Origin of the sequence: Caldivirga sp. MU80 (genome assembly GCF_001663375.1) — an archaeon.
GTDB lineage: Archaea > Thermoproteota > Thermoprotei > Thermoproteales > Thermocladiaceae > Caldivirga.
The window spans coordinates 1-57,552 of the sequence record NZ_LCTF01000011.1; the positions used below are offsets into that span (position 1 = coordinate 1).

Consider the following 57,552-nt stretch of genomic DNA (forward strand, 5'->3'; position numbering starts at 1 on the left):
ACTGGTGGAAGCGTGAAACCAAAACCTACCAATCAATTAGGGATTGGCTCAAAAACCATGGTTTTGAGTCATGGAGGAGGTACCATGCATTCCACCTTCATGCTGTTTACAAGCAACACGAGAGGCTTAGGCACTATTACCGCACTGCAATTAGGTTCCTGGCTAAGGCACTCCATGGAATGGGTGTTGATGAGGTATTCATTGGTTACCCTTACCTAGTGGGTCAGGGCAATGGTAACGAGTACAACACCAATGTTTGGTGGTTCAGCAAAATCATTAAATGGCTCAATGACGTACTGCAAGAGTACGGAATCAAACTGCATGTTGTTAATGAGTATGGGACTAGCAAACAATGCTCAATATGCAATGCAAACCATGAGAACGGTAGAGTGAAGAGAGGACTATACCTATGCCCAGTAACGGGCATAAAGATTAACGCAGACTTAAACGCAGCAAGAAACATTGCAAAAAGAATCGGTTACAACACTCCAATACCAAGGAAGATACTGAGCTACATAATCACTACTAATGGCATGAAATCATTAACCCCCATGGAGGGGGCAACAACCAAGACCCCCAAGATTAAACCCCGCCCCAAAAGGGCGAGGAGGGGGTCATGTTAAATAACACTGTACCGTATTAGCCTACCCAGTTCACTGGTTACATAGTCAAGTAGCCATGGATCTACCCTACCGAAGGGCCCATTAACGGTTACCCTAACTGTCGATAAGGCCACTGCCCTTATGAAGGCGTCAACTGGGTTTAACCCCATTTTTAGGTAACCGGCTAATGAACATACTAGGACGTCACCGGCCCCTGTTGGGTCAACAGTATCTACCCTAACAGTGCCATCGAACCAGTAGACCCTACCCCCGGTGTACATTTTAGCCAGTTTACCACCCATTGAAACCACCAATACCTTATCCCCTGGGTTAACTGGACTTTGGTTAACCTCCTCGGCACTAACCTTAACTACGTCGGCGTACCTCAACGCCAATTCAACGATCCCCCTATCCCCACTGTTAAGCACCAGCCCATCCTCCATGAACCTCCTTGTGAAGCCCTGCAGGTCAATAGCCATCAACTTCACCTCACCTCTAATGCTCTCAACCAACCCCCATGAGACCTCGCCAGCAACTGGATTGATAACCACGGCGTCTTCGTCAATCACTAAGTCTTCGCTCCTAATATCCCTGCACCTGTTAATTAGCCATAGGGTTCTACCCATGTCTCCACTATACCTTATCCTAAACCTGGTGGTTTTACAGGAATCATCAACCTTAACTCTTCTTAAGTCTACGCCGAATTCCTCGTACAGCCTAAACGCTGGTTTAAAATCGGCGCCGACTACTGATATGGGCTTAACCATGAAGCCCACTTGCCTAAGGTAGGTGGAGCAGAATGTGGGCGGGCCACCTGGGCTTATTCTACTAACCCCTGGAAACTCCAACTCATCAATGGTCATGTGCCCTATGACTAACACTGGACCATTAACCGGGTGGATTTATTAAGCATTATTGGGAAAGGTTTATTAAAAAGTGCCTACTCAGGTGTTAATTTACCATGGCTATAAAGTTCTGCCCAAGGTGTGGATCTATAATGAAGCCGTATAAAAGTGGTAACGGCGTAGTGTGGAAATGCCCTAAATGCGGCTATGTGGAGAATGCGTCAACGGCAGTGCCCCTTGTCGAGAAGTCGGTCATTGAACATAAGCCTGACGAGAAACCCGTGGTCATCACTAAGGCCGCTGAGAACCTACCTAAGGTTAAGGTTACATGCCCAAGGTGTGGGAACGATGAGGCCTACTTCTGGGTTCAACAAACTAGAGCCGCAGATGAACCGCCAACTAGGTTTTATAGGTGCACTAGGTGCGGTTACACCTGGCGTGAGTACGAGTAGGGTGGGTCAGATTGAGGATACTTGTGACCAATGACGATGGCTTATCGTCGCCGGGCATAGTGACCTTAGCTAATTCACTGGCTGGGGACCACGAGGTCCATGTAATAGCCCCTGAATCTCAACTAAGCAGCATAGGGGCGGCTAGGACGTATAATAGGCCTATAAGGGTTTGGAGGTGGAGCAATGGTTTATACGGCGACTCAGTGGACGTGTACGCAACTGATGGAACACCCTCAGACGCTGTCTTCATAGGCATCAACATGTTTAAACCAGACATTGTAGTAAGCGGCGTTAACCTAGGTGAAAACGTTGGACTTGAATCACTCTTCATAAGTGGTACCATTGGGGCTGTGGTGCAGGCATCGCTAATGGGTGTACCGGGACTGGCAGTATCAATAGAGGTCCCACCCAGTGGTAAGTTCACTATACCGCAGATTAAAGGGGACTACTTTAGGGACGCAGTCAGCGTCGTTGATGGTATTGTGGGTTACGTTGAGGCTAAGGGCTGGTTTAACGGCATCGACGCATTATCAATAAACGTACCGTCACCAGGGAGGTGGAATGGGGGTTATAAGGTGGTTATGCGCCTAGCCAGGGTTCTATTTAAGGAGACTCTAATTGAATCCAAGGATCCGAGGGGTGGTAACGTGTATTGGAGGTGGGGTGAGGAGTTGGTGCAGCTGGACCCTGATAGTGACGCCTACGCCTTTTATAAGGAGGGTAAGCTTGTGGTTACGCCAATAATACTTAATGGCCTTGCCCCCAGCGGCATCGGTGGTATTAATGACATTGAGAACGCCCTGAGCATGACCCTAAACTCAACCAACCGGTGGACCCGGTAACACGACCAGTGTTAACGGTAGCCACCCATCCATAGCTACCTACGCTCACTGCGCCTGCTTCTGCTCATCCCTCACTAAGGCTAGGAATGTTATACCATTGAAGTCCAACTCCCTGACAATGCCCCTATTAACCAATTCCAAGTAGGCTTGAATCCACCTGTCGCCAATAACCCTCCTTAGTAATTCCTCGAAGGCCGGCTTAGGCATTGGCTCCTTTAACTCGTTTTTAATTAACTCAACGAGCTCTGTTACATTAATTCCATTATTACCACTATTGCTTGGCCCAACCCTGACATAAACCTCCCCTGAAGCCAGGTCAACGTAGGATTCAACTAATCCACGCCTACTTAACTCAAGCAGGTCCTTCAGAGTCATGTTAACGGGTATCCTCTTCCTAACACTCCTTAAGCTAATCCACCTACCACCGCTCATCACCCTTAAAGCCTCTATGATACCGGTTAGCCTATCCTCCATTACGGGCGCGCTTGCTTAGGTTTTATTTAACTTAATCAGACAAACCCAAGGTAATATTGGATTGGTATTGTAACCTAGGTTCAGGATCCCATTACACCACGCAGTTAACATTAGTCACTACGTTAAGGGGATTTGCCATGCACATTAAAAACATTTTTAATTTCCCCCAGCGTACGGAGTCCTAATGCCCGAGGAGGTTACGGTTGAGGAGTTGGTTAATAGGGTTGCTGAGGGCTCAAACATAGAGGTTGTGGATTATAAGGGTGACTTGGTTGTCGTGGATTCGGTGAAGGGCATCGTTAAAGGCGACGTTGGTGACTTAAGTGAACTTAAGAAGAGGAGGCCAAGAGGGGGGCCCACTAGGAAACAGCTTGAGCTAGCTATGGTCGTGGTTAAACTATTGGTGGGTTCAAGGGTCAGGTTTAAGATAATCTTCGGGCCCAGGGAGATGACCATTAGGTTCAGCGAGGACAAGTACGTCAGGGTCACTGAGAATGACTCAAGGGTTGTCGGGTTCAATTCGGCTAATGAGGAACCGTTGAGTATTATTCACGGTGAACTGAGTAGGTATGGTAAGGTGCTCTTCCTGAAGCCTTTGAAGTAACCATTTAGGCCGACACCTCGGCATCTAATTATCTTTGTTGAAAATAATTAATTGGTATTAATACCTCCAGTACCCAACTTCACCATGCTACCTAGGTTCATATTAACCTATAGGCACCACTGCGCCATAGTTAAGTCAAGGAGCGGTGACCTTGCCTTATCCATCGATAAGGGTGGTAGGTTAGTTGTAAGTTTAAGTAGGCCATGCGTGGGCGACTACATTAGGCTTCAGCCATACTCCGGAACTAATCCGAGCAACGAGTTCATTAAGCCATTCATAGTTGACGGTTACGAGTACGTACCTATCCACGTGATTTACAGGAACACGGTAACCCTAAACCAATTAACCATAGTTAACGGTAAGGTTAGTCTACAGGTTGAGGACGCTGATGAAACAGTGCTAAGGGGCCTTGTGGTTAATGGCAGCGATTACGTTAGGTACATCGTGGAGACCTTGATTAACAAGTACCTTGAGTCGCCAATACCAGTACTGGCCATGTCGGCTAAGTTAACCAGTAACCCAGATAAGGTTGAGGATTACGTCAAGTCTATGACGGATAATGATTACCACGTCGCCGGGGTGAGGATATACCATAAACCCGGGTTAATGGTGAGCATAAGGAGGGTTTCACCATATAGGATTGACACAGCCCTAATGTGCAGCATAGACCTAAGCGATGAATTTAAGGGATTAGTTAAGACTCTGCTATTGACGTCAACGATAATCCACGACGTTAGGCTAGGTAGGGTGGGTGAGTTACCCATGGGTATGGACGTCTTCTACCCAATAATTAGGGGTAATGTGGATAGCATCGCACGGTGAATGGCGTCAACCTACCCAGATTAGGCATATTAACTTCCTGGTGTTGGTTAGGTAACTTTTTAAGCGAATAGGCGCCGCATCTATCAATGTCCCTTGATGATGTGGTTAGGATGATTGAGGAGGGTAAGGTTAAGATGCATGAGGTTGATGAACTGCTCAAGGATTCTAACCTTGCCACTAGGGCTAGGAGAATGTACCTGGAGAGGAGGCTTGGGGTTGAGCTTAAGGCCATTGGGTCAACCATAATAGACTTCAATCAGGTCTACAGGAGGAACACGGAGAACACCATAGGCGCTGCCCAGATACCCATTGGGGTTGCTGGGCCCCTACTGGTTAGGGGTCTCTACGCGAATGGATCATACTACATACCCCTAGCCACCACTGAAGGCGCCCTGGTGGCTTCTGTTAATAGGGGGGCTAAGGTCGTGACTGAGAATGGTGGGGCCAGGAGCATCGTTATTAAGGATGGCATGGCTAGGGCGCCATTGTTTAAATTACCCAGCGCTGTTGATTCAGTTAAGTTCATTGACTGGGTTAGGCTTAACCTTAGTAGGATTAAGGAGGTTGCGGAGTCTGGGAGTAGGCATCTTAGGCTTAACGAGGTTCAACCCTTCATGATGGGGAATAACGTGTGGCTAAGGCTCGTGTTCAATACTGGTGACGCAATGGGCATGAACATGGTCACCATAGCCTCGGAGAGGGTTGCCAAGTGGATTGAGGATAATTACCAGGGGGTTAGGTTGATCAGCGTCAGTGGTAACATGTGCGTCGATAAGAAGCCCAACGCCGTCAACTTCCTGATGGGTAGGGGTAAGACTGTTGTTAGCGAGGCAGTTATCTCAAGGAGGTACTTAATGGAGCGCTTTGGCATAACCCCCGAGGACGTGGTTAACGTTAATGTTAGGAAGAACCTACTGGGCTCGGCGTACGCCCACTCCTACGGCTTTAACGCCCACTTCGCCAACATAATAACGGCAATATTCATAGCCACCGGGCAGGACGTGGCTCAGGTGGTTGAGTCAAGCATGGGAACCACCTGGGCTGAGGTCAACGATGATGGTGACCTTTACGTATCAGTAACGTTACCAAGCCTAGAGGTAGGTACAGTTGGCGGTGGCACTGGGTTACCAACCCAGAGGGAAGCCCTTCAAATGCTGGGCGTCCAGGGTGGTGGTGATCCACCTGGCTCAAATGCCGTCAAATTCGCCGAGATAGTGGCTGCAGCAGTCTTAGCAGGTGAGTTAAACCTGCTCATAGCGCAGCACAGGAGGGAGCTGGGTAGGGCTCATGAGATGCTGGGTAGGGCTGGCAAACAAACCTGACAACGGTCAAGTCTCGTCATTTATGGCGGGAAGAGAGCCATCAACGGCTCCACCCTAGGGTCTTGTTTATCATCCCCCTTGAGGTTTAATGGGCTTGAGCTCAGTGGTGAAGCATACCCATTAAAGCGTGGACTGCGGCTAATTAATTGCCCCAGTTAATTCACATAAATAATACTTTAGATTATTTGTAGTAAAGTTTAATTCTACGCCCTAGTAGCCGGGTTAATGGATTGGAGGAGAGGCCCTGTACCGCACGAATTCATGGGTTGGTTCTGGAGGAGGAGAGGGATACTAAGGGATATTGTACTTTACATACTCGCCTTCAAGGGTGAGTTAACTGGCGCCCAGATAATCGATGAGATTGAGAGATGGAGCTTCGGCTTCTGGAGGCCGTCACCCGGCTCAATATACCCACTGCTCGATGACCTGGAGAGGGAGGGGCTGATTAAGATATCCAGGATCGATGGAGTTAAGAAGTACTACTCCCTAACGGAGGAGGGCAAGAAGGCTGTAGGCGTAATTGGGGGTGTCAATCCACCTCCGCCATATTTATCACCATTCAGTGTAGATGAATTTGTTTCCATGGCCAGGTACATAATTGATAATTGGGATAGGTTACCCAGGGAGGATAGGGAAAAAATAAGGCAGGTTTTAAATGACTTAAGTAAGGCTGTTGAACACTAGCTCACCACCAAGCCCAATGGTGCCTACCCCACCTTGGCCCAGCTCCCCAAGGTCCCCATGCCCTTCCCCAACCCCATGGACCCCATGGCCATGGGGCCGTGGTTATGTTTTTACCTAACTCGGTTAGCTCGAGGTACTCTTCCCCACCCTCAGTTACTCTCCTGACGAGACCCGTGACCAGTAGGTCGCTTATCGCTAGGTCTAGTGCTGAGCCGTATAGTGGCACCACCTGCCTTAGTTCGCTTATCCTCTTTCTACCTTTACTCAGCTCCTGTAGTATGGCCCACTCGCCGATAGCCAGTATGCGACCCATCATTTTCACTTACCGATAACGGTACTGATATCGGATTTATAAAGCTTTCTCCTAAAGATTAAACACGAACCAGGATTCAACGGCTAAACGCGTAATGATTATTAAGGTTAAGTCGAAATTCATTCCCATGTACACCATTGACGTATTCAACAGTAGGGCCGTGGAGTATGATTCCTGGTATAGTAAGCATCCATCTGTGGCTAAGGCTGAGGGTGATGCCGTTAAGCTACTTAACCTAGGTGGCATCGGTGTTGATGTTGGCGCTGGTAGTGGTTTCTTCACAAGGCTCACCGGGGCCATTGCTCTAGAGCCCTCAATGCAGATGATTAAGTTAGCTAAGGATAGGACTTGGGCCGTGGTTTCAGGGGTTGGTGAGCTGATGCCCCTCAGGGACTCATCCATGGATTACGTAACCATCATAGTGACCCTCTGCTTCGCAATGAACCCAGAAAACATGCTGAGGGAGAGCGTGAGGATTCTTAAGAATGGTGGTAGGTTGATTACCTGCATAGTGCCCTTAAATAGTCCATTTGGTAAAAGGTACAGTGAACTTGGGTCAATGGGGCACCCCTACTACTCAATGGCCAGGTTCTTCACTGTTAAGCAAGTTGTAGGCATACTAAGTGGCCTTGGGTTAAAGGTCACGTCATACGTGGCCACCTTGGGTAAGGGTGTTGGGGATTATTACGAGGAGCCGAGGATGGTTAATGGGGATGAGGCGGAGGGGTATGGGTTCGTGTGCATTAATGCCGTTAAACCGTAGCTAAGCATTGTTAATGAGGACCTTTATGTTTAGAACCAACCACAGGTAAAACTTAATAATACTTTACGCGGTACTGGCCTAATGAGCATAATCTTCCCTAAGTCCTTTAGGTTTGGCTGGTCCCAGGCCGGTTTCCAATCTGAAATGGGTACTCCAGGTAGTGAGGACCCTAACAGTGACTGGTACGTCTGGGTTCATGACCCTGAGAACATCGCATCCGGCCTAGTTAGTGGTGACCTGCCTGAGCATGGGCCAGGCTACTGGGGTCTGTATAGGATGTTTCACGATAATGCAACTAAAATGGGCCTTGACATAGCTAGGATTGGCGTTGAGTGGTCCAGGATATTCCCAAAGCCAATGCCCGAACCACCACAGGGTAACGTGGAGGTTAAAGGCGACTCCGTGCTGATGGTTCACGTTGACGAAAGGGACCTTAAGGCCCTCGACTCAGCCGCCAACCAAGACGCAGTTAAGCATTATAGGGAGATCTTCAGCGACCTTAAGGCAAGGGGGATATACTTCATACTCAACTTCTACCATTGGCCACTACCACTGTGGGTCCATGACCCAATTAGGGTTAGGAGGGGTGACTTAAGTGGACCCACTGGTTGGCTTGATGTTAAGACTGTGGTTAACTTCGCCAGGTTCGCGGCCTACGTGGCCTGGAAGTTCGATGACTTGGTCGACGAGTACTCAACAATGAATGAGCCTAATGTTGTGCACAGCAACGGCTTCATGTGGGTTAAGTCAGGCTTCCCACCAAGTTACCTGAACCTTGAACTCTCCAGGAGGGCTATGGTTAACTTAATTCAAGCCCATGCGAGGGCTTATGACGCGGTTAAGGAGGTAACTAAGAAGCCCATAGGTATAATATACGCCAACTCCTCATTCACGCCACTGACGGATAAGGACTCTAGGGCTGTGGATTTAGCTGAGAGGGACTCCAGGTGGGTCTTCTTTGATGCCATAGTTAGGGGTGAGTTGATGGGTGCGGTTAGGGATGACTTGAAGGGTAGGTTGGACTGGATTGGGGTTAACTACTACTCAAGGACTGTGGTTAAGCTCATCGGCGAGAACACGTACATTGGTATACCTGGCTATGGCTATTCGTGTGAACGCAACTCAGTGAGCCCAGATGGTAGGCCGTGTAGTGACTTCGGGTGGGAGTTTTACCCTGAGGGCCTTTACGATGTCATAGTGAAGTATTGGAACCGCTACCACCTACCCATATACGTCACCGAGAACGGTATAGCTGACGCCGCAGATTACCAGAGGCCATACTACCTGGTTAGTCATATTTACCAGGTGTATAGGGCTATCCAGGATGGAGCTAATGTTAAAGGTTACCTGCATTGGTCACTGGCGGATAACTACGAGTGGGCATCAGGCTTCAGCATGAGGTTTGGGCTGCTTCACGTTGACTATACCACTAAGAAGCAGTACTGGAGGCCATCGGCATACGTCTATAGGGAGATAGCTAGGTCTAAGTCCATACCGGAGGAACTGATGCACTTAAACTCAATACCACCAGTAAGACCCCTTAGAAAGTGAAGCCGTATCTTTATTAAAAGAGCTATTTTAAACGGCTACTTAACTATTAACATCATAAGCCAGGTGATACTGCTGGTGTACCACTCAGGAATTCTAATGTATACGAGGCTCATTCACCTCAACCTTAAAGGTATGAGACTTGTTGAGACTATATAACTTAACCTTAACCTAGGTGCATCTCCCTGGTCTTGAAGTGCAGGAAGCTGTCCCTTGCCATGTCGAATCCATCTAGGAAGTTTGATAGTTGGTATGATGCTACTATGGGCACGTTGTCTATTACCTGCATCTGAGGTGCCTTGAGCGTAACCACCAGTGGGTATACGTATACCTCATGATCCACCTTAAGTTTAACCTTCCTCATGAACCTAGCCCAATCGTTCGCCAACATCTCCACTTTACCCACATGCTTCTCGACGATTCTCCTTAATTCGCCGACGCTTATGCTGAGCCAATGCTTGGCCTCAATGACCATGAACACGTCACCTCTATACCCAATAACATCGAACTCACCCCTCACGCCACCTACAGTTAACCTAACACCCCTTAGGGTTTGGTAACCAGCCTGGTTCAGGGTGAATGATATGAACTCCTCGAATTCACTCCAAGATAAGTCATCCACATGCCTAACCACTAATTCACCACCAGCCACGGCCAGAAGCCGAAGCCTAGGTACAGTAACCCTAAGGTACCTGTCATTAACTCTGGTGGCTAGGCCGTTCTCAATCAACCAGTTAACGGCATCACCATAGTAATCACCCGTCAGTACCCTTAGTGAATTTAACGAAAACACCCTGTTAAACTCCGAGGTTAGCATGAAAATAGCCTCCGTAATCCTTAACGCATCCTCCCTCCCAATGACCATACCTGGGTCCTTGCGCATTGATTTATTGTCTACCTTTATTGAGTAGTGTTGAGTCCCTCATAGCCCTAATCTCCCTCTCTATGTCGCTTAACCTACTGCTTAACGTTAACGATAACTCGGTTATGGTTATTGACAGTTCCTCAAGCCTACTCTGGTAATTGGCTAGTAGGTTCCTTAGGTTGTTGACTACGTCGAATATCATAGCCCTTGCATCACTTAACTCACCCATCGTCTTGTTTAGCTGGGTGAGCATATCGTTGAGCTGATCCCTAACCTTACTGAGCTGATCCCTGTAGTTTAGCATCGTGGTCTCTATGTAGGCTATCTCCCTAAGCACACTACCCATGTCCACCTGCCTACCGCTGGTTAAGGCATTGGCCACAGCATCAACCCTTTGGGCCAATTCACCATACCTCTTATCCAGCTCCTTAACAGTGTTGGCTAGAGTGTTTATGGTTTCCTTAAGCTCATTAATCTCCCCATCAATCCTGTTAATCATGTCGTAGAGGTACTCCGGCGTATACTCAGTTGCCACATTTTTAAGCCGTTAGCCTTGGGTTATAAATTTTATTTATATTTGAGTATTATTTAACCGTAACCTCAACTGAATGCCCACTGTACCTAATAGTGTAGTCAGGCTTTGATTCATAGACTCCGACTCCATGCCCCTCCGACACAACCACCACATTGAACTGCAGCTCATTAATGCTCCTGCAGTAACTGCCTGATGCATCACCTATTATTAGCCTGCCCCCTGAGTCAATCCACCTCAGTGGTATTGTGCAGTACTCACCCTTCTCGTAGTCGTACGTTTCACCATCATCGAAGTACAGCGTGAACTCCGAGTCGCCGCCACCGTAAACTCTCAACTCAATTGGATTCTCAACACCACCAGTATTCATTTTGATGGGGCCCAGTGGCAGTATTGAGCCACCTTTAACGTGAAGTGGTATCTTATCTAACGGCGCATCTGAGTCAATATACGAGCCGCCGGTGTACCTTTTACCAGTCCAGAAGTCGAACCAAGTGTGGCCCCTTGGTAGGTAGACCCTACGCCTCCTTGTTGGTAGGGTAACTGGGCTTACCATTATGAATGGGCCGAACATGTATTGGTCACCTATGTTGAGAACCTCGTCATCACTGCTGAAGTCCATTACGAGGGGCCTCATCATTGTGTAATCCCTCTCCGTAACCATCCAAGCCACTGAGTATATGTATGGTATTAGCCTATACCTAAACTCGATGTACATCCTGAGTATGCTGTATATGGGTTCCGGGAACATCCAGGGCTCCTTAGCGTACCAGGTCCCATGAACCCTCATCACTGGGCAGAAGGTACTCCACTGGAACCACCTGGTGAAGACTTCACCATAGGCGGGTGTTGATGGGTCACCACTGAAGAAGCCACCTGTGTCAGTGGTCCAGTAGGGTATCCCGGATACGCTGAAGTTTAAGCCGGCGGGTATTTGGCTGGCTAAAACACCCCAATCATGGTGAATGTCACCGGACCATGTTATTGCCGAGTGCCTCTGCTGGCCTAGGAATGCTGACCTGGTTAGTATCACGACACGCCTATTAACAGTGGCCCTCTGCCCCTCGTAAACGGCCTTAGTGTGCATGAGTGGGTAAGCATTCATTAACCTGGAGCCCCTACCCATGGCTGTGGTTGAGTCATGCAACCCTGTGTAAAATGTCCAAGTGCCTGTATCTGAGGCTGGGTCCCTGGGTTTATCCAACTCTGGCTCTGAGGCGTCGAGCCACCACCCATCAACCCCAATCTCACCGAAGGTGCTCCAAATCCTGCCCCAATAGGCCCTCCTAGCCTCCTCGTTGAATGGGTCGTAGTTTAGTGAACCAGGTATTAGGTAGCCCTTGCTCTTGAACTCCTGGTAAACCTGCGTTTTCTGACCTACCTTTGGCCATATTGATATGACTAGTCTGATTCCCATGTCGTGGAGCTCCTTAACCATTGACGCTGGGTCTGGGTAATTACCCTCATCGAACTTGAACGCGTTCCAGCCATACTTACCCCAGTACATCCAATCCTGGACAATGACGTCGATCGGTATTCCCCTCCTCCTAAACTCCCCAGCAACCTCAAGGAGCTCCCTCTGAGTCCTATACCTCTCCCTAGACTGCCAGTAGCCGAATGCCCACTTGGGCAGTAGTGGAGCCTTACCGGTTAGTTTCCTGTACCCTGAGATCACGTCATCTATGCCTCCCCCGGTTATGACGTAGTAGTCCACTGCATCAACGTCCTCCGACCAAAACTCAACCCTAGACTCCTCAGAACTTAACTCACCTATCCTGACCCTTGATAAGCTGTAATGGTCCCACATGACTCCGTAGCCCACATTTGAGATGAGTATTGGTAGCGCGGTCTCGGTGGGATTTCTCTGAAGCAAGTAAACTTCACTATTCCTATAGTTAAACAAGCCCTGGTGCTGGCCAAGGCCGTAGAGGCCTTTACCCCTCATAACCATAACCTGCCTACTCCACAGGCCGCCTAGGCCATTATCCCCAACCTCCCTTGAAACCTCCCTAGCAAACACATCACCACTGCTTATGAAGGTCAGTGAGTAATCTGGGTTAACCTCAACAGTCAACTCACCGCCACTCAACCTCAGTACCTCACTACTCTGCTCAACAGTAGGCTCAATGACGGATTCGTGAATCACCGCCAGTGATTTTCGCCCAGTTAGGTTGAGCGGGGCGTAGAGGACCCTAACTATCCTTGGGCTTAGGAACCTTAACTCAAGCCTGAAGTCACCAACCCTAAGAGAGACGCCACCATTGATCCTACTGTAAGCTAAACCCATGCCATAGCATAATATTTTAGTTTTTAAGCATTGCATTGAGACATCATACTTATAAGCATTGGGCTGTTGGCCCAATAATGGGGTTCATATCGAGTAGGGCTAGGTTAAACGGCGCCGTGGTTGGGGACTCAGTGATACTGGGCCCCTCCGTGGTGGGTGAGGGAAGCTTCATAGATGATGACGTGACTATTGGTTACCCTGTTAGAAGTAAGATAAGGTCTGTTAGGAGCATGGGCGAATTAGACTTGGTGAGCGAGGGAGCTAGGATTGGGGGTGGTTGCATCATAAGGAGAGGTACCGTTATCTATGAGAACGTTGAGTTGGGTAATAACGTTGAGACTGGGCACAACGTATTGATAAGGGAGAGAACCGTGATTGGCGATGGGACTAGGATAGGTACGGCTACTGTCATAGATGGTGATGTTAAGATTGGTAGAAATGTGAGTATCCAAAGCATGGTCTACATACCGATAGGTACCGTGATAGAGGACGAGGTCTTCATAGGACCAAACGCCGTGATAACCAACGATAAGTACCCACCCAGCAGGAGGCTGCAGGGAGTTACCATAAGGAGGGGGGCCGTAATTGGGGCTAATGCAACGTTGATAGCAGGCGTGGAGGTTGGTGAGGGGGCTGTGGTGGCGGCTGGCTCAGTGGTTACTAGGGATGTTGAACCCCGCACGGTGGTTGCCGGTGTCCCAGCTAAGCCTATTTACAGCCTGGATGAGTACCTTAAGAAGAAGAGGGCTTACGAGTTAAGTGCCTAGGGGTTGGCTGTTAGGCTGATTAGTGAGTTTATGAGTCTACCATGGAATTCCTCATCATCAATGATACTCATTATTATCAACTTCATAGTCTCCACCCTAGCCTTATCGCCACTGCTAAGCGACCTTGAGGCCAGGTTTTCGTAGACCTCCAGCATGCTCCTGTACATGTTTAATGCCATTGACTCGTACTCTTCAAGCTCGGTTAGCATAAGCAGCAGGTTCACTGGTGGGTTCCCGCTGATTGACTTGGCTATTTCCCTAACCCTGCTTAACCTGTCCCTCAATTCGCCACCGTTGGCTATCACCCTTTCGGTGTCCTGGGAACCCTTAAGGTCGTTGATCAACTGGTTCTCAATACCCCTTAACGCATCTCTATGCTTAGCTGAGTCCCTACTTATCAATTGAAAGCTAATCTTACTTAAGCCAGTAACCCTCATGCTTAATTCACCGTAAAGCCTAGCTAACTCGTCCTCAATTTCCTCCAGGTCCCTTATAATGTTGGTTAAGGCAGTGGTTAAGTTATCGGTAACCACGTGTTAGTTTTTAAGGCTCATTTTTAAGTATTTGGCGTTGACATCAACGTTAAGGTTAATTACACCCGATTACCTAACCGGTTAATGAAGGTCACCCTCCTGGGTGTTGGTGGTTGGGTTTCAATGCCCTGGTTAAACCACCCATCAATACTCATTGAGACTAGTGACGCTAGGCTGCTTGTAGATGCTGGGGAAGGGTCGTATAGGCTGCTTAGGAGGTGCCTTAACCTCGACGTTGATGCCCTTGACGCCATAGTGGTCACTCATAGCCATGGGGATCACATTCTCGGTTTACCATCATACGTGCTCATGGCTGGTTCAAGGGGGCTTAGGCTAAATGTTATTGCACCGAGGCAAGCCATAGATGACCTAATGGCTATAATTAAGGCAACACACATACAGCAGTACGCATCCTCACTAAACCCAATGCCCGTAGAGGTGCCCAGTGAGCCAACCCTAGTGGCCAGGTTTAAGGGGACTGGCATATACGTAGTTGGGGTTAACCATACCGTTGAGGCTATGGCTGTTAAGGTGGTGGACTCAAGTGGCTCATGCATAACCTACAGCGGTGACACAGCCCCCTCAAGGCAACTGGTTGATTTGGCTAGGGGCTGTGGCGCCCTTATACATGAGGCCAGTGGTAACCCTGGCTTTGAGGAGGAGGCCCATAGGCACGGGCACAGTACAGTTAATGATGCTGTTAAGGCTGCCGTTGAGGCTGGGGTTAGGTTGCTGGTGTTGACTCATTTCTACACGCTTAACCCAGTCATTAAGGGTACTGGAGGCTTAAGCGTAGTTGTACCCTACGAGTGCTCAACCATTGAGGTTACTTAAGCTGTTTAACCGCCTGTGGCCTTTATCTCCCTCAACACCCTCCTTAGGAAATCCCTCCTCCGCCTAAGCCACCTTAGCTTACCTGCCACGTCAACTGTGGGCACCCCCAGTCTCTTAGCCTCAACAACCGCCCTCTGGGCATCAGCCTCCTCCACCAGTAGCCACTCGTACATTGCCCTAATCCTCCTAACCTCACCCTCAACGTCAATAGCACTGGGCTCAACCTCCACGCCCAAGTACTGGCTAAGCCACCTGGCCCTGGCCTCCTCATTATCCCTAAGCGCTCTGGCCACGTCAATGCCGCCCAGGAACCTGGAGTATCTCGTGATTAGCCTCACCAGTGGTGACTCATTAGTCATGCGGGATCAGCCTTTCAATTACCCTCTGCCCAAGGTACCTATCCTCAACCCTATGCTCATAAACCTCAATAACCTCCTCATCAGGCTCATCCACCCTAACCTCATCTGGGGTATCTACAACCTCCTCATTAACCTCCCTAAGCCTAACAACGGGCCTAGCCATATCCACGTCCGTTAACCTTAATATTGAGTATAGGGATTGTTTATCAATCCTGTTGGCGTAGGCGTAGGTCAATACCAACTCAAACAACCGCCTACCACCAAGGCTACCGGTTGAGGCTAACCTACTTAAATCAGCGCCGCTAATCAGCAGTTGCCTAACCTTACCCATACAACTCCCAATGAGCCATTGGTTGCATTAAAGCCTAACGGGTAAAAATTAAGAGGGGATGATGTTTAAAGTTTAAGTCTATAACTAGGTGCGATTATTAATGGTTAAAAATCAAGCTAAATACGGATTAAATTATAATGGTTTTACAATCTAATATCACATTATGTAATGGAACTACGTAATTGAGTAATACTTAAAAGCAAATAACTAATAGGTATTGCTATGAGTAATACTAGAGTATCAGATGAGAGGGTGAGGAGGGGTATTGAACCCATAGTGGCCGCCATACTGTTGATAGTGATAACCGTAGTGGCCGCCGTGTTACTGTACATATGGTTTAATGGGTACCTATCATCAACCACATCTAAGGTAAGTCAAGTATCGGTTCCGGAGGAGCTTCAGATAGTTAACGTAGCCTTATACCCTTCAAGGTCGCCATCATCTATAGTAGCCTATATTCAGAACGTCGGTTCAATACCAGCTACCATTAACCAAGCCTATGTACTCAACGCCACCACTCTAAACGTAGTATGTGTACCGTCACTATCATACTACTACATCCCACCGTCATCACCATCATCAACTGGAACACCTGTACCGGCAAGCGGCCTAACGGTGCCTTCAGGCACTGCCGCTGAGCTGATACTTAGTTTATCATCATGCTCGTTGGCGCCGAACTCATACTATGTGCTTAAGCTTGTTACGGCTAGGGGTACCCAGGTAACCTACCAGTTCTCAACTTGACCTAGCTAGAGTTTAAAAATGAGCCACCTAGGGTTAAAAATATGGTTGTTTTGAGGCTTGGTTTAAGCGAGATAATGGGGGCTGTCTTAATCCTGGTCATATCGGTGGTCTTTGGGGTAGCCCTCCTAACCCTTTTCATTAATTACACGCATTACTCGCTTCAGGCGTTGTACAATGGCCCCCTTAGCCCACACTGCCAATTCTCGGTAATCGGCTACGCCATCAACAAGACCACCAGTGGTTATGTGGTTGCCCTGGGGCTTTATAATTACGGCAATGCGCCATGCATAATAGAGGGTGCGCTGGTGGTTAACGCCACCACCGGTAATGTAATCACCGTGGTGACCTACAGTAACCCCATTAAGTTCAATGGATTCACAATAATTAAGCTTAACGTTGGCTCCATCAAACCACCCTTCATAGTGAGGCTCTACTCAAGGGATGGGTACGTGGGTGGTGGGCTTGTCGGGTAGGTTAGGTCTTGGTGAGGTTTACGTATTCGCAGTTTTCATAATAGCCGCTGTGGTGTTCCTAGTAACCATGGTTTACATGCTTAACTTAGTTAAAGGCTTCTTAGCCAACAGTCTGGTTAAGGTCTCAGCCGCCTCGGAACCAGTGAACGTAATGCCCCAGTCACCCCCAGCCTTAGTTGGAAGTAATATACTGGTTAACATCACTATTGCCGGTAATCCCCAGCCCTATAGCCTAGGTGAATTACCGAACAATGCCCTATGCGTCATTAGGCTCATCAACGGCACTGAATTCTACGCCAAGGGCCTAGTCACCTACAACCCCGTGGCAGGTTACCTAGGGGCATCATTAACATGCCCACTGGGCTATGCATTAACCCAATTCAGCGGTCAAGTAGCCGACTTATCAATATACTTGCCCACACCCCTAGGCTCAAGCATTAGACTTTCGCTTAATTATAGGCCCACGGTTAGGCTGCTGGTATATCCCCAAAGCACGTACACTGGGGGTAATGTAACCGTCAGTCTGCTTGTGCTTAATAATTCTACTGGTTGGGTCTATGTTAATGCATCAGGAGGCTCTGGCTATACCGTGGTGCCGCCTGGCTCATTATCAATTATAACCAGGGGGTATGGGCCATTTAACCAACCTGGGACTTACAACATAACCCTAACCTACACGGTTAACAATATACTGTCAACCTCGGCATCAGCATCAGTAACCGTAATCCAACCCTCAACCCAACCCCAATATACGTTACCTGAACCATGTATGCCGGGTAATATGGCATTCGGCTACGTTAGCAATGGAACCATTGGCTCATTAATTGATTATTCATTGGGGGTTTACTATAATGTCCTAGTATACCCCGGCTCTATTGGCGGTTTAGCGAACCCAGTATACCTATACCTCACCAGCCAGCCATCCTTTACAGCCCCCTCCTATTACGCCGTGTTGATGTACTACGACGTCTCAGGGTATAAAATCGACGTGGCCAATTACCCATTAGTGTCCGGTGTAATATACCCTACCCAATTCATGGTGAATTACACGCTGTTTTTCATATTCATTATAACTAATAATGGTAGGGGAATTGTAGTATATAAGTCGCTTAACGTTAACCCAGCCGGTACAGCACCAGGTAGTGGCTCCATTAGCTACGTTAATCAACTATTATCATCAGTTTTCGGTATAAGCCAGAACAAAATAATTGATGTTAGTAATGGAACCATATTCAGCAACGCACCACTCCTGTACATGGTTAACGTTACCAAGTTAATAAACGGTAATGTTAAGTACCAGTACGTTGGCGTTGGCGTGGTTATTGTGCCCCAGACACTGATATCCATAACGTATCCGGCTTCCGCTATTTTCTACTGGGATTACTTATGCGTAGGTAAGTAACTGAGCAGCATCACTGTTTAAGTAACTTTAACGCAATCTCCCTTAACCCCATCCTCTGTTCTATGAATAATTCAGGCTCCATCTGCCTTAACCCCCTTGAAATCTGGGGTTTAAACTCCATCCTGCCCAATATATCCCTCTCAATGTCCACCCCTGGGGCGTACTCCTCAAGTAGTAGCCCACTTGTGGTTAACCTGAAAACTGCCCTCTCGGTTATGTACAGCACCTCCTTACCTGCCTTTAGGGCTAGTTCGGCATTGAAGGCTATCTTGTAGGGCTTCTTAACGAACTTAATTATGTCCCCATCCCTCCCTATGATTAACCTACCATTCTCAACCCTAATATCCCTCTTACCAGCCGTGAAGGCACCCGCGAAGTATATCCTAGGTGCCCCATGTACTATTGACGGGAAGCCACCTGGACCTGGGAGCCTTTCGGGTAGGAAGCTTGGGTTAACGTCCCCACTAGGCCCCACCTGCATGAAGCCCAGTGACGTTGCGTGGATAGCCCCACCTTCATATATCGTGAACTGGTCCGGCATTGGTAAAACGGCGAAGGGTGCTATGGCAACTCCAAAGTCGTCTCCGTTTAAGGCAACACCACCCCAGGGCCCTGATTCAACTGTCGTGAATATTAGGTCACCCAGCCCCTCCTCGCTTATGATTCTAGCCACCGTTGATGGTATGCCTATGCCTAGGTTAACTATGAGCGGCCTACCTAACTTACCCATTAGGTTAACCAACTCCACGGTAACCCTCCTGGCAATAACCTTCTCAAGGTCCAGTTTACCATCCTGCTGGATGCAGACGTTACTGGGGGTTACACGGCCGCAGACCCTTGGGTCATATTTTATCGATGCCGATTGGACATGGTACTCAAGTGGGGCCTCAACCACGTAGTCTATGAGTGGCCCAGGTACGTGGACTGACTTAGGCCTAATGGCGCCTGCCTTGGTCACGTACATGACTTGTGCTATTACGGTGCCGGGGTTAGGCATTGCCTTGGTTGCCTGGGTTATGGCTAGGACAGTGCCGTATATTGCCTCATCCTCCATGCTTAGGTTACCTAACTCATCGGCCACCGAGCCCCTTATCAATGCGACACTGGGCTTTGGGCAATCATACACTAGGTAATCCTCACCGTTAATTTCAGTAAGCCTAACGCTACATTCTCTACGCTCCCTGGCGAGTTCATTTAGGTAAACGCCATCCTGCCTTGGATCTAAGAATGTACCTAACCCAACCTTGGTTATGGCAGGTAGGCCAAGGGCCTTACTCCTAAACCAATGCACCGAGACCCCTATGGGCCAGGTGTAGGCGGCTACCTTGTTCTCTAGGGCTAGGCGTTGTAGCCATGGTGACTGGCCTAGGAAGGGCAACATGAAGCCCCTAATGAAATTGAAGTCACCGTCTGCGTACATGCCCTTAGCCACTAGGTCTAGGCCACGGTTATTGGCGGCTGGCAGCGTGTCGGATATTATGAATAGGTTGTTGGGGTGCCCAGTGTTCCTGTATAAGTCGTAGAGCTTCACTATGAGGTACTCCGGCATGGTTGCTGCGTTGAAGCCTGAAATAGCCACCACTGAGCCGTCCTTAATGCCGCTTAGGGCCTTCTCCGCGTCAGTAATCTTAGTCATGTTTAACCCCTAGCTGAGACTAGATGTTTATGCTTAAATCCTCTGCCCCATTTTATGTTAGCTAAAAATAAAACACACATTAGGCAAATGCCGGATACTAAAAATCCTACTCATATTTACCCTATAGTAACCCTTAATAAGGTTCCACTTTAAAAACCTCCCCCACCCAGTACACCATGTTGTAACGGCACTACTCAAGCTTAACCTCATCAATGTTTATCCTAACCGGTATCCTAGCCCTCTCAAACCTCCACTGCTCCCTGTTCAGGGGCTTGGTGGCGTCGATGCCCATCTTAGTGGTTAACCCTATTGACTGGTCTATGGCGGCTGGGTCTAGGCTTGAACCTCTGACATTACTAATAATCACCAAGTCTTCATCAGCCCTAAACCTGGTTGCTATTGCCCACTCAACCTCGTAGGGATCATCAATGTCAATGTCGTCATCAACCACTATGACGTGTTTGAGGCTTGGGTGGGCTGCGAAGGCGGCTAGGATTGCATTCTTACCCTCACCCTCAACCGCCTTCCTTATGGCTATCACTGCATGCAACCAACCCCCACCACCCCTAGTCAGCCTAACAGCCTTAACGTCTGCAACCGCCCTAACGGCATTCCATATCTTAACCTCCTTCTCAAAGCCCATTAGTATTGAACTCTCTGCATCGCCTGCAACCAACACGTGGACCAACGGATTAGGCTTAACGTAAATGGCCGTTACCTTGACCACGGGTTGCCTCCTCACGGTGTCATAGGTCCCCATAACGTCCACGCAGGGCCCCTCATCATGCTCAGCGTCCTTGAGGATGTAACCCTCCATGACGACCTCAGCGTCTACGGGCGCGGGGATACCGTTACCTAGCCTAAACACCCTTAAACCACCGTTCATTATCCTATTAGCCACTGCCAATTCACTAACGCCATAAGGTGGTGATGATGCAGCCGCCAGTAGGAAGGCTGGGTGTGCACCCCAGACTATGGCTATTGGGGTGTCGTGACCCTTAGCCCTATTCTCATTGAAGATCCTGTACAGGTGCCTTGGGACAAGCCTAATGACGAACTTATCCTTATCAATAACCGTCAACCTATGGAAGGAGGCATTGACGTAGTCCCCAAGCCCAAGGACAACCCCACTGGTTAGGCATGGGCCAGGCTCCCTCTCGAAGAACCTAGGTATGGGTAGGGTCCTCAAGTCAACCTGGGGCAACTTAACGAGGGGAGTGTCGTTAACCTCACTAGGCTCAAGTGGATTAGCCTCAGCTTCAAGTAGCTTAACGTAGGCCTCCTCTATGCTACCCACGTCGAGCGCTCTCATTAACTTAACCCTGGTATCGAGGATGTTGGCAACTGCCCTAAAACCTGGGTAACCCTTGATTGAATTGAAGAGTAGTGCAGGTCCAGTACCAGTGAATCTATGCGCCACCAGGGGTATGTCAAACTCCACGGACATGGGTGAGTTAACCACCTTAAGTAACCCGGCATCCCTCAGCGAATTCACGTAACTACCCAGGTCCATTGTGAATGCGTGGAGGCGTAATTGTTTAAAATATTCACCCACGCCAGTACATGATATACCAGTACTAAGCTGTCCTCATTCATAGGCTAAACCACCTACCATCTGTCTTAGGTGTCATGCGAATGGGAGGCGCTTGAGAGCCTTGCACCCTTAAATGTGAAGTAGGTATGGGGTGTATATGTTCAGCAGGTAGTTGGTGGCGACGGCTATTATGGTCATTGCCGATGAGTGCATTAACCCTACATAAATATTCCTGTAGACTATCCTGCCGATCAACATGCCTATTAGAAATGCTTGCACCACTATGCTGTACACGAATAGTGTTAGTAACACACTCGTATCCACACCACTGAGTTGCGCTACGCCGGTTGGTAATGTGCCCGTTATGGACTCTGCCGTTAAGGTTAGTTTAGGCAATAATACCGACAGTACCACCGATCCTAGGAACACGTAAACTATGGTTATGGTGTAGGCTAATGCGACGTACGGTCTCAGTGAATTGACCTTATCAAGCTCATTAGTGATTACATTATCAAGCTCCCTGTAAGTTAAGTCAAGTACCTCAGTGGCCCTAACCCCACTCCTTAAGGCTGAGTTCAATACTATGGATAAGAGGGCTAGGTTATTGTTATTGAATTCCCTGGACAACTCCATGAGTATGTTGCTTAACTCCCCAGGGCCTATTATGCCTTGTCCAACCCTACTGCTTATCATCTTAGCCAGTGTTCTCGTGCTGTACTTAGACATCACCGCTACCGACTCTGTTAATGTTAAGCCTGCACCAATCCCATCCCTAATAACCCTAACAAAGGCTGGTAATTCACCATTTATGATATTATTAATCCTCCACCTCCTGTACTCAGGTATTAAGGTGACTAGCAGCATTAAGGCCGCTGAGGATACGTAAAACGACACATTAATGTAGTTGCTCGGCAGTTTAATGTAAAGCAACCTACCCATGATTATTAATCCCACTGTGGCCTTTGGTGCTAACAGGTAGCTGAGGATAATGATTACGATAAACATAGTCAATGCACCATACTTAATGGCACCGGTGGTATTCACCATTCTAAAGTGTCCATTGTTGGCAACTTTATAAGCGTTATGCAAGCGAATTTCAGAGTGCTAAGGGGTTACGATCCCCTAATGGTTCACATTCACCTTAATGTCTTGAATTTTGTGAAAGGGGAAGAAGCCCCACCCTTTAGGGGAGGGGTCGTATTTATTAATTGGTGATTTTTGATTGAGAACTTGGAGGTGCCTCAAAAATAGGGTGGTTACCCTAACGCACTGGAGATAGATGACTACAGGACTTTAGTAATTATGAGAATACAATGTAAACGGCGCCATTGTGAAACAATCTCATGGCTAGGGTTAATCCATTGATGTGGAGACGTTACCCAGGGGGTGTTATTTACGTGATTTGCGTAGAATTGAGTGTTACGTGTTGTGCTCTGCATAATGTTTATAAACACCTTAAGTTAACGATACATGTCTTAAGGGTGTTAATGGAATGTCGCTTAGGCCTGATATAGAGGAGAAGATTATTAAGATGCTGCCTGGGGAAGCTAGGGTAACGAGGATTGAGTTTGAGGGGCCGCATGTAACAATATACTCCCTCAATCCAGGCTACATAATGAGCAATAGCGACTTGGTGAAGGCCCTGGCTAAGGAGCTTAAGAAGCACATAATCATCAAGGGTGATGAGAAGGCTAGGTTACCTAAGGATGAGGCTGAGAGGGTTATTAAGAAGGTGGTGACTGATGGTGGTAATGAAGTTGACAAGATATACTTTAATGACCAGCTAGGGGACGTCTACGTATACCTTAAGAGACCCCAGTTAATCAAGGGGCTTGAGAAGGTTATACTATCTGAGACAGGGTGGAGACCTATTGTAATACCGACCGCGCTTGACATGTCTAAGGGGCTTCCTAGGGATGATATAGATGCGGTTAACAACGTCGAGACTATTATGGGTAAGGATAGGGCTGAGTTCCTGAGGAGCATAGGCCTAAGGATACATAGGCTACCTATCTACAGGAACGAGTACGTTAAGGTAACCTGCCTGGGGGCTTGTTTTGAGGTTGGTAGGAGCGCCCTACTTATTGAAACCAGCGAGAGCAGGATCTTGCTTGACGCTGGTGTTAAACCCAGCGGAAGCCTGGATGAGTCACCATTCCTAGACATAATAGACCTAGACAACCTAGACGCCGTTGTGATATCACATGCACACCTAGATCACATAGGCATGCTACCCTACCTATACAAGTACGGCTACAGGGGCCCAGTCTACATGACCGAACCCACCAAGTATCTGATGGAAATTCTCCTGTCCGATTACATAGACTTGTCATCTGAACGCGGCTACTCGTACTATGGATTAAGTGAATTGGCGTCAACCCTATACCATGCCATAACCGTGGATTACGGGGATGTAACTGATATTTCACCTGACATAAAGTTAACGCTGTATGATGCTGGTCATGAGGTTGGGTCTGCAATATCACACCTCCACATCGGCAATGGCCTATACAACATAGTGTACACCGGCGACTTCAAGTATGGCCAATCCAAGTTACTTAACCCAGCCCATAGCGTGTTTAAGCGCGTTGAATTGTTAATAATGGAGTCCACCTACGGCGGTAAGGACGATGTCCAGAAGCCTAGGGAGGAGGCTGAGACTGAGCTAATACAGTTGGTTAATAAGACTCTTGAGAATGGAGGTAAGGCCCTAATACCAGTCTTCAGCACGGGTAGGGCTCAGGAAATACTACTGATACTCAATGAGGCAATGCAGTTGGGTAAGTTAAGTAAGGCACCGATATACGTGGACGGCATGGTGCTCCAGACGCTTAACGTCCACCTAATGTTCCCTGATTACCTAAATAACACCGTTAGGGAGCTCATATACGATGGGGTTAACCCATTCATGTCCGAGTACGTGAAGCCTGTGGAGAGAGCTAAGAACCCTGAGAAGAGACAGGAGCAGGTTATGGATATTCTACAGGGTCCACCATCAATAATACTAGCCCCGCATGGCATGCTCAGTGGTGGACCAGCTATGGACTACTTCGTCCACATGGCTGATGACCCCAAGAACAGTTTAATATTCGTATCATACCAGGGTGAGGGGACATTGGGTAGGAGGCTTGTTCAGGGTGAACGCAAGGTGAACCTCAAGTACTATGACCAGGACATAACAGTCAACGTAAACATGAACGTCTTCCATGAACCAGGCTTCTCCGGTCATAGTGATAGAAAGCAGTTGATGAATTACGTGGGTAGGATTGAACCTAAACCCCACAAGGTAATGCTTGTTCACGGCGAACCAGGTAAGTTAATTAACCTAGCCTTAAGCATAGAGTTAAAGTACAAGATAGATACGATAATGCTGAATCACCTGGAGTCCGTTAAGTTAGTTTAAAAGGTTAAGCTATGGTGGCTAACTGTGGATGTTTTAGTTGAGGTTAATCCACTTAGCGCTAAGCCCGAGGATACCAGTGGCCTATGGGTAACGTTAAATCTAGTGGATTATGTTAAGAGTAGGTGGGGTAGGTCGATACCGGAGTTGGCCATTGAACTTGAGGGGTATGAGCCAGTGGCCATTAGAGTACCCACACCGAGGAACGTGAGGAACCTAGTAAGGTTGCTGGAGCTTGCAAATTACCTAAATCTAAATAATGTAATCCTAAATCCACCGGCCAGTGGGGTAACTAGGTTCCTTAGGGTAGCCGCCGAGTACAACATTACGCTGTCTTGGGTCATCAAACCCGGCATCAGCATACCCACTGTTCCCCCACCGCATAGGCTCAGCTTAACCGTGAATGTACCATCCTTTGGAGGTTTAAGGAGACTGCTTGAGTTTATCTTACCTAACCTGGGTTCAATACACTTCATGTATGCTCATAATGTTAAGGGTGGGAGAGGTGGTTATCCCGTAATGAATGGGCCCATAGACTACTTGAAGATAATAAGGATACTAGCGTCACTGGGTTGGGATGGAGCTCTCGTGTTGAGTTACAGGGATGAGTATGCAGGTAGTTATAGAAGTGATGTTAACGCCCTGAAGACATTTATAGAGAGCGCCGGGTCCACAGTACTGGATAAGGGGACCATTAGAATGTTGAATTCAATAATGAGGAGACTAATGGGTGGCTCATAGCGTTTCCCACTCATTGGCTGGGTAAGTTAGTCCTCGCCACGGTATAATCCGCGTCAACAGTGGTTCATGGGATTCCATCGAGGGGTACGCCATAACCCCTCCCATTTGAGACTTCTTTCGGCACCCAATTAAGGGCTCCGGACTGTGATTAATAATCATTAGGTCGAAAAGCTATATAACCAGGAATAACGAGAAGTAACTAAAAATCATCGAAAGTAACAACAGACCCATTATAGCCTTTTCCTACTGTCTGCGCTACCCTTAAGTATCATCTCTATTAGGTCCCAGTTGGCCAGGCCGGCATCACTTAACCTGTAGTATATTCCGTGCCCCGTCTGGGTCTTCTCAACTAGGTTATGAGCCTCCAGGATCTCTAAGTGATAGGTCACGGTTCTATAATTAACCTCAAGCATCCTGGCTATTTGACTGACGTTTAGTGGACCATTCTGCTTAAGTATGTTAAGTATCCTAAGCCTCGTCCTTCCACCCTTCGAGGCGTATAGTAGCCAAACCAGCAGCTTCCTAACATCCTTATAATCCCTGCTTCTGTACATCAGCCACTGTGTTGACTATACCTAAGGTTTAATAAAATTACCAAAGATCCATCAATGAGGTCCCACATCATCAGTATGTTAAGGGTTTTTAATGGCCCTTGCGAAGCCTAGCCGGTATGTGAATCCTCAACCGAGTAACAGGTTAACCTTATCAACCACTGATGCCACTGACTTGCCAAGTATCACAAGGTCATTGAGGCTTTTTACGTGAATAGCCTCAGGTACCTTACCTAAAGCCTTAGTGGCGTTTTCAAGCGCATTACTAATCTGCGTGGTCTCATCACCAATGCCCTCATATTCGTATGTACTCAGCTTGACCCTAGCCTTAGCCGTGACATTACTTAAGCCACTTACCACTGCCAATGCCCTCAGCCCCAGTTGCTTAGTAAAGGCACCTAAACCATACCTAACCAGTTTACCACTGTTACTGTGGCGTATACTGTTAATTGGTAGACCCATTTCAATACCCTTCCAGGTAACTGTAATTATGCCACTGGGGCTAGCCATATATGGTTGAGGTAGTGCAACCGCGATACCACCATTATCCTGCGGATCTGCTAATTCATGAACCTTCCCTGCGATTGAGCTTAGCACCATGCCTAAGTCATTTAGCGCATCATATGTATAGGCCTTCACCTCAATCCATGACATGGGGTTTACTGGCCCATGTCCATGGCCTAGTGGTAGGGAGTACTGGATTGCCATTGTTATCAGTTCCTTAGCCTGCCTAATGGCATCCCAAGCATCCATGCCCTTAGCTAACCCAGCCGTTATGGCTGCAGAGAAGCTGCACCCTGTTCCATGAGTATTCCTGGTGTTTATCCTAGGGGCCCTTAATTCCCTGAATTCACCTGTATCTCTGAAGTAAACTAGGTCAACGCTTTCAGGGCCACCTATATGGCCACCTTTAACTATGACAATCTCAGGGTGAAGCTCCTCCGCTATTCTTCTCGCTGCTTCCCTGGCATCATCAAGGTTTCTGATTTTAACCCCAGAGAGGTGCTCTGCCTCAGGTGCATTCGGTGTCACAACCTTAGCCAGTGGGATTATGACCCTCTTCAGGGTTTCCATGGCCTCGGGTCGCATTAAAGGATCCCCACTCTTAGCGTACATTACTGGGTCAACAATCAGTGGGAAACCCCATTTCTTAACTGCATGAGCAACGGCGTCCATTATGGAGGAGCTGCTTAACATCCCCGTCTTAGCCGCGTCGACACCAATATCCTCGGCAACGGTGTCAATCTGCGTCTCGACTATGGATGGGTCAACCTCCTGAACAGCCCTAACACCCATGGTATTTTGCGCAGTGACAGCGGTTAACGCCACCATTCCATAAACCCCCATTACATGGAATGTCTTCAAATCGGCGGTTATACCAGCCCCACCACCCGAGTCAAGGCCAGCAATGGTTAGTGCCTTAGGTATCCTCGCTGTCATGTGTAACCAGTCCTCGCAGTACCTAATAAACACTACTATGGGTAATCCATAACCTACTTATTGATCAGCAGTTCCAGCATTAATCACCACTCATGCAAATGCCTCCTCATCACTTACAATAAGCATTACCGCTTGATTAATATAAGTTTCCGTTTGTCCCTACACTCTCATCGAGTGTAGGGACCTGGACCCCAGCCACCTACCGAGTTTTATGGTGGGTGAGTCATGAGTCCCCGTCGAGCCCAACGGCATGGGGCTCCCATCTCCAGCTCTTCTCCTTAAGTTGTATAGTGAAACCACGTCCCTATGCCGCTTCTCTTCCCCCTTCTCGTAGACACCAACCCTTGGGGCATTGCCCCCATCAGGTTGGTAGATGATTCTTGCCCCGTGAATTGGACAGATAGTAGATGTATGAGATGGATTAACCAAAATCACTGGGACACCGTATTCCCTAGCCTTCTCCATGATGGCTCTTTTCATTGAAGCGAAAGCAGCACGATAGATTCTCAGCCTAAGTTGCTTATCCTTTACATCCTTAATCATGCGCTCCGGCGTCCATTTAGGTAAATTCTCCAGGACTATGGTGTTCCTGGTTTCAATAGCCCACATCGGCGTGAGGAGGGCCCGCCTTTGATGCGGGCTACTGAATACTGATAAAGCTTGATTTTATAAACCCATTGCCGTGAAGCCCACATAGTGGGGATTAATCAAATAAATGCGTAAAGAATATAAAAAAGATTTCCATTAATGTGAAAAAGTTTCTCCAATTAGCCGATTAATGAGACAGTGCCTGGCGTCTCATTAATTTTAAAACTTAGCTATATAGTCACTCGTGCTAGTGATTATTAACCCCTATAAATTTAACCATGCATAAACTAGAACATAATAAATTGATACATTGAATATATATTAATGAAGTTAAGGGTGGGAAATGTTTAAAAATAGGCTCACCACTTGACTCATCGGGCAATTGGAAAAATGCTGCAACAGCAGGAGGGTCCAATCCCACGATCAGGGGTTGGGGAAGAGGGTGTGGTTGGTTGGCACGTGTTCGGTGAGGTATGGGGTGTTAAAGATGATCTACTCCAAGATGAACAATACCTTAAGAACCTGGTTATTAAAGCCGCTGAGGTTGCCAACATGCACTTGGTTGATGTTAAAGTCTGGCGTTTCGGTGGTGGGGATAAGGGTGGGGTATCGGTCATTGCACTGGTGCTTGAGTCCCACATAGCCATACACACCTGGCCGGCTTACAACTACGCGACAATAGATGTATACACCTGTGGCAAGCATTCAAGACCTTGGGATGCATTCGATTACATAATAAGGCAACTTAAGCCTAAAACATTCACGAAGAACATTGTTGATAGAAGTAGCGGATAATCCTTCACCATTTAGGTTCACAATCAAATTAAACCCTTTCAATTTTATTCATTACTCCCTTCTTAAACCTCATTCATTCTCACTGCACATTCACAGGGTGGACCGTGAAGCTAACGGTAATGTGGATTAGCTGGTAAGGGAAACCAAGATACCAGTGATGTTACTCATTCAGTGGGAGTGTTTAAAGTGCAACTAATGCTATTCCCCTTTGGGCGGCTTCAATTATCCTCAGGCACTTGATGTGGTCCAGGAGTGTTGAGAAGGGCTTAGCCTTACCCATGACAGCCTCTATGAAGTTCCTGTCCTCGAGGTATATGGGCTCCTCACGTTGCTCCACACGCTTAACTTCCCCATTATTGTAGACCACGTGATTAACTAAATCAGCTACAACCAGTGAACCAGGACTAATGTAAACATGAACCCTCATTTTACCTGAGTTAACCCACTTAGACCTGATGCCCACTGATACCCCATCTAGGTCGAGTAATATGCTTGAATCATACGTGTTAATCACTGTCCTTGATACCACGGCCTTAATGGGCTTGGTCACCATCAACGCCAGGTCTAAGTCATGGATGGCAAGGTCATAGATAACTCCCACGTATTGGGTGGGGTTCTGTGGTACCGGGCCTACCCTAACCATTGATATTGCAATTGGTTCCTTAACCATGTTGATGGCTTCACTGATCGTCTCATTAAACCTCTCAACCATGGCAGGGATTACTAGGTTGCCTGACTTCTTCGCCTCATTAAGTAGATTAATGGCTTCACTCAACGTGACCGTGGCCGGCTTCTCAACCAGTAGATGTGACTTACCAACCAGCTTGAAGGCTACTTCATAATGCGTATTAGTTGGTGTTGCTATTACCGTGGCCTCGGGGTGCCTGATCAATGCAGCGTCGATACTGTCAAAGGTCTCATCAGCACCCATTGACCTAGCCTCACTTAGCCTTGATGGGTCAGCGTCAACTGCGGTAATCTCATCGACAAGTCCTTCACTCCTTAACCTAACTAGGTTCTTCAAGTGTATTGAACCAATCCTACCGACCCCAATTAAGGCGACCTTAACACCCACTTGGCTGCACCGGGAGGGGGGTGGGTAGTGTTTAATTAAAGTGTTATTGCTGCTGGCTGTTAGACCCCTCCTCAGGCTTTTCAGACTCCTGCTTAACCTCCGCCTCAACCTGCTTGACCTGCACCTCCTCCGGTGATTTAATGGTGAACCTATCACTTAGCCTAACCTCTGGTGGTATGACCTTAACCCTGACTGAATATATGCCGGGTTTAAGCAGCACTGGTATAACGGCCTCCTGAACCTTTTCAAGTGAGTCCTGGCCTGACTTAACCATTATCCCCATGCTGTACTTCTCAAACCTTGAACGTTCAGTGGTTAACTTACCACTAATGATTATCTCGGCGCCTTGGACATTGGCCTCCTGGAGTTGCCTGAGGGCTATTATAGCCGCCCTCCTAAACCTAATGCCCTTAGCCATGGCATCGGCTATCCTAAGGGCAACGAGCCTGGCGTTGTACTCTGGGTGTGGCTCCTGTATGACATCAATCACTACGTTATCTAAGTTAAACTTAGACTTTAATATGTCGGCCAATGCTTTAACTTGCTGCCCCTTCCTACCGATTATTCTATTCTTCCTCTCAGCTATTACAATGACCCTGGTGCCCAATGTAGTCCTCTGTATAATGGAATCAACATACCTATTCCTGGTTAGGGCTATGTTGAGGTACTCCTTAATCATCCACTTCCTCTTATTCTCATCAATAATCCTCTTATACATCGGCAACCTCCTCTGCTGCGCACTGGCCATTAGCCCCATATGCACCTAGGCTTTTTTAAACTTTGTGAACAACGCCGTATGCGGCAGGGGAAAGGTTAATATAGCCGATTTCGGTTTTACGCAAGCATGAGGAGGGACGCCGTGATCATACTGGTCATTGGATTGATTTCACTGTGGCTTCTAACATCATCAATAAGGGTCGTGACGTTACCCATAACCCCCAGTTCACAAGGTGGTGGCGGTGGCTCAGGGGCACCAACCATAAGCCCACCCCTGATTAACATAACCATACCCCACAGTAAAGGCCCCATGATCAAGCTACCCAATTTAACATTACCGTCAGTACCAATACCAGTAATTAGTATTGAGCTGCCTATACCCAACATAACTAGGAGGGTGGCCATGATTAATGTAACACAGCCGCATCCACCGCAGCAAGGCGGCATTAACGGTACTGGGCATGGTAGCGGGATGGGAAGCGGGGGTAAGGCTACCCAGCAGGTGGCTACTGTACCGCAGTTACCAATCACAGCTGTACTAGCTGCCTTGGTAATAATCATAGTTGCCTCATCGATTTTCGCAGTCTTAACAACAAGAGGTAAGGGGCCTAAGGTTAATGAAACTGAGGGAGATGCTGGAGACGTGGCTAAACTGTTCATGCAGCCAACAGCCCCGGTTAGGGGGGTTACTGAAAGGTACGTGGAGCCTAATATTGAGTTACTGCCCAATGAGAGAATTAACTCACTAAGTGGCTGGGGTGGTGGAAACCTACTAAGGGTGGGTATACCACCTGACCTGCCGCTGATATGGGGTGTTAATGAGCCCCTTAAGTACGAGGTTAAGGACGACGTTGTGGTTAAGGCCAGTTCAGGGCTGTTAATTAACAATGGCCAGATCACCGCACCCAGGGAGGGTTGTTATGAGGTTACTGGTGAGTCCAGTGAGGGTTCGGAACACCTAAACATCAGGTTCACTGACTACTCAAAGGACTTGGAGAGGCTATTTAGGCTCAACATGGTGGTTGACCTAAAGAATTCCAGTAGCATGACTCCTAGGGAATTGGTAAATAAGCTGATTAATGATGGTGTAATTAGGAATAGGGCTGAGGCCATTAAAATGACCAGGATATTTGAAGGAGCCTACTACGGTAAGAGGAGCATTGGTAGGGCTGATTATGAGGCATTCATTAGGGCGTTGGGCAAATCCCACACAAACCCAAGGGTGATAACCTGTGGTTAATGGGGTAAGGGTTCCGTTGGTTAGGTACATCACCTACTACGTAATATTAATAGTAGTGACTGCGCTACTTATCCTACTAACCCCAGTGGGCTTTTACATACTTTTCATACTGTCAATACCCATAGCCGCCTCATTAGCCATCACCCTTGCTAACGAGGTAAGGGCCTCGAAGGGTAGGCCATGGTTCATGGGAAGACAGGTAAATGACGCCGCATACATAGTGTTAACATTATTGATGGCACTTGGCGCATTCCTCATTACACCCATTTATGATGCCAGGATTGCCCTAGCCTCACTACTACTCTTAGCATCAGCAGTCATGATTAATAGGCTTGGTTCAAGTTACTCATTAACCAATGTTAATGTCGGCGAGTTCCTCAGGAAGATGGCGGTTGCTGTGGCACTCTTCTCATTGGCCTCGCTATTTGGGTTGGCCTACAGGCCACTCACATACCCCTTTGCAATTTCAGCCTTAGCGGCCTTGGCGCTTTCATTCACCGCATTAATTAATGCGCAACCAGGTAGGGGTATTGGTAACGCAGTCCTTTACCTTAAGGATTCTTATGGTGGCATTGTAGCCGCCTTCTTCGGCCTTGGCCTATTCTACATGGCACTAGCCATACCTAAGCCGCCGGCCTACAACATATACATACTCGCCGTATCAATAGTATTGACACTAGTGCTTGTGACTTACATAAGCTATAGGGCCTACACAGTCGCCTCAAGTGATGTTGAGAAGATGGCTGAGGAGGTTTACGAGGCCCATAGGCGTGAGGTTAAGGTCATTCAGGTACCTGAGCTTAAGTACTTCAATGAGGCTGTTGATGAGTTCGTTAAGTATGGCCGTAAGGATAAGCTCCTAACCTACCTGGCATACATGATGGCCAGCGGGGGATTTGAATACAACGAGGTTCTTGAAGTCTTAGCCGAGTTGATCGATTACCAGTACTCACCCAACAAGCTATACGATAGGTTCAGCATTGAGGAAGAGATTACTAGGAGGATTAACATGGTTAACAATGTACTAAACATGATGGCTCAGTATGAGGAGGATAAGGTTCATTCAGGCTATGGCCGGGTATAGTAGCGCCCTCGGCACCGCCTTCCTATCGGTAAATTAACTTTAGGATGACGTGACATTATCACCATGGAAATATGTTTATTAGGCGCACTGCACGCTAAGGCTATGGATTTAAATACAGCCTCTGAGAGGGCAAGGAGTATTATTGACGAGGTCTTGAAGTTTTACGTTGGCGACATCGAGGCTGTCTCTAAGATCATAGCCTCAATATTAGCCGGGGGCCATGTGCTTATTGAAGATTACCCAGGGATAGGTAAGACCTTTCTGGCTAAGCTGGTGGCTAGGTTACTTGGCCTTGAGTTCCGTAGGATCCAGTTCACCCCAGACCTCCTACCAAGCGACATAGTAGGTACTAAGGTTTGGAGACAGGATAAAGGTTACTTTGAGACTGTTAAGGGTCCCATATTCGCAAACCTCATACTTGCAGATGAGATTAATAGGGCTCCGCCCAAGACCCAGGCTGGTTTACTTGAGGCTATGGAGGAGGGACAGGTGACTATTGAGGGTGATACACTTAAACTTCCTCAACCATTCATAGTGATAGCCACCCAAAATCCCATTGAACTGGAGGGCACATACCCACTCCCGGAGGCACAGCTTGACAGATTCATGATTAGGATTAGTTTAGGCTACCCTGATGATGAAATTGGGCTTCTAAAGAGGAGGATTACCTGGCGTACTGATGACCCCACAATATACGTTAAGCCTGTGACCAATGCCGGTGAACTCCTTGAAATTAGGCAATTCCTGGAATCCTCAGTAACCGTTAGTGACGAGTTACTGGGCTACATATCAAGCTTCAGGGTGATAAGGAAGGACCCAAGGGTCCTGGCAGGCCCAAGTCCAAGGGGGATAATATCACTGATGAGGATGAGTAAGGCCATGGCCCTACTTGAAGGTAGGGACTACGTAATCCCTGATGATGTTAAGCGTGTAGCCGCTGATGTACTCGGCCACAGGGTTGTGTTAAAGCCTGAGGTAACCCTAGAGGGCGTTAGGGGTGAGTCCGTTGTGGCTGAGTACGTCAGCAAGTTGCCTGTACCCAAGTGAGGTATATGGTTAAGGAGTCGGCGAAAACAGTCATACTACTGACCACACTATCAATGGTTACGGCAGCGGTTGCCCTACTATCAACCGTTAAGCCGCTTGTAATCGGGGTTGCCTTACCCATGATATTAGTCTCCCTGGCGTTAATGATAGACAGTGGGCCTAGGGTTAATGTAGAGTTGGCTGTAATGCCCAGTAGGATTTACGTTAATGACGAGGTTGAGGTTAAGGTTAAGGTGAAGGTAATGGGTGGTTACGGCATAATGACGCTTAGGCTACCACCAAGACCAGGTAGCCCTGAGTCGGAGAGCTTTGAGTTAACCAGCGGTAAGAATGTTCACATAGTGTTTAAGGGTCCCCGTGACGTTGAGAAGAGCTTCACTTATAGGCTTAGGGCTGTTAGGAGGGGGCGTTATGAATTAAGGGGCGTGGATTACGTCTACCACGACCTATTCGGCTTAAGGCAACCCATTGAGGGCTACGTTGATGTGTCAGCCCAGGTTGAGGTTATGCCTAAGGTTAAGTTAATAACCAGAGCCACGGGTATAATTAAGCCTAGGGAGGTTTTCCCAAGGTCACCCCCATCCAGGCTTGGGCCATTCTCCACGGAATTCAGGTCCGTGAGGGAGTATGCTCCAGGTGACCCATACAGGTTCATAAACTGGAAGGCAACGGCCAGGTCCCCGAATGGCGAATTAATGGTTAATGAGTATGAACGTGAGGGTTTAAGGACAGTCCTATTCATACTGGATACAGGTAGGTGGATGCGGTATGGTACCTGGGAGGAGAACCCACTGGAGTACGGCATACTCATAGTGCTGTCATTGTCTAGGCTACTGCTTAGGTATAATTACAACGTGGGCCTATGGACAGCTGTGGGTAAGGTTTACCCGAGCTCAGGAATGGGCCATTACTACAAGATTCAAAGGGCCCTGATAGGCGTTGAGGCTAGGCCAAGCGCCTACTTAAATGACCCATCCCTAATGGTCATGGTTAACGAAACGAGGCCCATTGTGGTTATGGTAACCAGCATCACCAGTGACAACATTAACTGGCTAGTTGGGTTCCTAAAGTCAATACCAACCTACGGGCTTTTACTGGACATAATACCACACAGCATGATAATGAGGAGGAGCCTACCTGAAATAGGATGTGCCAAGGTGCTTGCGCTGGATAGGGCTAGGTTGCATAGGTTAATCCCATCCAGGTTTAGGGTTCTTCCATGGGACCCTGTTTGTGATGGTATCGGGCCGATTACGGTTAAGGTGCTGTCCAGTATAGGGTGGAGCGTATGAGAGCTCAACTAGGCTTACTATCCATCGCACTACCACTGATCCCATACATCGTGGTATTCATGTATGGTGACCCAGCCGCTAGGGTTACTTCACTCGCCTTCATGGGGCTCTCTCTCATCACCGGGATATTGGGTATGTTTAGGGGAAATCCATTAATCGAGCCATTAATAACGGTCATATTCATGTCACTTATATTGGCGCTATCTAGCGGGTACCTAGTGTACGTAACCCACGTGTATGTACTTTACGTTAACCCCATGGGATTAACAACCCTGGGATACTCCATAGGGTTCGTTGAACTGGCTGTTGTTGTATCAATGATGCTGAGAATGTACAATAGGTTGTACAGCGAATTGGTCAGTAAGGGCTACAGTGAGGAGGAGGTTAAAGGTGAGTTAAGTGAGTATGTTAAGCACATGTTGATGATGTCCTCAATCGCATTTGTGGCGTCAATACTAGTGTACCTTGCCTTCAGCCTAACTACGGTGAGTTTCCTAGACCCAATAACAGCGTTGGTAATATTCCTGGTTATTTACGTAGTACTAATGAGGTATACGGTAAGAGTGCAGTAAAGCCCGACTATTGATCAACCAATTTCACCCAGAGGTTAAGCATTATTAATATTCATGCAGCCGCACCTGAAGGCAGGTGCCCTCCTAAAGTTTAAAAGAGACTAAGAAACCTAAACTTCAATGCAGAAACTAGACTTGAATGAATTACTCTACCCAATCAGGGCTGCCGTAACCTTAGCAATACCCGACCTATTAGCCATAATAGCCGCCTCAGTGGTACTGGGCATGTTAACCAGTATATATGTTGGGGTTAGTTCGGTGGACTTCATGGCGATGATTGCGTACGCCGCTATACTAATATCCACTGACCTATGGCCCTCATTGATAATATCACTAACCTACGTGCCGGTGGTAATACTGCTTTACAGGGGTTTCAGGGATCTTAACGCTGTAATTGGCTTAAGGTGGGGTAGGGTTGGTTCATTAATAATAATTGTGGCCTACCTGCTTTGGGTTTTAAACTCAATTATCGTGACTGTAACGCAGCTAAGCCTTAAACCCATTGACATATTAGCACGGTTATCATCAATCATCAGTAGCGTTAAGCTTGGATCCGTGTTAGTGGTTACACCAATCTACGTTTCAATAATAATGGCCATTGCCATGCTCCTTGGCGTAGTGGGCATACTAATGTGCCTGTACTCGCTGATCAAGGTTGGTGATTTAACCGGTAAGAGGAGCACCATTAAGAAGGCTGCTGTGACTGTAACCACTAGCATCGCCCTGGGTGTAATACCAATATTGGGCGTGGTCCTGCTGTTGATAGGGTTATACCTGGTTCTAAATGGACTTAAGGTTACTTCCCAAGGCAAGGTTAGGGGTGGTTAAGGTTAAAGCCACGGTGATGTTAAGGCACGAGGACTTGCCTGGCCGTAACCCTGCTGTACCTTAAGTTATCAAGCGCTTCATTAGCCTCCTCAAGCCTCATAACCTTAGTGACCAGGGGCTTCACCTTGCCACTATCCGCAAGCCTCATGACGCTTATGAAGTCATTCAAGTTACCAGTTAAGCTACCCATTATCTGAATCTCCCTCTGGGTAATGTAGGGGGCGTGGTAAATCAAGTCACCGCCATATAGGCCAAGTATGACGTATCTACCCATCTTATCCAGCGCATCAATGTAGGTTTTAAGGGTTTCATTAGAACCCACGGTGTCAACAACCACATTAGCCCCCTACCCTCCGTAATCTTCCTTATTTCATCAACAGCGTTAACCCTACCGTCAACCACATAGTCGGCGCCAGCCCTCTCAATTTCCTTAAGTGCCTCATCTCTAACATCAACACCAATGACATGAACGGCAAGTCTCGCCCTTTAGGGCGGAGTCGTCCCACTACGTGGGTCTCACGGAGATAGGTTTATAAAACCCAGCACTGCCAAGGTATCCAGTAACCCCGCAATAGGCGGGGTAACCATCGAGACCCCCAGAGTGAAACCCCACCCATCAAGGCAGGAAGGGGGTCATAACTGCACCCATAACTTTAGCTATCTGCACGGCCATGGTACCTAACCCACCGCCAGCCCCAACCACAACAACGTACTCAGATGGCTTAACCTGGGCCTTCCTCACTAGGGCCCTGTAGGGTGTTAGACCGGCACAGGGCAGTGGTGATGCCTCAACTGGGTTAAGGTTCCTTAACCTGTAGAGGTACCTGTAGTGGGGTATTAGCACGTACTCTGCGAAGCCGCCGTCGACGTTTTCACCAATCTTAATTGGGTGCTCGCATAACTGCTCCTCACCAATCCTGCAGTAGTGGCATGTCCCATCCCCAATCCATGGATCAACAGCAACCTTATCACCCTCCTTAAACCCCACGACACCCTCGCCCACGGCGGCCACTGAACCTGCTATTTCATGGCCTGGGGTTACTGGTATTCTTAAGCCGAGGGCCTTAACATCAATCCTACCAAACCTACCATCAACGAAGTGAACAACACTATGGCAAACACCAGCCCCCTCAACCTTAACCAGCACCTCAGGGCCCCTAGGTCTTGGTATGGGCACCTCTTGAAGTTGAAGAGGCTTACCGAATTCAACAAGCCTCATTGCACGCATGTAGTCGGCCATATTTAAAACCGCGGCCGGATTTTTTTAAACATTCCCACTATCCGCATTGACCTAAACGCACCAGTAAGCGCAATTGAGAGATCTGCATGTTAAGTTTACTTAAACCTTATAAGGTTTAAGGCCGGTTACGGCATTAGTGTTTAAAATGAGGATCGGCATCTTCATTGGGGTAGCATACGGTGAGGATGCCATTAGGCAATTCATAGGTAGATTAATCTCCCTCACCCAGGGTATTCAATGGTTAGCCATAGGGGATTCAATGCTTAACACGGAGTTTAACCTTGAGAACTTGGGTAAGGGCAAGGATGTTGATATGGTCATGGTCTTCGGTGGCGATGGGTCATTACTTAAGTTCATACACACCTACCCGGAGTTGATAGGTAAACCAATACTTCACGTTGGAGCCGGTAGGATAAACTTCCTAAGCGAGGTCCTTGTAACAGAGGACCCAGCTAAGCTGCTTAGGGTTTTTAATGGCGAGTACTACATTGATGAGAGGGATCTCCTATCAGCATCATTCAATGGCTCAAGTTGCTTCGCCCTGAACGAAGTTGTGGTTAGGAGTATTGACCCTGGGCGTATGGTTACGTTAAGCATAGTTGAGGAATCTGGGGAGGAGATAATGAGTGGCAGGATGGATGGGTTAATAGTGGCAACCCCAACCGGCTCCACGGCCTATAGCCTAGCGCTAGGTGGGCCTGTGGTTGATTATAGGGTTAAGTCTAAGTTGATAGTACCAATGGCGCCATTCTCAAGAACACTGGTTCCAATAGTTCACCCATACGACGTTAAGGTTAAGATTGTCTCAATGGATGCGGTGCACGTAATCTGTGATGGATTTATAAAGGGCAAGGCCACGAATATGCTGGTAGGACCATGGCTAGGGAAGGTAAGGTTAGTGAGGATAAGAAGGGTGGCGATGTACGAGAAACTAAGGACAAGATTACTAAGGCTTTGATAATAGACTCCAGTGGACTATTCCACATAAGGAACGCCTACGCCATAACTGAAATGGCCTCGATGGGCTATAGGCTTGTTACAACCAGCCTAGTGGTTAACGAGGTTAAGGATACTAGATCCCAGGCCCTGTTGGGCATACTGAACATGGAGGTTATCGACATTGATGCAGATCACATTAAGCAAGTAAAGTTGGAGAACTCCGGGTTAAGTGATACTGATGCATCAATAGTTGCCCTGGCCCTGGACCTGGCTTCCCAGGGTATTGAGGTCGCCGTTGTCACCGACGATGTTGGGCTCATAAAGGCATTGAGGAGGAGAATCAGGGGTATTAGGATAATTACTGTTAACGTTAAGTAAAATGCTGAGGAATGATTAATGACACCTACTGTTTGTTAAGTATAGAGTAGTTGATTTTGTACACAAGGACCCATCCATTAGGCCTCGAAACGTAAACCAACTGGAAGCCTGGGGGTGGGCTTATCCAATTGCCGTAGAACCAGGTGTAGTAAAGCTCATTCAAAAGTGTGGTGTTGGTACCAACGAATGGAGGTGGTACCAACTGTTGACCTAGTATAGGCTGGAATGTCATTATTAAGTGTATGGATGATGAGGAAGAGGATGATGACTGGGAGTAGGTGGGCCAGGTGTTGAATAGCCACAACGGTAATGTGAATGGGGTCGCCGTTGTCATTGATCTCAACTGAACCAGGCACTGATCAACGTCTAGAGAGTAGGCTGGGGCCTCAAGGTCAAATAGGAGGCGGTAAAGCGTAGTGTTCGTCAACGGAACGTAGAGGTTAAGCGTGTTAACTCCACCACTAGGTGTGCTGTAAACTATCTCAGCGGCGCTCAGAATGTGGGTATTCGTGTATTCAGGTGAATTACCTGAGATTGTGCTCATCCAGTAGCTTTTAACGAAATCCCCACCGGTGGGGTATTCTGGGTAAAGACCACAGAGGGCCACGTAACTCTGCGACGAGCCACCTATGCTAAGCGCCGACATGGGTGAGGGAACCGTTATGGGGAATGCCATGTAGGGCATGAAGACGACGACGTAATTAGCCCCAACGCTGTGCAACAATTCAAGGGCCTTAGTAACGTTAGTGGTGGTGAAGGCTGAGGCTATCAGCGCTATTTGAGTACCGTTAACCGTTGAGTTATCGGCTAGGCTAGTCCTATTACCCATTATAGCCAGCCAGTAACCGTAATCCCACCAGGAGGCTAAAACCGAGGCCTTCGGTGTATTGTACTGGATCCAGTATAATGCATCCAACCAGTCACTTGACGGTATCGCTGGCTGCGTTGTGGATACTATCTGCTGCGGAGCAGCCGCTATCGGTATACCAGCCTGGGCGATCACCATGATTGAAATTGCGAATAGGGCCGCAACAATAGCCATGGTCAACAGCCCAACAGCGTCAACGCCACGCCTAGACACAAACCTGGTGACTAAGTAGAGCCCATAGGCCGCCACAGGCAGCCAGGCGAACATGAGCATGGTTAACCAAGCCTCACTGGAGGCGAAGTACACCGACGAGACTGAGGTTACCGATAGCAGTAGGCCAGCGGCATCCACGGTGGACAATGCGTAGGTTAACCCAATAACCTCAAAGGGCAGCGTATAGCCCGTCGTCGCCAGAAGTTGATGCGCCGTTGAGGGGGAATGCTCAGCAACGCTCTGCACCAGGGCACTGCGGGCCGTTGGGAACAAGGCCGCTAAATACTTGCCACCTGGTATATGTACTAAGACGGGTACGCCGGATAGGGCTAAGGCTATTATTACGGCCACGAAAATCACCGCTGCGGCTATAATGTACTTGGATGCGGTCACCAGTTTACGCATGCCAAACCTCTCAAGCAGGACAACCACTATGGCCACCAAGGCCAGTATCATGGCTAGGGTTCCCAATGCACCAAGCCCAAGCACCGCATGTAACCTGTACCTGGGGGTCATGGCTAAGAAGGCTGCAAAGCCCAGGTATGTCAAGATGTAGGTACCCAATGCATTAACTGGATCCACCGAGAAGCCATCCGTAACGTGGAGCGGTATCACCTTACCCCTATATAGCCTGTAGAGCACATATATCGATAGCAGTATTGCATATGCACCATAGGCGTTCACGAGGAATGTGAATGAACCCCAGTACCACACGGTTAAGCCATTAACTATGGCCGCCAGGACTGCGTAAGGTATCCAATTCCTCTGCCTAAGGGCCTCTATGAACAGTGCCATACCGAGTGGAGCTATGAACTGGAACAATGTGGCATCTGCATACCAACTCGCCTCCCCCCTTTGAAGGAATATTAATGAGAAGGCGGCCATAACGGCTGTCAGCAAGCCAACGTACCTGCCTCCAAACCTTGAACCCAGGTAGTACATTGATAACACCGATAGTGCATTCACTATGCCCGGCATGTAGACTGCTATTGAGAGGAGTGTTAGGTCTAGGTGGAGCTTCCTAACCAGTATATCGTAAAGTATCAACCCGGTGAATGATACACCTGGGGATAGTGTCGTAGCCCAGTTAATACCCCATGGGTACCAGAATTGATTATTAATGTATAAGTGCCCATTAGTTAAACCACCGCTTAACCACCATTCTATACCCTTAATAACCCCCATCTTCAACATGAACTCAGTTAAGTAGTACCTAATGTAGGGGTCAAACTCATTAATGTAACTACCCCATAGGTACGCTGGGTAAAGCCTAGTGTAAAGCCCAGCAGCGAACACAGCGGCTAGTGATGCCAGTAATCCGAACCATTGAGTGAACCTTAACTCAGCGAACTCAGACTCACTGATGGTGAACCTAGCCTTAGTTGGCTTAGCAGTGCCCTTTCTGCCTCCCCCAGCTTTAGCCATGGCGACGGTTTAGGCATTATTGTTAATAAAGATTTCCCAAACGATAACCATTCACTGCTCAAGACACACAACACATTAAGCGACTTCGCTTTAGTGTTAGAAGAGGGATCTCACCTCTTGGGTTAGCCCAAAAATCTACGTGAACCATGCCTTGAAGACTGAGGATGAGCAAGACTAGCAGTCAATGAGACGTGTCCACCACTGCATACAGGTGCGGCACTAGAATCTCAATTCTACGAGGAGACACTAGTAATGAGACTGAGCCCTAGAGAACGTAAATCTCATTAACTAAGGCGAGAAACCACTGGCATCTAATAGCATAGAACCTTTAACATATCATGCACATTACCGACATTACCCTCTTAAGTTAAGAAAACGGCTGAACATCGTCAAGGACGACGACATAAGGATTTTATTAGTGCAATACTTAATAATTCTTAGCGTAGGGGTTGTTTTTATGCTGAATATAAGTAATGGTAAGGTGAAGGAGATTCTAAAGAAGTATGAGCCCATCTGGGCGATTGACCATGCATTGTCATTAATGGGCTGGGACCTAGAGACCTATATGCCGAGGAGTGGTGTTGAATACAGAGGTTTCGCCACATCGCAGCTAATGTTAATGAGACAGAGGCTAATGCTTGAGCTGGAGGGCCTAGTTAACGGGGTGAGCGAGGATGGATTAAATGACTATGAGAGAGGCATTTTACGCGTGATTAGACACGAGCTGAAATTCTACACTAAGGTTCCACCAAGCCTAATAGAGGAGTTGAGTAAAACAACAACTAGGGCATCCGTGGTTTGGAGGGAGGCTAAATCCAAGGGTGACTTCAACATGTTTAAGCCTCACCTGGCTAAAATCATAGACTTAACAAGGCAGGTGGCTGATAAGCTAGGCTACAGTGGCCACCCATATAATGCATTACTTGATTTATACGAGGAGAACTTAACCGTTAATGACCTTGACCCCCTCTTCAATAAGTTAATTAGTGGGATTAAGGGTATTCTTAACAGGGTTGATAGAGACACGTACCCCACTGCACATGAACTAGAGGGGGTTAAGTACGACGTTGATGAGATGAGAGTCGTTAATGAGGAGGTGGCCTTTAACATACTTAATATGCCTAGGGAGAGGTTCAGGATAGATACCTCAGCTCACCCATTCACAGTGGGTATGGCTCCGGGTGATGTTAGGATAACGACTAGGTATGAGGGGGTTGACTTCAAGTCAACGCTGTTCTCAGTTATTCACGAATCTGGGCACGCCTTGTATGAGCTGCAGATAGACGAGTCACTGGCCTACACACCACTAGCTAGGGGGGCGTCGACCGGTATACATGAGTCTCAGTCAAGGTTTTTGGAGAACATAATAGGTAGGAGTAGGTACTTCGTTAAGCTAATATACCCACTGTTGAAGTCTAGGTTAAGCTTCCTTAGTAAGTTCAGTGAGGAGGATGTGTACAGCTACTTCAATACTGTTAAGCCAAGCCTAATAAGGGTTGATGCGGATGAGGTCACGTACAACCTACACATAGCGGTTAGATATGAGCTTGAAAAGAAGATGATTGAGGGTTCGGTAGAGGTGAGTGAACTTCCCGAGACCTGGAACACCCTAATGGACAATTACCTTGGTGTTAGGCCTAGAAATGACAGTGAGGGTGTGCTTCAGGACATTCACTGGAGCCAAGGGTCAATAGGCTACTTCCCGACCTACACGCTCGGCAATGTTGTGGCAGCAATGGTACTGGATAGGATTAATAAGGAACTTGACTTCAAGAACCTCATTGAGCACGGCCACCTGGATCCGATAAAGGACTGGTTAAGGGATAGGATACACAGATGGGGTGCCGTCTATGAGCCGAAGGTGCTTTTAAGGAAGAACCTTGGAGATGAATATAACCCAGACCCCTTACTCACATACCTCGAGAGTAAGTACGTTAAAAACACATATTAAGCACCAACTCCAGCGCCACCTAGAATCAACTTCACCTGGCTTAGGATCTGCTCAAGAGCCTCCGATGCCTTACAGTGCATCACGACATCGGCGTAGTCATCATAGTCGGTGGGCTCTAGGTTCACCAGAATCATGACACCTCCATGCTGCTTAACCACCAGCGGCACGTATGCGGCTGGGTAAATTGATAGTGATGAGCCGACGACCAGCACGGCATCGCTTATTGAAGCCAATTCAAGGGCCTTACTAATCTCGCTAACCGGCTCCCCGAAGAGGACTACGTTGGGCCTAAGGATTCCGCCACACCTTGGGCATCTTGGTGGGTTCTCCCCAGACTCATATTTGCTTAACGCGAGTTCAAATGGGTAAGATGAGTTACACCTTATGCAGTAGACCGTCTTATAATTACCGTGAAGTTCAATAATATTAACTGACCCGGCTAACCTATGTAGGTCATCAATGTTCTGGGTTATGACGTACTTAATAACGCCGAGTCTTTCAAGTTCGGCTAATGCTAAGTGCGCCTTATTAGGCTTAGCTGAGCTCAGAACCCTAAATCTCTCTATGTAGAAATCCCAGAATCCACGGGGATCTGAATTAAGGTAATCTATTGACGCTAACGCTGGGTTAAATCTCTTCCAAAGGCCCTGAGGACCCCTGAAGTCAGGTATGCCACTCTCGGTACTAATGCCAGCGCCCGTAAAGGCTATTGCGTGTCCACTGTTCACTAATGCCTTAGCTGCCCTCTTAGCACCGGTTAAACATTCCCCATTGCTCATTTACCCTAAGTGCGTATTAGCGGATTTAAATGTTATTCATCCGACGTAGGGTCGATTATTAACCCATGCTTAATTAGGTGGCTCACAACGTCTATGATTTACGGCGTATGCCTGACTCACCAGTTAACCCTTACCCTCTCCTCTAATGTAGCCTTATAGACCTCGTAAGTTTTCCTGGCTATTATGTCCCAGGTGTAACCCTTGGTCACGGTTTCCCTTGCCCTCTCCCCAAGTCTCTTAGCCAGCCCCTCATCCTTAAGCACCATTTCAGCGTAGTAGGCTATTTCATCAGGGTTATCTGGGTTGGCTAGTATGCCGTTGTCCATGTGCTTAACGAAGTCCGTTGGCCCACCCCTATTGGTTGCTATTAATGGCTTGCCCAGGGCCATTGCCTCAAGCGAACTTATACCGAAGGGCTCATACCTACTCGGTAGTATGACTAGGTTGGAGTGGTATATCACACTGTAGAGCTCGTCATCACTTACCCTACCGGTGAAGTATACCTTACTTCCCAAGCCCAGTTGGTTGACCAGGTTAACTAGGTATTCCCTCATTGGCCCATCACCAATTATAACTAGCTTAACGTTACCTAACCTTGCCAGCAACTTGGCGAACGCCCTAATAACTGAGTCAGGGCCCTTCTCGTAGACTAACCTACCGTAGAAGACTATGAGTAATTCCCAGGGGAGGGCGTAGTTTGAGCGTTCATACTTAGGTTTAAAGTTCAGTAGACTTTTATCCACACCGTTGGGTATCATTATTATTTTATCGCTGGGTACCCCTAAGACCGATTTAACTTCATCAACCATGAGTCTACTGCACACTATAACCTTCCAAGCCTCGTATGCTAGTAGCCACTCCCACTCATGAATGTGCCTTGACTCAAGGCTGTGTAACCCACCTCTTCTCCCATACTCAGTGGCGTGTATGGTCGCTATGAGGGGTACCTTAAACCTATGCTTAAGTACGATGCCGGCTGGTGCCGTTAACCAGTCGTGTACATGCACCAGGTCTACGTCACCTATGTGGCTTAACTCAGTGGCCATGAAAATGTTGAAGGAGTGGACCCAGGATGAGAAGTCAGGTACCCTGACCTTAAATGCATCAACCAAGTGCACACTAACCCCATCATCACTCATGTGCGAGTCCTCGTACCCTATCGTAGCCACATCAACACTCACCCCCAGCTTCACTAACTCGTGCGTTATGTGGTAAACATGCCTACCTAAACCTCCGACTATGTGTGGTGGGTACTCCCAGGATAAGTGTAAAACCCTCACTCAGCAATCACCCTGCCCAACTCCTCGATTGACGGTACGTAGGTGGCCTTCACATTGTACTTATTCTTAAGGTTATCCACCGTGCCTTGCCTTACTGCGTAAACCCCATCGCATTGCCTAAAAATCCAACCCTCAATGCTTGCTATGGATGAGGCCATTACGTCATTCCAAGGATCACCACGTTCATACTCTGTTGAAAGCACCACGCAATTAATGCTGGAACCCATGCAGCATGGCTGCGTTGACTTGGCCAGTAACCCCATTATGCAACCACCCCACTCAAAGCAGACGATTTCGTCGAATTTGCCATCGACGCTGTACCTCATGTTAGCTACGACTTGCATTGATGAGCTAAGCCCATAGGATACCACGTTTGGGTAATCCTTAATGGGTATGTTAATACCTATGACCTTAACGCCGCTGTAGTTTGGGGGATTGGCATTACCTGGAACCACTATGGTTACGTCATGTCCAAGGGCTCTAAGGACTGATGACAGTGAAAGTACCAGGTACTGGAGATCAGTTAGCTGTAAACCAATCCTTGGGTATTCCCATGAGAAACCTATGATGCGCATTCATCGGCTAAATTCATAACCCTTTTTAAAGTTTAAACATGTAGATACTTTCCCTTTAAAAGCAAGAATTATTATAATTATGATTTTTAATAATTATTAAAAATGCATTAAAGAAGCCGCTATTATTCAATAGTAACTTCAGTTGTATTATAACCAGGTAGTTTGGTTAGGTTGACTTGAAGTACACCATCCTTATAATACGCCTTAACATCATCAAGCCTGATGTTGAATGGGAATTCAACCCTTCTACGCAGTTTATAATTCCCAAGTCTCTCAAGCAACATCGGTTTACCCGCGGTTACGTATGTAGTTGGCTCAGTGGTGATTTCAACGTAATTAATACCAACCCTTAACTTAATCTGCTCCTTACGTACACCCGGTATGTCGAAGAGTATTATCACCTTGTCACCATCCTCGTAAACATCAGCGGGTGGTTCCCTATCAATATCCTTACTGCCTGTGATAACAAGGTGGCTTATTATTCTTCTAAGGGACCTCTCCAACTCCGTGATCTCCCTGCCTATATTGACTTGGCTGTTTAAGGCACTCTGCTCCTCCTTAACTATCTGAACCTCCATATATGGTTATTTGCGAAATAGGCATTAATAATGTGATCGTTTAAAATAACAATAAGCCGTATGTTGAGTAAAGTGTATAGAACCCGGCACTGTGTTGAAGCTACCTGTTGGTGTCTCTGGGTGTGCCTAACTTCAATGTATAATATTTAGACTTAGTTTTTAGATATAAGCAATGGTGATTACTGGGTAATAATTGATCCTGCCTATTAAGCATAAAGTATTTATAGGAGTGCGGGGTAGGTAACGTGATCTATAGTGTCACTTGAGTCCGAGACCAGGAGAATACAGTTAACCGGTGGATCAACATTAATAGTGTCATTACCTAAGGAGTGGGCTAGGCAACTTAACCTACAGCCCGGTGATGAGGTTATACTCCTACCGCAGAGGGATATGTCACTACTACTTGTGCCTAAAAAGACCATTAGGTCGGCTTTCAGCGAGGCTAAGATAGAGGTTACTGACGAGTTGGCTAAGGGTGATAGGCTAACCAGGATAACACTCGGCTATTACCTAGCTGGTTACGACATCTTCAGACTCTTCTTCAATCAAAATACCATAGGCATGAAGAAGGATATCAAGGACATTGCAAGGAGGAAGTTAACCGGCGTTGAGATAGTTGATGAGGGTAGGAATACGTTAACCCTTCAAAACCTCATAAACGTACCTGGTGACATAAGCATCAATGACATAGTCCTGAAGATAGTTAGGGTTACCGAAAGCATGCTTGATGATATTAAGGTTGCGTTAAGTACGATAGATAAGAATATTCTAATAGACATAGTTGAGAGGGATAATGAAGTTGACAGGTTCTACTGGTTATTAAATAGGATGCTTAAGAAGTTGACCACAAGCACCTATTACGCATCGGCCTCGGGTATTAAGGACCCGAGGACAATACTTGACTATGCCCTCATAAATAAGTCACTTGAGAGACTTTCCGACCACATAGTGCAGATAGCGAATGAACTGCTCCAGGTGGGTCAACAATACATTATGGGTATTCCTAAGGAGCAGAGGGATAAGGTTATCGAATATATTGATAAGGTAATGGAATTAATAGGTATCCTAAGTAGGTCACTTTCATCACAACCAAGTAGCGTCAATGAGATAAATAATTTAATAGATTTAGCCAGAGAGAAGGCTAGGGAGGTTAGGGGGCTTCAGGGTAGCCTAAGGGAGTATGAGACCTCACCATCAATAATAGCATCCTTCGATTCAATACTCTACAGTATAGCCAGGATGCTTGAGTACATATCGGATATTGGGGAGGCATTACTAAACATTAACATTGAGGTTGGTTAGCCTAGTTAAATGAATAGTTGCCACATCTTCAAACATCATGTGTGTGTTGCCTATGATATCTATGAAGTAGAGGGGTTTAAAGGACCTTAATGATGATTCCATGAACTCTAGGCCATCGCCACTGACGGTAAGTATAAATTCGCAGCATCCACTCTTAATAATGTTAATGACGCCTATCAACACGTCACCTCTATAGTTTCTGCATATTGATACATAGGCTGGGTCACCGCTACTTAGTTCATCCTCACTACACATTAAGTATGGTGTATTGAAGACGATTAAAGATCCACCTAACGGCCTTAGGCAATCCACTAAGTTACAACACACGGAATCGACATTGTTTAACCCCTCATCACTAGCGTACTTGGCCGTCTCCTTAGCCGCCGTGCAGTTTAGATCAGTGGCTATGAGCCTTTTGAAATGGGATCCATGCAGCTTGGCCACGTTAACAATTATGTACCCTGAGCCGCTACCTACCTCAATGAAGTACTCATACTGGTGTTTGCTAATTCTAAGGAATGCTAATACAACATTAAGCGTTTGATACGTGTCGTCCGATGGCCTGTATATGAAGTCTGGGAAGTAAGCCACTTAACCTACCGGTTCAGACAACTTCAACCTCGGGTATATCCCTAAGCTTATTAACTCCTGCAGGAGTAACTTAAAGGCATACGGTACTATGACCTTAGCTATCCTACCCTTATCACCGTGTATTGGACATACCGGCCTCTTCTTAAAGTCATCCCACCAAGCCATCATGCCACAGTCCTCACAGACGTACATAACGTACTTGTCACTGGACTCCACAAGCCTCTCCCTTAGTAGTGCGGCTGCACCATGAGCTATCAAGACATCCCTCTCCATTTCACCGAGCCTTAACCCACCCTCCCTAGACCTACCCTCAGTGGGTTGCCTAGTCAGTATCTGCATTGGCCCAGTGGCCCTTGCATGTATCTTATCAGCAACCATGTGGTGAAGCTTCTGGTAATAAACAACACCTATGAATATGTCGGCTTCAAGCTTAGTACCCAGCATGCCACTGTACATGGTTTCCCTACCACTCCACCTATAACCAGCCCTCATCAACATCTCCCTAATAACCCTCTCAGGCACACCCTCAAAGGGCGTGGCATCAATTAACGTGCCGTATAATGCAGCTGCCTTCCCTGCGATGGCCTCAAGCAACTGGCCAATTGTCATTCTACTCGGTAAGGCATGAGGGTTGATTATTATGTCTGGGGTTACTCCATTCTCGGTGAATGGCATATCCTCCATGGGCACTATCATGCCCACCACACCCTTCTGGCCATGCCTAGAGGCGAATTTATCACCCAGCTCAGGTATCCTAAGCTCCCTAACCTTAACCTTAATGAGCCTGAACCCCTCACTGCTCTCCGTTATTAACACCTGGTCAACGATGCCCTTCTCACCCCTTCTAACGGTTATTGAATTATCCTTCCACTCACCTGCGAGTTGGCTCTCAGCTAACGCACTGTAGAACCTCGGCGGGCTTATCTTACCGATTAAGACCTCCTTACTTGAGACGAAGACCTCAGGGGGCACTATACCATCCTCATCCAAGTGGGCGTAGGCCTCAGCACCCCTATAATCCCTAACCGTGGGTGGTGGGATCGTTATCTTATCGCTCTCACCCATCGGGTACCTCATGGCCTCGGTTTCATACGACCTATAGAAGATGCTCCTAAACATACCCCTCTCTATGGCGGCCTTATTAATCATGACCGCATCCTCTATGCTGTAACCCATGAATGAAACAAGGGCAAGTATCGCATTCTGCCCAGATGGCCTTGCACTATAGCCTATTAATTCAAGGCCCCTGGTGGTTACAAGTGGCCTTTCTGGGTAGAGAAGCAAATGCCCCCTGCTATCTATCCTGTACCTGTAATTAGCGTAGGGGAACCCAAGTGACTGCTTCGCCATTGCAGCCTCGTAGATGTTTCTGGGCGACTGATTGTGCTCTGAGTAGGGTATTATGTGGGCGGCTGCACCAAGCATGATGCTTGGTATTATCTCCATATGCGTATACCTGCTTAAGTCAATATCCTTAGTATCCCCTATCGTCACTAAGGCGTTCTCCTCCTCATCGGCATCAAGGTATTCAACTATCCCATTCTTAACTAAGTCGTCCCAAGTCCACTCACCCCGCCTTAACTTTTCAATATGCTCCTTCGTTAACCTTAACTTGCCGTTACTTATAATTAGCAATGGCCTCCTTAACCTGCCACCGTCACAGTTAACCCTAACTTCATTGAGCTTCTCGATGTAGCCGACATTAATTTCGTTACTAATGTCACCCCTCCTCCTAGCCTCCCTAATGGCCGCCACGAGCGCCTGGGGGTCCCTATGAACGCCGATTAACCTACCGTTGAGCAGTACGTTAGCTCCCTTAATCCCATTCCTCCTGGCCTCGAGGACATCAATAACACCCATCTCCCTTAGCATGGCCTCCACTGATGATTCATCAACACCAACGGTGACTGTTGCCATTAAGGCTAAGTTCTTAACTAGGCCGCAGTTTTGACCCTCAGGGGTTTCTATCGCGCATAACCTACCCCACTGTGTTGGGTGTAGGTCCCTTGCCTCAAAGTGCGGTTGGGTTCTGCTCAGCGAGGAAACGACCCTCCTCAGGTGGCTTATGGTGGATAGGTAATTTGTCCTATCAAGCATCTGGGTGACGCCCGTCTTACCGCCAACCCAATTACCAGTTGATAAAGCATGTTTAAGCCTGTCACTGATTATGTCAGCCCTAACTATAGTCCTCAACTCAGGTATCTTCCCCCTCGAGTATTGCTTCTCAAGCTGGTTCCTAAGATCCTGGACGAACTGGGCGAATATTGACCTGAACAATTGTGCAAGTAAATCACCCACTAACCTAACCCTCTTGTTAGACATGTGATCCTTATCATCTGGCTGCCTCCAACCCTTGTAAAGCTCAATGACACCGGCCACCGCTTGGCCTAGTTCAATGGCCTTGCTTAACCTAACCTTATCATCAGGTGAAGTGCCTAGGTGGGGGAGGAAGTACTTATCCAAGTACTCAAGCGCCCTCTGGATCCTAACATCCCTTGGGTGCCCGAGCACTATCCTCCTGCCAATGTAGTCCCTAGCCTCATCCACGGTTGGGGCTACTTGAATAGCCATCTCAAAGGATGCAAGCAATTCCCTCTGGACCTCTTCATTATCACTAACCGCCAGTGCGATGTCCTGGTCCTTCTCTAGGCCAAGAGCCCTCATAACCACTGGGAAGGGCATCCTGGTGGGTATCTTGGGTATTTGGACGTAGATAACCCCATCCTTATGATACTCAATGGTTACTGTAGTCCTGTAGCCGGGCCCCATTGATATTATCTTGGCTCTAGGTATCTTGGTGGCACCCCTCTCATCGAAGTCATATATCGGCTTGTTTAATGCTAAATCCTCCTGTGAAACCACAACCCTTTCGCTGCCGTTAATTATGAAGTAGCCACCTGGGTCATTAGGATCCTCAAGTTTCTTCATCATAGCCTGCGGCCTTAGGCCATATAGGTTGCAGTACTTGGACCTAACCATTATTGGTAAGTCCCCGAGGGGGACTGTCTCCGTGTACTCCTCGCCATTGATGTAAAGCATGACCTTGAGCCTCATGGGTGCTGCGTAGGTTATGTTCCTTAACCTAGCCTCCATAGGGTATATTACGTTCTCAACGCCTGTCGGTTCCTTAAACCTTGGCTTACCGACCTCAACATCAGTAAACCTAACCTTAATGTCTCCCAGGTCTATGTTGAACTCCTGTATTATCTCCTTGAGCTTCCTATCCACGAAGTCATTAAATGAGTCCAACTGATGCCTAACCAAGCCGTAACTCCTTACGAAGGATTCAACCAAGGTCCACCTATCTTCACTTGGTATGTATCCTCCAGCGTCCTCCACCTTAAGTACCGGTAATGGCAGTAATGGCGTTTGAGAATCTCTCCTAGCTGCACTCACAAGCCAACATCATCACTGAGTAGGTTTATAAACTTTCATCTCCAATGAAGCCTTAACATGCGGTGATACTAGGCACTCCTCTATGCAGTCTGAAAGGCAACTCTCATTGACCCTAATATCACTATCGTAGCACTCCGCAACGCAAATCTTGATGCACTCCTTGTTCATAGACTTTAACGTACACTGCAAGTATTTTTATACTTTCCCTCGGAATGTAAGGTATTACCGCTAAGTATGAGCGAGACCTGTTTAAGTCTCCTTAGGGAAAGAAGCCATGAGGAATCAGCGATTACAAACCCATAGTGCAATTAATACTCATGGTTAATTACGGGTTAATTACGAAGAATCGCTGCAACATGGATAGGCGACGCAGAGCGCTTTGGGCAAGTGTATTAAGGCATCCTCATTAAGCAAGGAAGAGCTAAGGGATTAGCCCTTTAGTGATGTTGCGAATATTTTAATAGCCCAACGAAATTTAGGCTGATGAAATGAGTAGGAGATTTGAACGGGGTTATAGAGCAGTATTTGGCATTCATGCTGGCGGCTTAATTAGGTTAATCAGCGTAGCATCGATGATAATCATCCCCACTGTGGTACTTCATGAGATCGGGTTAGGACTTCAATTCTCAGCAGTAGTATCACTATTTTACCTCCTGACATCGTTAATATTAACATTAGCAACCATGAAAATTGCCGGGGTTGGTTCATTTAAAATGTACTACACCATAGTGGGCATAGTTATGGTGGAATCGGTAATCATAGATTCAGTCATGAGCATTATAGAGAGGAAACCCATTGTGATGGCTGGTACCTTAGCCTCGCTGGTGCCTTTATCAATGGTTGTCTCGCTATTGAAGGACCCAATTGGGGTTAGGCCAACCACAGGCTATCTAACAGACCTAACACTCCTCCTCGCCATAACAGTACTGCTTCAATTACCCATATACCTAATCCTAGATTCATTAACTTACGTATACGTTAACATGGTTAAGGTGATTTACCTTGATCTAACACTCCTAATAGTGTCCATTTTAATAATGCTCATGCTTATAATGATTCATAAGGTCAGTGGTACGTTAAGCTACTTAAAGATGTTCGGAGCCTTCATATACACAATGATAACAGGTGACGGGTCCTTCATGGAGTTCCACCTACTTAAGTCATCCAAGGACGCTAATGTTAAGATTCACGTGGTTCACCTAAAGGGTAGGGGTGATGATGCATTTGTGGTTGTGCCATACGTTCACACAGGCCCTATCAGCCACGTGGGTGGCGCCGACTTCATACCCCTACTGGTTAAAGCAGCTAAGTCAATTAAGGCAAGGGTTATTTACCTGCATGGCGTCGGTGGCCATGAAGTTGACCCGGCCTCGTACGACGATACGGTGAGCATAGTTGGCAGCATAAGGCAGGCTATGGTTAAACTCAGGTTAGGTAACCATTCCTACGTCATTAAGGCAAAGCCGATAATGACCGTTGAGTCTGGGGATGTTAGGTTACTGTCGATACCCATAGCTAATGGTAAGAATCTGGTGTTCGTCTCCAGGTTAAAGAAGTCAATGGATGACATACCCACCCACGTTTATAATGAGGTGGTTAAGAGACTTGGCAGTGACGTAAGCAGGTTGATAATAATCGATTCGCAAAATAGCTTTAGTAGTGACAATACGTGGAATGATGAAGACATTAATGACCTAATTAACGGATTGAAGAGGATACTTGATACACCTGATGAGGAAGGTGAATTAAGGGTTAAGGTATCTCATATACCCAGAAGTAAAATACCTGGTTCATTCATGGAGATAGGGGATAACGGAGTGTATGTCATGACCATCACTTTTAATGATGAGAGGGCCGCATTGGTCATTATTGATGGCAATAACATTAAACCCACCCTTGCTGATGAAATTAGAAGGAGACTAAGGGAGGAGGGGTACATTGCTGAGGTCGCCACAACAGATAATCATCAGTATACGGGCTTTTTTGGCAAAATAGGCTACCGCGTTGTTGGTGATGGCGTAAGTCAAGGTGACTTAATTAGGTTAATCCTAGATACGGTTAAGGGCGGTGAGACTGAAGATACTGAGGTTAGTTACATGGAGTTTGAGAATAAGGTACATGTGGTGGGTTCAGATGGGTTTTACGGCATGACCAGGGCTGCCTCGAGTGCCGTTAAGCTACTGCCATTGCACGCATCACTACTATTCCTAGCACCCATAGTGCTATCCATAGTAGCCACATACCTAATACTACATTAACAGTAATATACCCAAACCTCCAGATAACCATTTGTCCCCATACTTAATTACGGTTGAGTGTTGGGGCTTGGTCCTTAGCTACCTACTGAGCCTTATGGTGGGTGGGTCATGGGTTTCTGTCGAGCACAATGGCATGGGGCTCCCATAACTAGCTTTTCTTCAGGTTATGGAGCGAGGCAGCATCCCTATGCCGTAGCTCACCACCCATGAGGCACCTACTAACCCTCGGAGCATTGCTTCCATCGGGTTGGTAGTTGATCTTAACCCCGTGGATGGGGCATTCAGTGGAGGTAAGGCGAGGGTTTACTAGGATCACTCCATACTCCCTAGCCTTCTTCATTGAGGTGAAGGCAGTGTGGTAAATCCTCATAACCATGCGTTCTGGAGCCACTTAGGCAAGTCCCCCAGAACTATAGCACCCCTAGTTTCAAGGGTCTCTTTAACGATTAGCTTAGGCCGAACATAAAATATTTAGGTGTGAACAGAGGGCAGTCAATCAGTGCATTGATTAAGCACTCTATGGGTAAAGTTAATAAACCGTGACTCGATGAGTTAAATGAGGGGGCCGTAGTCTAGCCTGGTTAGGACGCACGGCTTGGACGCCACCACTGGGTACAGTTTGCATTGCCCAGTGGGGTGGGGCATGCCCGTGTGATCCCGGGTTCAAATCCCGGCGGCCCCACCATGGGGGTTGTTAATCCAAAGCGAACGTTAAACTAAGGTTTAAATTAAACTTAAATCAGCATGAAGCATTATGTCGTCCCTAAGGACCCAAAGGAGGTCGTGGAAATGCTACCTCTGCGGTACTGATATAGTTGAGGGACAGAGGTTCACCTTCACAAGCAGGGGGCCTATACACTGGGAGTGCTTCAGGGTTGAGGTGGCTAAGGCATTCAACAATAGGATACCAGAGGACGGGGAGTTCCTCCTAGAGTTAATAGACTACTTCAACGAGGGTATAGTAAAGATTAAGGAGGGTGAGTACAGGATGACCCCCTCCCTACCTCAGGGAGGTAGGGTTAATCTTGGGGGTCTTGGTTGTTTCCCCCTCTTTGGGGGTTAATGGTTTTACTCCGTTAGTGGTGACCATGTAGCCGAGTATTTTTGTTGGCATCGGTACTTCGTAACCGGCTCTTTTTGCTATGTTTCTTGCTGCGTTTAAGTCGGCGTTGATTCCTATGCCAGTTGTCTGGCATATGTAGAGTCCTCTCTTCACTCTACCATTCTCATGCTTCATATCGCAGATGGAGCATTGCCTACTAGTACCGTATTCATTAACAACGTTGAGCCTTATGCCGTATTCCTGCAGCACCTCACCCAACCACCTAATGATTTTGCTGAACCACCAAATGTTCACATTATACTCATTGCCATTGTCCTGACCCACTAGGTAAGGGTAACCAACGAATACCTCATCAATGCCCATCTGCCACAGTGTCTTGGCTAGGAACCTAATTGCAGTGCGGTAATAGTGCCTTAACCTCTCCCTTCTCTTAAAAACAGCATGAAGATAAAATGCATGATATTTGTGCCATGTCTTGAAGCCACAATTCCTCAACCAATCCCTAATCGCCTGGTAGGTGCCTATTTCCCTCTTCCACCAGTAGTACTCAGCCTTTATTGTTGAGCCTTTGATTAAAATGGCGGTGTCGCTGTGGTTGAAGACAACTGCAAACAAGTTGTTTAAGCCAATGTCTATGAATGCCTTATTACTGCCCCTAGGCTTCTCGATCTGCACCTTCTCGTAAACACCCATCACGTAACCCCTCGGGTTACTCCTCACTGGTTTGGAACCAACCTCAATTGGCACGTATGCGAACCACCTATTGTCCTCAAGCTTAATCATGAGCATGCCTTGCCTACCACTCCACTTAACCCTACCAGCGTACTTTATTTTCAAACCCCAGTCCTTTAGGACCAAGTAACCCTCTCCACCATTCACTTGTTCAAGGTAGTATCTGTCGTTCCTCACTAAAATGATTAACCTCCTCTTGCCTAGTAGCTTGTCCTTCCAGAAGCCTGGTGGTGAGGGCTTACTGTTAAACCTCGGTAGTTTGCCTTGCCTGTACAGCCTGAGTGTTTCGAAGAATGAATCCCAAGCCCAATTACTCAACCTTACGACCTGACCAGCATTCACACCTAGCTTATCCTTGTACTTGTGGTAAAATTCATGCTCCGTTCCTTTGAAGTCTATTTTGCCCATCATCCTAAACTGCATAAGCCTAGTGTAATTCAACTCATTCCAAAGCCTAGCAGTGGCATCAGCTAGCTTCCTCAGCCTCCTCTCCTGGGCACCACTAGGCAGTAGCCTAAGCCTAACAGTGCGCATATTTTCATCTCTCAATTTCCTACTCCCCTTTAGTTTAGGAGTGGAGGAGGAAGGTGTGCCTAGGGTAGTGAAAAGGGTGGGGTATCGACCCACCGGCTCATCCAAGGAAGAAAAAGGCACCAACCCAGGCACCAGGAAAAGCAGACAAACAAGGCAAATTAAAGGATAACCAGAAACAAAAATACCGGCCAATAAGCTAAAACTTTAAACAAACCAAAAAAACAAACACCACCCCTAGAAGGAGCGAGACTCAACCATTAAAACCCGTCAGCCTTGAACTGTTAGGAATCTCCTCCCTAACCAATGATGAGTAGTGACACGTCTGAGTAATGAGGATCGAGGGCGTGGCTGAAAAGGGCTAGTTACCCTGATGGTAAAGTCCATGAAGTAGTATTGCTAGTGAAGAATCAATGCATCATTAGTTGACCCTGGCGCCCCGGCCGGGATTTGAACCCGGGTCTCGGGCTCGACAGGCCCGCCTTAGGGTGGATAACCCACTATCCTAGACCAGG

The 57,552-nt window shown here is 47.4% G+C and carries 55 protein-coding genes, 1 tRNA gene and 3 pseudogenes; 30 read left to right on the top strand and 29 right to left on the bottom strand.

Translation table 11 applies throughout. The features are described from left to right. Positions 1 to 623 (top strand): zinc ribbon domain-containing protein (locus AAX04_RS04420; RefSeq protein WP_156519693.1); only part of this gene is annotated, 623 nt, incomplete at its 5' end. Here the strand turns inward: AAX04_RS04420 and AAX04_RS04425 are convergent. Then, positions 620 to 1,483, bottom strand: a complete 864-nt coding sequence (locus tag AAX04_RS04425; protein WP_066794593.1) for a PfkB family carbohydrate kinase — start codon at positions 1,481 to 1,483, stop codon at positions 620 to 622. The two genes, AAX04_RS04420 and AAX04_RS04425, sit on opposite strands and share 4 nt — an antisense overlap. Before the next feature lie 80 nt (positions 1,484 to 1,563). Here AAX04_RS04425 and AAX04_RS04430 point away from each other — a divergent pair, with 80 nt between their 5' ends. Next, a complete protein-coding gene (locus AAX04_RS04430) occupies positions 1,564 to 1,899 on the top strand; it encodes a transcription factor S (protein ID WP_238377799.1) in 336 nt (111 codons plus the stop codon). A gap of 11 nt (positions 1,900 to 1,910) precedes the next feature. Beyond that, on the top strand, positions 1,911 to 2,741 hold the full coding sequence (gene surE / locus AAX04_RS04435) for a 5'/3'-nucleotidase SurE (RefSeq protein ID WP_066794594.1): 831 nt from the start codon (positions 1,911 to 1,913) through the stop codon (positions 2,739 to 2,741). Between the two features lie 45 nt (positions 2,742 to 2,786). On the opposite strand, the gene AAX04_RS04440 is transcribed toward surE, so the two are convergent. Continuing rightward, positions 2,787 to 3,215, bottom strand: a complete 429-nt coding sequence (locus AAX04_RS04440; protein ID WP_066794596.1) for a hypothetical protein — start codon at positions 3,213 to 3,215, stop codon at positions 2,787 to 2,789. Positions 3,216 to 3,399: 184 nt separating this feature from the next. Between AAX04_RS04440 and AAX04_RS04445 the strand changes: the two genes are divergently transcribed. The 4 genes from AAX04_RS04445 (at position 3,400) to AAX04_RS04460 (ending at position 6,647) form a co-directional block, all read left to right on the top strand. Next, positions 3,400 to 3,819 carry a hypothetical protein gene (locus tag AAX04_RS04445; RefSeq protein ID WP_066794599.1) on the top strand — a complete coding sequence of 140 codons (420 nt, stop codon included), beginning with the start codon at positions 3,400 to 3,402 and terminating at the stop codon, positions 3,817 to 3,819. Positions 3,820 to 3,903: 84 nt separating this feature from the next. Beyond that, a complete protein-coding gene (locus AAX04_RS04450; RefSeq protein WP_066794602.1) occupies positions 3,904 to 4,641 on the top strand; it encodes a hypothetical protein in 738 nt (245 codons plus the stop codon). A gap of 86 nt (positions 4,642 to 4,727) precedes the next feature. Beyond that, the gene (gene hmgA, locus AAX04_RS04455; protein WP_084761199.1) at positions 4,728 to 5,963 is read left to right on the top strand and encodes a hydroxymethylglutaryl-CoA reductase (NADPH); all 1,236 of its coding nucleotides are present in this window, start codon (positions 4,728 to 4,730) and stop codon (positions 5,961 to 5,963) included. Between the two features lie 225 nt (positions 5,964 to 6,188). Beyond that, complete coding sequence (locus tag AAX04_RS04460; RefSeq protein ID WP_202904422.1) at positions 6,189 to 6,647, top strand: PadR family transcriptional regulator; 459 nt, start codon at positions 6,189 to 6,191, stop codon at positions 6,645 to 6,647. Between the two features lies 1 nt (position 6,648). Here the strand turns inward: AAX04_RS04460 and AAX04_RS04465 are convergent, their stop codons facing one another. After that, a complete protein-coding gene (locus AAX04_RS04465; protein ID WP_369818406.1) occupies positions 6,649 to 6,969 on the bottom strand; it encodes a hypothetical protein in 321 nt (106 codons plus the stop codon). 118 nt (positions 6,970 to 7,087) lie between these two features. On the opposite strand from AAX04_RS04465, the gene AAX04_RS04470 reads away from it, so the two are divergent. Continuing rightward, complete coding sequence (locus AAX04_RS04470) at positions 7,088 to 7,723, top strand: class I SAM-dependent methyltransferase (protein WP_066794605.1); 636 nt, start codon at positions 7,088 to 7,090, stop codon at positions 7,721 to 7,723. 81 nt (positions 7,724 to 7,804) lie between these two features. After that, complete coding sequence (gene bgaS, locus AAX04_RS04475; protein WP_066794608.1) at positions 7,805 to 9,274, top strand: beta-galactosidase BgaS; 1,470 nt, start codon at positions 7,805 to 7,807, stop codon at positions 9,272 to 9,274. A gap of 163 nt (positions 9,275 to 9,437) precedes the next feature. Here the strand turns inward: bgaS and AAX04_RS04480 are convergent, their stop codons facing one another. The 3 genes from AAX04_RS04480 to AAX04_RS04490 are packed head-to-tail and all read right to left on the bottom strand — an operon-like array spanning position 9,438 to position 12,955. Next, positions 9,438 to 10,154, bottom strand: coding sequence for a hypothetical protein (locus tag AAX04_RS04480; protein WP_156519694.1), 717 nt, complete (start codon positions 10,152 to 10,154; stop codon positions 9,438 to 9,440). Between the two features lie 4 nt (positions 10,155 to 10,158). Then, positions 10,159 to 10,671, bottom strand: a complete 513-nt coding sequence (locus AAX04_RS04485) for a hypothetical protein (RefSeq protein WP_066794616.1) — start codon at positions 10,669 to 10,671, stop codon at positions 10,159 to 10,161. Positions 10,672 to 10,720: 49 nt separating this feature from the next. Next, positions 10,721 to 12,955, bottom strand: a complete 2,235-nt coding sequence (locus AAX04_RS04490) for a glycoside hydrolase family 31 protein (protein WP_066794618.1) — start codon at positions 12,953 to 12,955, stop codon at positions 10,721 to 10,723. A 77-nt stretch (positions 12,956 to 13,032) separates the two neighbouring features. Here AAX04_RS04490 and AAX04_RS04495 point away from each other — a divergent pair, with 77 nt between their 5' ends. Further along, positions 13,033 to 13,722 carry an acyltransferase gene (locus AAX04_RS04495; RefSeq protein WP_066794620.1) on the top strand — a complete coding sequence of 230 codons (690 nt, stop codon included), beginning with the start codon at positions 13,033 to 13,035 and terminating at the stop codon, positions 13,720 to 13,722. On the opposite strand, the gene AAX04_RS04500 is transcribed toward AAX04_RS04495, so the two are convergent. Then, positions 13,719 to 14,255, bottom strand: a complete 537-nt coding sequence (locus AAX04_RS04500) for a hypothetical protein (RefSeq protein ID WP_066794622.1) — start codon at positions 14,253 to 14,255, stop codon at positions 13,719 to 13,721. The two genes, AAX04_RS04495 and AAX04_RS04500, sit on opposite strands and share 4 nt — an antisense overlap. An 84-nt stretch (positions 14,256 to 14,339) precedes the next feature. Here AAX04_RS04500 and AAX04_RS04505 point away from each other — a divergent pair, with 84 nt between their 5' ends. Then, a complete protein-coding gene (locus tag AAX04_RS04505) occupies positions 14,340 to 15,089 on the top strand; it encodes an MBL fold metallo-hydrolase (protein ID WP_066794629.1) in 750 nt (249 codons plus the stop codon). Positions 15,090 to 15,094: 5 nt separating this feature from the next. Here the strand turns inward: AAX04_RS04505 and AAX04_RS04510 are convergent, their stop codons facing one another. Together AAX04_RS04510 and AAX04_RS04515 are read right to left on the bottom strand one after the other, a co-directional pair. Next, the gene (locus tag AAX04_RS04510; RefSeq protein WP_066794631.1) at positions 15,095 to 15,448 is read right to left on the bottom strand and encodes a hypothetical protein; all 354 of its coding nucleotides are present in this window, start codon (positions 15,446 to 15,448) and stop codon (positions 15,095 to 15,097) included. After that, positions 15,441 to 15,779: a hypothetical protein gene (locus AAX04_RS04515; RefSeq protein ID WP_066794633.1), complete on the bottom strand. Its 339-nt coding sequence runs from the start codon at positions 15,777 to 15,779 to the stop codon at positions 15,441 to 15,443. The genes AAX04_RS04510 and AAX04_RS04515 overlap by 8 nt, the downstream gene beginning before the upstream one ends. Before the next feature lie 222 nt (positions 15,780 to 16,001). Here AAX04_RS04515 and AAX04_RS04520 point away from each other — a divergent pair, with 222 nt between their 5' ends. From AAX04_RS04520 to AAX04_RS04530, 3 genes are read left to right on the top strand one after another with little or no spacing between them, the layout of a single operon-like run. Then, complete coding sequence (locus AAX04_RS04520) at positions 16,002 to 16,523, top strand: archaellin/type IV pilin N-terminal domain-containing protein (protein WP_066794634.1); 522 nt, start codon at positions 16,002 to 16,004, stop codon at positions 16,521 to 16,523. 41 nt (positions 16,524 to 16,564) lie between these two features. Continuing rightward, complete coding sequence (locus AAX04_RS04525) at positions 16,565 to 16,996, top strand: hypothetical protein (RefSeq protein WP_066794643.1); 432 nt, start codon at positions 16,565 to 16,567, stop codon at positions 16,994 to 16,996. After that, positions 16,986 to 18,398: a hypothetical protein gene (locus tag AAX04_RS04530; RefSeq protein ID WP_156519695.1), complete on the top strand. Its 1,413-nt coding sequence runs from the start codon at positions 16,986 to 16,988 to the stop codon at positions 18,396 to 18,398. The genes AAX04_RS04525 and AAX04_RS04530 overlap by 11 nt, the downstream gene beginning before the upstream one ends. 10 nt (positions 18,399 to 18,408) lie before the next feature. Here AAX04_RS04530 and AAX04_RS04535 read toward each other — a convergent pair whose 3' ends face one another. From AAX04_RS04535 to AAX04_RS04545, 3 genes are all read right to left on the bottom strand, one after another. After that, positions 18,409 to 20,034 carry an acyl CoA:acetate/3-ketoacid CoA transferase gene (locus AAX04_RS04535; protein WP_066794648.1) on the bottom strand — a complete coding sequence of 542 codons (1,626 nt, stop codon included), beginning with the start codon at positions 20,032 to 20,034 and terminating at the stop codon, positions 18,409 to 18,411. A 190-nt stretch (positions 20,035 to 20,224) separates the two neighbouring features. After that, entirely contained in the window at positions 20,225 to 21,547 is a 1,323-nt protein-coding gene (locus tag AAX04_RS04540) for a UbiD family decarboxylase (protein ID WP_066794650.1), read from the bottom strand. Positions 21,548 to 21,697: 150 nt separating this feature from the next. Next, positions 21,698 to 22,615 carry a hypothetical protein gene (locus AAX04_RS04545; RefSeq protein WP_066794660.1) on the bottom strand — a complete coding sequence of 306 codons (918 nt, stop codon included), beginning with the start codon at positions 22,613 to 22,615 and terminating at the stop codon, positions 21,698 to 21,700. A 445-nt stretch (positions 22,616 to 23,060) separates the two neighbouring features. Between AAX04_RS04545 and AAX04_RS04550 the strand changes: the two genes are divergently transcribed. Both AAX04_RS04550 and AAX04_RS04555 read left to right on the top strand, forming a co-directional pair. Next, positions 23,061 to 24,971 (top strand): beta-CASP ribonuclease aCPSF1, encoded by a 1,911-nt coding sequence (locus AAX04_RS04550; RefSeq protein ID WP_066794663.1) that lies wholly within the window; start codon positions 23,061 to 23,063, stop codon positions 24,969 to 24,971. Positions 24,972 to 24,995: 24 nt separating this feature from the next. Further along, a complete protein-coding gene (locus tag AAX04_RS04555; RefSeq protein WP_066794666.1) occupies positions 24,996 to 25,709 on the top strand; it encodes a hypothetical protein in 714 nt (237 codons plus the stop codon). A 230-nt stretch (positions 25,710 to 25,939) separates the two neighbouring features. Here the strand turns inward: AAX04_RS04555 and AAX04_RS04560 are convergent, their stop codons facing one another. The 3 genes and pseudogenes from AAX04_RS04560 to AAX04_RS04570 form a co-directional block, all read right to left on the bottom strand. Beyond that, positions 25,940 to 26,263, bottom strand: a complete 324-nt coding sequence (locus AAX04_RS04560; protein ID WP_066794669.1) for a helix-turn-helix transcriptional regulator — start codon at positions 26,261 to 26,263, stop codon at positions 25,940 to 25,942. Between the two features lie 126 nt (positions 26,264 to 26,389). Then, positions 26,390 to 27,700: a bifunctional hydroxymethylpyrimidine kinase/phosphomethylpyrimidine kinase gene (thiD, locus tag AAX04_RS04565; protein WP_066794671.1), complete on the bottom strand. Its 1,311-nt coding sequence runs from the start codon at positions 27,698 to 27,700 to the stop codon at positions 26,390 to 26,392. A gap of 159 nt (positions 27,701 to 27,859) precedes the next feature. Next, positions 27,860 to 28,303: pseudogene (locus AAX04_RS04570) on the bottom strand (IS200/IS605 family accessory protein TnpB-related protein); the annotation flags it as partial. A gap of 375 nt (positions 28,304 to 28,678) precedes the next feature. On the opposite strand from AAX04_RS04570, the gene speD reads away from it, so the two are divergent. After that, the gene (gene speD / locus AAX04_RS04575; RefSeq protein WP_066794677.1) at positions 28,679 to 29,083 is read left to right on the top strand and encodes an adenosylmethionine decarboxylase; all 405 of its coding nucleotides are present in this window, start codon (positions 28,679 to 28,681) and stop codon (positions 29,081 to 29,083) included. A gap of 181 nt (positions 29,084 to 29,264) precedes the next feature. Here the strand turns inward: speD and AAX04_RS04580 are convergent, their stop codons facing one another. Both AAX04_RS04580 and AAX04_RS04585 read right to left on the bottom strand, forming a co-directional pair. Then, positions 29,265 to 30,158: a Gfo/Idh/MocA family protein gene (locus AAX04_RS04580; RefSeq protein WP_066794683.1), complete on the bottom strand. Its 894-nt coding sequence runs from the start codon at positions 30,156 to 30,158 to the stop codon at positions 29,265 to 29,267. Between the two features lie 43 nt (positions 30,159 to 30,201). Next, complete coding sequence (locus tag AAX04_RS04585; RefSeq protein ID WP_066794688.1) at positions 30,202 to 30,906, bottom strand: 30S ribosomal protein S3; 705 nt, start codon at positions 30,904 to 30,906, stop codon at positions 30,202 to 30,204. 96 nt (positions 30,907 to 31,002) lie between these two features. On the opposite strand from AAX04_RS04585, the gene AAX04_RS04590 reads away from it, so the two are divergent. The 6 genes from AAX04_RS04590 to AAX04_RS04615 all read left to right on the top strand — a co-directional run bounded on the left by AAX04_RS04590 (position 31,003) and on the right by AAX04_RS04615 (position 36,938). Then, positions 31,003 to 32,115: a DUF4129 domain-containing protein gene (locus AAX04_RS04590; RefSeq protein ID WP_066794691.1), complete on the top strand. Its 1,113-nt coding sequence runs from the start codon at positions 31,003 to 31,005 to the stop codon at positions 32,113 to 32,115. After that, positions 32,108 to 33,199, top strand: a complete 1,092-nt coding sequence (locus tag AAX04_RS04595) for a hypothetical protein (protein WP_066794694.1) — start codon at positions 32,108 to 32,110, stop codon at positions 33,197 to 33,199. Before AAX04_RS04590 ends, AAX04_RS04595 begins: the two co-directional genes overlap by 8 nt. Before the next feature lie 102 nt (positions 33,200 to 33,301). Further along, the gene (locus AAX04_RS04600; protein ID WP_066794697.1) at positions 33,302 to 34,246 is read left to right on the top strand and encodes a MoxR family ATPase; all 945 of its coding nucleotides are present in this window, start codon (positions 33,302 to 33,304) and stop codon (positions 34,244 to 34,246) included. Between the two features lie 5 nt (positions 34,247 to 34,251). After that, positions 34,252 to 35,538: a DUF58 domain-containing protein gene (locus AAX04_RS04605; protein WP_066794774.1), complete on the top strand. Its 1,287-nt coding sequence runs from the start codon at positions 34,252 to 34,254 to the stop codon at positions 35,536 to 35,538. Next, complete coding sequence (locus tag AAX04_RS04610) at positions 35,535 to 36,110, top strand: hypothetical protein (protein ID WP_066794700.1); 576 nt, start codon at positions 35,535 to 35,537, stop codon at positions 36,108 to 36,110. The genes AAX04_RS04605 and AAX04_RS04610 overlap by 4 nt, the downstream gene beginning before the upstream one ends. Positions 36,111 to 36,230: 120 nt before the next feature. Further along, positions 36,231 to 36,938 (top strand): hypothetical protein, encoded by a 708-nt coding sequence (locus AAX04_RS04615; protein ID WP_066794702.1) that lies wholly within the window; start codon positions 36,231 to 36,233, stop codon positions 36,936 to 36,938. Between the two features lie 19 nt (positions 36,939 to 36,957). Here AAX04_RS04615 and AAX04_RS04620 read toward each other — a convergent pair whose 3' ends face one another. Further along, positions 36,958 to 37,275, bottom strand: coding sequence for a zinc-binding dehydrogenase (locus AAX04_RS04620; protein ID WP_066794705.1), 318 nt, complete (start codon positions 37,273 to 37,275; stop codon positions 36,958 to 36,960). A gap of 309 nt (positions 37,276 to 37,584) precedes the next feature. Next, positions 37,585 to 38,166 (bottom strand): annotated as a pseudogene (locus AAX04_RS04625) (alcohol dehydrogenase catalytic domain-containing protein); the annotation flags it as partial. A 157-nt stretch (positions 38,167 to 38,323) separates the two neighbouring features. On the opposite strand from AAX04_RS04625, the gene AAX04_RS04630 reads away from it, so the two are divergent. Next, positions 38,324 to 39,136: an NAD(+)/NADH kinase gene (locus AAX04_RS04630; protein ID WP_066794776.1), complete on the top strand. Its 813-nt coding sequence runs from the start codon at positions 38,324 to 38,326 to the stop codon at positions 39,134 to 39,136. Then, positions 39,055 to 39,495, top strand: a complete 441-nt coding sequence (locus AAX04_RS04635) for a hypothetical protein (RefSeq protein ID WP_084761202.1) — start codon at positions 39,055 to 39,057, stop codon at positions 39,493 to 39,495. Before AAX04_RS04630 ends, AAX04_RS04635 begins: the two co-directional genes overlap by 82 nt. Before the next feature lie 25 nt (positions 39,496 to 39,520). On the opposite strand, the gene AAX04_RS04640 is transcribed toward AAX04_RS04635, so the two are convergent. Further along, positions 39,521 to 42,001: an STT3 domain-containing protein gene (locus tag AAX04_RS04640; RefSeq protein ID WP_066794708.1), complete on the bottom strand. Its 2,481-nt coding sequence runs from the start codon at positions 41,999 to 42,001 to the stop codon at positions 39,521 to 39,523. Positions 42,002 to 42,458: 457 nt separating this feature from the next. On the opposite strand from AAX04_RS04640, the gene AAX04_RS04645 reads away from it, so the two are divergent. After that, the gene (locus tag AAX04_RS04645; protein WP_066794711.1) at positions 42,459 to 43,952 is read left to right on the top strand and encodes a carboxypeptidase M32; all 1,494 of its coding nucleotides are present in this window, start codon (positions 42,459 to 42,461) and stop codon (positions 43,950 to 43,952) included. On the opposite strand, the gene cobB is transcribed toward AAX04_RS04645, so the two are convergent. From cobB to AAX04_RS04665, 4 genes are all read right to left on the bottom strand, one after another. After that, positions 43,949 to 44,731 (bottom strand): NAD-dependent protein deacetylase, encoded by a 783-nt coding sequence (cobB, locus tag AAX04_RS04650; RefSeq protein WP_066794714.1) that lies wholly within the window; start codon positions 44,729 to 44,731, stop codon positions 43,949 to 43,951. The two genes, AAX04_RS04645 and cobB, sit on opposite strands and share 4 nt — an antisense overlap. Before the next feature lie 116 nt (positions 44,732 to 44,847). Continuing rightward, positions 44,848 to 46,011: a glycosyltransferase family 4 protein gene (locus tag AAX04_RS04655; protein WP_066794717.1), complete on the bottom strand. Its 1,164-nt coding sequence runs from the start codon at positions 46,009 to 46,011 to the stop codon at positions 44,848 to 44,850. Beyond that, entirely contained in the window at positions 46,008 to 46,586 is a 579-nt protein-coding gene (locus tag AAX04_RS04660) for a glycosyltransferase family 4 protein (RefSeq protein ID WP_066794720.1), read from the bottom strand. The genes AAX04_RS04655 and AAX04_RS04660 overlap by 4 nt, the downstream gene beginning before the upstream one ends. A 122-nt stretch (positions 46,587 to 46,708) precedes the next feature. Beyond that, the gene (locus AAX04_RS04665; RefSeq protein ID WP_066794723.1) at positions 46,709 to 47,164 is read right to left on the bottom strand and encodes an Hsp20/alpha crystallin family protein; all 456 of its coding nucleotides are present in this window, start codon (positions 47,162 to 47,164) and stop codon (positions 46,709 to 46,711) included. A gap of 255 nt (positions 47,165 to 47,419) precedes the next feature. On the opposite strand from AAX04_RS04665, the gene AAX04_RS04670 reads away from it, so the two are divergent. Then, entirely contained in the window at positions 47,420 to 48,466 is a 1,047-nt protein-coding gene (locus tag AAX04_RS04670) for a phosphate uptake regulator PhoU (RefSeq protein ID WP_066794726.1), read from the top strand. On the opposite strand, the gene AAX04_RS04675 is transcribed toward AAX04_RS04670, so the two are convergent. Genes AAX04_RS04675 through AAX04_RS11850 form a run of 3 tightly spaced genes read right to left on the bottom strand, consistent with a single transcriptional unit; the run spans position 48,440 to position 52,621 of the window. Then, positions 48,440 to 49,057 (bottom strand): hypothetical protein, encoded by a 618-nt coding sequence (locus tag AAX04_RS04675; protein WP_066794729.1) that lies wholly within the window; start codon positions 49,055 to 49,057, stop codon positions 48,440 to 48,442. The genes AAX04_RS04670 and AAX04_RS04675 overlap by 27 nt on opposite strands. Beyond that, positions 49,058 to 52,453, bottom strand: a complete 3,396-nt coding sequence (locus AAX04_RS04680; protein ID WP_084761203.1) for a DNA-directed RNA polymerase subunit B — start codon at positions 52,451 to 52,453, stop codon at positions 49,058 to 49,060. Between the two features lie 12 nt (positions 52,454 to 52,465). Beyond that, complete coding sequence (locus tag AAX04_RS11850) at positions 52,466 to 52,621, bottom strand: hypothetical protein (protein WP_156519696.1); 156 nt, start codon at positions 52,619 to 52,621, stop codon at positions 52,466 to 52,468. A 320-nt stretch (positions 52,622 to 52,941) separates the two neighbouring features. On the opposite strand from AAX04_RS11850, the gene AAX04_RS04685 reads away from it, so the two are divergent. Further along, the gene (locus AAX04_RS04685; RefSeq protein ID WP_066794731.1) at positions 52,942 to 54,711 is read left to right on the top strand and encodes a DUF2070 family protein; all 1,770 of its coding nucleotides are present in this window, start codon (positions 52,942 to 52,944) and stop codon (positions 54,709 to 54,711) included. Positions 54,712 to 54,789: 78 nt separating this feature from the next. Here AAX04_RS04685 and AAX04_RS12575 read toward each other — a convergent pair. Then, positions 54,790 to 55,164 (bottom strand): annotated as a pseudogene (locus AAX04_RS12575) (zinc ribbon domain-containing protein); the annotation flags it as partial. 108 nt (positions 55,165 to 55,272) lie between these two features. Here AAX04_RS12575 and AAX04_RS04695 point away from each other — a divergent pair. Further along, positions 55,273 to 55,396, top strand: a tRNA-Pro gene (locus AAX04_RS04695). Between the two features lie 69 nt (positions 55,397 to 55,465). Continuing rightward, entirely contained in the window at positions 55,466 to 55,774 is a 309-nt protein-coding gene (locus AAX04_RS04700; RefSeq protein WP_066794737.1) for a DUF2175 family protein, read from the top strand. Here AAX04_RS04700 and AAX04_RS04705 read toward each other — a convergent pair. After that, positions 55,712 to 57,040 (bottom strand): RNA-guided endonuclease TnpB family protein, encoded by a 1,329-nt coding sequence (locus AAX04_RS04705; RefSeq protein WP_066794740.1) that lies wholly within the window; start codon positions 57,038 to 57,040, stop codon positions 55,712 to 55,714. The genes AAX04_RS04700 and AAX04_RS04705 overlap by 63 nt on opposite strands. Between the last annotated feature and the right edge of the window lie 512 nt (positions 57,041 to 57,552).

Coding starts and splice junctions, on each gene's coding strand:
- AAX04_RS11850 (WP_156519696.1), bottom strand. CDS start 52,621: ATGAACAAGGAGTGCATCAAGATTTGCGTTGCGGAGTGCTACGATAGT.
- AAX04_RS04460 (WP_202904422.1), top strand. CDS start 6,189: ATGGATTGGAGGAGAGGCCCTGTACCGCACGAATTCATGGGTTGGTTC.
- AAX04_RS04550 (WP_066794663.1), top strand. CDS start 23,061: ATGTCGCTTAGGCCTGATATAGAGGAGAAGATTATTAAGATGCTGCCT.
- AAX04_RS04480 (WP_156519694.1), bottom strand. CDS start 10,154: ATGCGCAAGGACCCAGGTATGGTCATTGGGAGGGAGGATGCGTTAAGG.
- AAX04_RS04660 (WP_066794720.1), bottom strand. CDS start 46,586: ATGCGCATCATAGGTTTCTCATGGGAATACCCAAGGATTGGTTTACAG.
- AAX04_RS04440 (WP_066794596.1), bottom strand. CDS start 3,215: ATGGAGGATAGGCTAACCGGTATCATAGAGGCTTTAAGGGTGATGAGC.
- AAX04_RS04685 (WP_066794731.1), top strand. CDS start 52,942: ATGAGTAGGAGATTTGAACGGGGTTATAGAGCAGTATTTGGCATTCAT.
- AAX04_RS04635 (WP_084761202.1), top strand. CDS start 39,055: ATGGCTAGGGAAGGTAAGGTTAGTGAGGATAAGAAGGGTGGCGATGTA.
- AAX04_RS04615 (WP_066794702.1), top strand. CDS start 36,231: ATGCAGAAACTAGACTTGAATGAATTACTCTACCCAATCAGGGCTGCC.
- AAX04_RS04430 (WP_238377799.1), top strand. CDS start 1,564: ATGGCTATAAAGTTCTGCCCAAGGTGTGGATCTATAATGAAGCCGTAT.
- AAX04_RS04645 (WP_066794711.1), top strand. CDS start 42,459: ATGCTGAATATAAGTAATGGTAAGGTGAAGGAGATTCTAAAGAAGTAT.
- thiD (WP_066794671.1), bottom strand. CDS start 27,700: ATGACAGCGAGGATACCTAAGGCACTAACCATTGCTGGCCTTGACTCG.
- bgaS (WP_066794608.1), top strand. CDS start 7,805: ATGAGCATAATCTTCCCTAAGTCCTTTAGGTTTGGCTGGTCCCAGGCC.
- AAX04_RS04495 (WP_066794620.1), top strand. CDS start 13,033: ATGGGGTTCATATCGAGTAGGGCTAGGTTAAACGGCGCCGTGGTTGGG.
- AAX04_RS04705 (WP_066794740.1), bottom strand. CDS start 57,040: ATGCGCACTGTTAGGCTTAGGCTACTGCCTAGTGGTGCCCAGGAGAGG.
- AAX04_RS04640 (WP_066794708.1), bottom strand. CDS start 42,001: ATGGCTAAAGCTGGGGGAGGCAGAAAGGGCACTGCTAAGCCAACTAAG.
- AAX04_RS04600 (WP_066794697.1), top strand. CDS start 33,302: ATGGATTTAAATACAGCCTCTGAGAGGGCAAGGAGTATTATTGACGAG.
- speD (WP_066794677.1), top strand. CDS start 28,679: ATGCTGCAACAGCAGGAGGGTCCAATCCCACGATCAGGGGTTGGGGAA.
- AAX04_RS04450 (WP_066794602.1), top strand. CDS start 3,904: ATGCTACCTAGGTTCATATTAACCTATAGGCACCACTGCGCCATAGTT.
- AAX04_RS04535 (WP_066794648.1), bottom strand. CDS start 20,034: ATGACTAAGATTACTGACGCGGAGAAGGCCCTAAGCGGCATTAAGGAC.
- AAX04_RS04545 (WP_066794660.1), bottom strand. CDS start 22,615: ATGGTGAATACCACCGGTGCCATTAAGTATGGTGCATTGACTATGTTT.
- AAX04_RS04445 (WP_066794599.1), top strand. CDS start 3,400: ATGCCCGAGGAGGTTACGGTTGAGGAGTTGGTTAATAGGGTTGCTGAG.
- AAX04_RS04515 (WP_066794633.1), bottom strand. CDS start 15,779: ATGGGTAAGGTTAGGCAACTGCTGATTAGCGGCGCTGATTTAAGTAGG.
- AAX04_RS04630 (WP_066794776.1), top strand. CDS start 38,324: ATGAGGATCGGCATCTTCATTGGGGTAGCATACGGTGAGGATGCCATT.
- AAX04_RS04665 (WP_066794723.1), bottom strand. CDS start 47,164: ATGGAGGTTCAGATAGTTAAGGAGGAGCAGAGTGCCTTAAACAGCCAA.
- AAX04_RS04520 (WP_066794634.1), top strand. CDS start 16,002: ATGAGTAATACTAGAGTATCAGATGAGAGGGTGAGGAGGGGTATTGAA.
- AAX04_RS04605 (WP_066794774.1), top strand. CDS start 34,252: ATGGTTAAGGAGTCGGCGAAAACAGTCATACTACTGACCACACTATCA.
- AAX04_RS04470 (WP_066794605.1), top strand. CDS start 7,088: ATGTACACCATTGACGTATTCAACAGTAGGGCCGTGGAGTATGATTCC.
- AAX04_RS04540 (WP_066794650.1), bottom strand. CDS start 21,547: ATGGACCTGGGTAGTTACGTGAATTCGCTGAGGGATGCCGGGTTACTT.
- AAX04_RS04560 (WP_066794669.1), bottom strand. CDS start 26,263: ATGTACAGAAGCAGGGATTATAAGGATGTTAGGAAGCTGCTGGTTTGG.
- AAX04_RS04610 (WP_066794700.1), top strand. CDS start 35,535: ATGAGAGCTCAACTAGGCTTACTATCCATCGCACTACCACTGATCCCA.
- AAX04_RS04700 (WP_066794737.1), top strand. CDS start 55,466: ATGTCGTCCCTAAGGACCCAAAGGAGGTCGTGGAAATGCTACCTCTGC.
- cobB (WP_066794714.1), bottom strand. CDS start 44,731: ATGAGCAATGGGGAATGTTTAACCGGTGCTAAGAGGGCAGCTAAGGCA.
- AAX04_RS04510 (WP_066794631.1), bottom strand. CDS start 15,448: ATGACTAATGAGTCACCACTGGTGAGGCTAATCACGAGATACTCCAGG.
- AAX04_RS04585 (WP_066794688.1), bottom strand. CDS start 30,906: ATGGCCAGTGCGCAGCAGAGGAGGTTGCCGATGTATAAGAGGATTATT.
- AAX04_RS04590 (WP_066794691.1), top strand. CDS start 31,003: ATGAGGAGGGACGCCGTGATCATACTGGTCATTGGATTGATTTCACTG.
- AAX04_RS04490 (WP_066794618.1), bottom strand. CDS start 12,955: ATGGGTTTAGCTTACAGTAGGATCAATGGTGGCGTCTCTCTTAGGGTT.
- AAX04_RS04525 (WP_066794643.1), top strand. CDS start 16,565: ATGGTTGTTTTGAGGCTTGGTTTAAGCGAGATAATGGGGGCTGTCTTA.
- hmgA (WP_084761199.1), top strand. CDS start 4,728: ATGTCCCTTGATGATGTGGTTAGGATGATTGAGGAGGGTAAGGTTAAG.
- AAX04_RS04505 (WP_066794629.1), top strand. CDS start 14,340: ATGAAGGTCACCCTCCTGGGTGTTGGTGGTTGGGTTTCAATGCCCTGG.